This is a genomic window from Geobacillus sp. BMUD (assembly GCF_013096845.1).
Lineage (GTDB): Bacteria > Bacillota > Bacilli > Bacillales > Anoxybacillaceae > Geobacillus > Geobacillus vulcani.
In genome coordinates, this window is the sequence record NZ_SDLA01000001.1 from 519045 (window position 1) to 576715 (window position 57671).

The window sequence follows — 57671 nt, forward strand, 5'->3', positions numbered from 1 at the left end:
CGGCTGCCCAAGGCGGGGCAGATGCCATCAGTTTGATCAACACCATCAATAGTCTTATGGGGGTGGACTTAGATACGTGGAATACGATTCCACATGTAGCAGGAAAGGGGGCGCACGGGGGATACTGCGGTCCAGCAGTAAAACCGATTGCTTTAAATATGGTGGCCGAATGCGCGCGACACCCGCGTATCCGCATTCCGATTTCAGGAATTGGCGGGATCTCCAATTGGAGAGATGCCGTTGAGTTCATGTTAATGGGAGCGACAGGAGTTCAAGTATGCACGGCAGTTATGCACCATGGGTTTCGAATTATCGAGGATATGATTGAAGGGTTGAATCACTATCTTGATGAAAAAGGAATTGCTTCCGTAATGGATATTGTAGGGAAATCAGTGTCAAAGTATTCTGATTGGGGAGATTTGGACCTCAATTATAAGGTTGTAGCGCGAATTCATCGTGAGCGCTGTATTCAGTGCAATAAGTGCTACATTTCTTGTGAAGATGCTTCCCATCAATGCATTGAGCGTCTCGTAGACGAAAACGGAAAAGAATATTTAAAAGTGCGCGAAGAAGATTGTGTAGGATGCAATTTATGTTCCATCGTCTGTCCGGTTGATGGAGCGATTGAGATGGTCGAAGTACCAAGCGAACATCCCCCGATGACATGGAATGAACGGCAAGCGGCCCTTGGCCGGCTAAGCGGTTGCAGTGTGGATATCAAGTCATTATAAATTAAGGAGGGTATCATGATGGCAAAATTGGTAAAAAACGGAACAATTGTCACCGCTACAGATATATATGAAGCCGATCTCCTCATTCAAGATGGGAAAATTGCAGCAATCGGGAGAAATTTAGATGAGAGCGGAGCGGAAGTGATTGATGCCACAGGTTGCTATGTGTTTCCAGGAGGCATTGATCCGCACACCCATTTAGATATGCCGTTTGGCGGCACTGTGACAAAAGACGACTTTGAGTCGGGGACGATTGCCGCTGCATTTGGCGGGACGACGACCATTATTGATTTTTGCTTAACAAATAAAGGTGAGCCCCTGAAAAAAGCGATTGAAACTTGGCATAACAAAGCGACGGGGAAAGCGGTGATCGATTACGGGTTCCATTTGATGATCAGTGAAATAACGGACGATGTGCTTGAAGAGCTTCCAAAAGTGATCGAAGAAGAAGGAATTACCTCCTTTAAAGTATTTATGGCGTATAAAAATGTGTTTCAAGCTGATGATGGAACCTTGTATCGGACGCTAGTCGCGGCAAAAGAACTCGGAGCGCTTGTCATGGTGCATGCCGAGAATGGAGACGTGATTGACTATTTAACGAAAAAAGCCTTAGAGGACGGACATACTGATCCGATTTATCATGCATTAACGAGACCCCCAGAACTGGAAGGAGAAGCGACGGGGCGCGCCTGTCAATTGACAGAACTTGCTGGTTCGCAATTGTACGTTGTTCATGTATCGTGTGCTCAAGCGGTAGAGAAAATTGCTGAAGCGCGCAGTAAGGGGTTGAATGTATGGGGTGAAACATGTCCGCAGTATCTGGTGCTCGATCAGTCCTATTTAGAAAAGCCGAATTTTGAAGGTGCTAAATATGTATGGTCACCGCCGCTTCGTGAGAAATGGCATCAAGAAGTGCTATGGAATGCCTTGAAAAACGGCCAACTGCAAACACTCGGATCTGACCAATGTTCGTTTGATTTTAAAGGCCAAAAAGAATTAGGAAGGGGAGATTTTACCAAAATCCCCAATGGCGGTCCTATTATTGAGGATCGGGTGAGTATTCTTTTCAGTGAAGGAGTGAAAAAAGGGAGAATTACTCTCAACCAGTTTGTTGATATTGTATCAACAAGAATCGCCAAATTGTTTGGTCTATTCCCGAAGAAAGGAACCATTGCCGTCGGTGCGGATGCGGATTTAGTGATTTTTGATCCAACAGTTGAACGGGTGATTTCAGCCGAAACACACCATATGGCTGTGGATTATAATCCGTTTGAAGGGATGAAAGTAACAGGGGAACCGGTGTCGGTTTTATGTAGAGGAGAATTTGTGGTACGTGATAAACAATTTGTCGGGAAACCAGGGTACGGCCAATATGTTAAACGCGCGAAATATGGGGCGCTAATGGCCAACCAAGATGTGGTGAAAATGTCCTAACATAAATAAACATTGAACACCAACAAGCTGTACCTGGCGGTAAGGATGCGGGTGACGACGAGAATTGGGGGGTGTGTGATGACTTACCATCAGTTTCTACGTGAGCGAGAACAGATCGATTACTTAATTGAACAAGGATACTATATGAAAAGCGTAAAAGAAAATTTAAGCGGATCGTTTGTTGAATTTGAGAAAGAAGACTCTTTGTCAGAAACAAGAGATATCCAAACACTGCATATTACAAACGCTGATGCACGCAAATATTTTTCGTCATTATTAATCCGCCAGCTCAGAAAACACCACGAATAGAGAGAAGAGCGATACACATCGCGATAAGCGCCGGAACGAGCTCCTCTATATATCCTCAATCATTATAGAGGCAGGGCCGGCGCTTTGATTTTCATGAAACAGGGCGCGATCGCCTAAATAAATGTCACATCTCATAACATAAAACGAGATCGATGATATTGCTTTCTGTATAATGAAACGTAAAAGGCCATTATAGCCAAGCCGTTACATAAAAATTTGTGATAGAAGCAGGAGCGACCGTTTACGCTGCCTAATATTAAAATGGCATTGCCATGATTGGTGTAAGGGGAGTGAAACAAAGTGTATGAAGACTCCTACATTAACGGTTTCTGATATTCTAAAGCGGAAACATTTTGAACATGTTGAAGTGGTTGCAGGGCATAATGGACTCAACCGCACTGTAAAATGGGTTCATGTTGTCGAGGTTGCGAAAATCCATCATTTGTTAAACGGAAAAGAGCTGATTTTATCTACTGGGGTAGGATGGAAGGAAAATAAGGAACTGTTTCGATCGTTTGTAGAACAGCTTATCAACTGTGACGCTTCGGGATTATGTATTGAAATCGGTATGCATACTCCTTCTGTTCCGCAAGAAGTGATCGATTTGGCGAATGCGCATCACTTTCCGATCATTCTCTTTCTCAAAGAAGTGCCTTTCGTTGAGATCACCCAAGACATCCACACTTATTTAATTAACCAACACTATGAAATCATCTCCGGACTAGAATCATATTCACAGCAATTAAATAAAAAATTACTTTCAATGGACCATTATAGTGAGATTTTAAAACTATTGCACCACTATTCGGGACATCAAGTGATTTTTAAAATAAACGGCAGGGAAGTGGAGATATTTCCTAAATACAGCAAAACATTTAAGGAAGAACAGTTCATAGTTGACGACAACGCATCTTCCAAGAAAAGAGTGGCCACCCAACCGATCCAATTTCTTGGGAATGAATATGCTGAGCTATCCATTGTGTCAACCGGAAAGGAAATCAGCGAATTTGACCTGCTGATTTTGGATCGCACGGCAACTGCGCTGGCACAGCATCTGCTTCGTGATTTGTATGTTGATGAAAAAAAGAGAGTAGAAGAAAATGAGTGGTTGAAAAGCTGGCTAGAGGGAGAGCATCCCATTGAAAATGTGTTTAGTTATTTGGCTGAGTATGGGGCAGAGTCAAATCCAAAAGGAGGGACAGTGCTTGTTGTCCGTTTTAAATCTTCAATGAAGCAATGCTCGAATTTAGACATGATTTATTTTAAAATGCTATGCCGGACGATTTTTGAACAACAAGGTTTTTCGACATTTCCTGTCGATTTTCACAGCAGCATTGTATTTATTATGATCAATAACAGGGAAATGAAAACATGGAAAAGTCGAATGAAAATAGGGCTGAATTCTTTGCTTGAATCGGATTATATTCAAAAGAAGAAATTACCTCAATTTGTTGTCGGGGTTGGAAAATTTATCGAAAATGTTTCTCATATGGACAAAAGTTATCGAACGGCTTTAGAGACGATCAAAATTCAACATCATCTTGGCGGCAGAGCCAATAGCTGCTTTTATGAGGATTTGCATATCTATCGAATTATTTCTCTTATTCATAAATACAATGATTTGTATGAAGTCGTCATGGAATACTTAGAGCCTGTTCTTCAATATGATGAAAAGTATAATGGAAATTTACTGGAGACGTTAAAGGTATATTTGGCGTGTAACGGTTCAAAAAAAGAAACCGCACAAAGACTATTTGTCGTTAGGCAAACACTGTATCATCGAATCCAAAAACTAGAGTCGCTTTTAGGAGAGGATTTTATGAATCCGGAAAAACGGCTCGCTATTGAGTTTATGATCAAGGCATATGAATATTTACACTCGCAAAGTATGGAAAACAAATATGTGCAACATGATCGGTTGCGAAGATGGTAAGTAAGAAGTCTCTTCCTGAGAAGCGAAAAGCAGAAGATGCCGTAGGCTTCTAGGAGGACTTCTTTCGTAAAAACATCCATGAGCAATTTTTTGCTCTCCACCGACATGAAAATCTCAGTCCAAGGCACGCACATTTTCAAAATTTGGTCACATTGTGGAATAAATAGGCTAATCGCTTTTACGCTTTGTCTAGTGAAGGCAATCAAAAACTGGAGGATAATTTTGTGTAACAATACAAAATATTTAGATCATGGACAAAGATAGGGATAAGGAGGAGAATCTGATGTCCATCACCAAACCGGAAACAACGGTTCTCAAAAACTATATCGGCGGACAGTGGGTGGCATCGAGTGGCACAGAAACGCTAGAAGTCCCGAACCCGGCGACTGGGGAAGTGTTGGCGCGTGTTCCGATCTCAACCAAAGAGGATGTCGATCAAGCGGTGCAAGCAGCCAAGAAAGCGTTTGTAACGTGGAAAGATGTCCCTGTTCCAAAACGAGCGCGGATTATGTTTTCATTTCATCATTTGTTAAACCAGCATCATGAGGAATTAGCGGAGCTTGTCGTGCAGGAAAATGGCAAAGCGTATAAAGAAGCGTACGGAGAAATTCAACGGGGGATTGAATGCGTGGAGTTTGCGGCCGGCGCTCCGACTTTGCTGATGGGGGAATCGCTGTCGAATATTGCCGAAGAGATTGACTCGGAAATGTTTCGTTATCCGTTGGGAGTTGTGGCAGGGATCACTCCGTTCAACTTCCCCATGATGGTGCCGCTTTGGATGTTCCCGTTGGCGATTGTGTGCGGCAATACGTTTGTATTGAAGCCATCGGAACGGACGCCCATTTTGGCCAATAAGTTAGCAGAACTGTTTACGGAGGCAGGTGCCCCTCCTGGGGTACTCAATGTTGTTCATGGAGCACATGAGGTGGTCAACGCCTTGATTGATCATGAAGACATTCGTGCAATTTCATTTGTTGGTTCACAGCCAGTGGCCAAGTATGTGTATGAACGGGCAGCGGCGCAAGGCAAACGCGTACAGGCGTTATCGGGGGCGAAAAATCATCATATTGTCATGCCAGATGCGGATGTAGAGACGGCCGTACAACATGTGATCAACTCAGCGTTTGGAAGCGCGGGCCAGCGTTGCATGGCTTGCAGTGTAGTCGTGATTGTCGGGGAAAACGAAACGTTCGTCCGTCGATTGAAACAAAAAGCGGATGAATTGATTATCGGGAATGGCATGGATCCGGAAGTGTTATTAACCCCGGTCATTCGGCAGTCTCACCGTGAAAAGGTACTAGGCTACATTCAGAGGGGGATTGAAGAGGGAGCAGTATTGCTTCGCGATGGGCGAAAGGAAATGGATGACAGACCCGAAGGCAATTTTTTAGGTCCCACGATTTTTGATTATGTTACCCCGGATATGACAATCGCGAAAGAAGAGATCTTCGCCCCTGTATTAAGTTTGCTGAGGGCCAATGATTTAAATGAAGCGCTCAGCTATATTCGGAAGTCTCGGTATGGGAACGGGGCGACGATTTATACAAAGGATGCGAAGGCGGTCCGGAAATTCCGTGAAGAGGCCGATGCGGGGATGTTGGGTATTAACGTCGGTGTGCCGGCGACGATGGCGTTTTTCCCGTTCTCTGGCTGGAAAGATTCGTTTTACGGTGATCTTCATGTGAATGGAAAAGATGGCGTGAATTTTTACACGCGCAAAAAGATGATTACTTCCCGGTTTGATTTTTAACCTGTGTTGGGTGAAAGGGGCAGATAAGTCATGCGAACTGAACAAACCCACCAACTGTGGCTCGACAAAGACGATCGATACGTTTGGCATTCGATGAAGCCGTATAACCCACAAGCAACGCTGATCGCGGCCAAAGCAAAAGGCTGTTGGGTGACGGATGCAGCTGGCCATCAGTATTTGGATGCGATGGCCGGGCTCTGGTGCGTCAACGTCGGGTATGGGCGCGAGGAGCTGGCGGAGGCGGCGTATGAGCAGCTGAAAACGCTGGCGTATTTCCCGCTCACGCAAAGCCACCTGCCGGCGATCCAGCTCGGCGAAAAGCTCAGCGAACTGTTGGGCGATGAGTATGTCATCTTCTTTTCCAACAGCGGGTCAGAGGCGAACGAAACGGCGTTTAAAATCGCCCGCCAATACCATCAGCAACGCGGAGAACCCCACCGATACAAAATCGTCTCCCGCTACCGGGCGTATCATGGCAACTCGATGGGAGCGCTTGCGGCGACCGGACAGGCGCAACGGAAATACAAATACGAGCCGCTCGCCCCGGGCTTCATCCATGTGCCGCCGCCTGATCGCTACCGCGATCCTGACACAGCCGACGATCCGCGTCAGCTTCGGGCCGTGAAAGCGGTTGACGATGTGATGACGTGGGAGCTGAGTGAGACGATTGCCGCCATGATTATGGAGCCGATCATCACTGGCGGCGGGGTGCTGATGCCGCCCGATGGATACATGAAAGCAGTCAAGGAAGTATGTGAAAAGCACGGAGCCCTGCTCATTGTCGATGAGGTCATCTGCGGTTTCGGCCGAACCGGGAAGCCGTTCGGGTTCATGCATGAAGAGGTTAAGCCGGATATCATTACGATGGCCAAAGGCATTACGAGCGCCTACTTGCCGTTGGCGGCCACGGCGGTGCGGAAAGAGATTTATGAGGCGTTTAAAGGAACGGACGAATACGATTACTTCCGCCATGTCAATACATTTGGCGGCCACCCGGCTGCTTGTGCGGTGGCGCTGAAAAACATCGAAATCATGGAGACGGAGCGCTTGTTTGACCGTTCCCGTGAAGCCGGCGAATGGCTGCTTTCGGCACTGAAAACGAAACTGGCCGATCATCCGTACGTCGGGGATGTGCGCGGAAGAGGACTGCTTGTCGGCATTGAGTTGGTCGTCGACCGAGCGACGAAAGAGCCGCTTGATGTGTCGCTCGTCAACCAGGTAATCAGCCAATGCAAAGCCCATGGCGTCATCATCGGCAAAAACGGAACGACGGTCGCCGGGTATAACAACGTGCTCACCTTGTCGCCGCCACTGTGCATCAGTGATGACGAACTGTCGCTCCTTGTCCGCGTCTTAACAGAGGCGTTAGCAGCCATTCAATAAGAAGAAGGACAAACGCCAGCTTGGGTCGACGGGCTGGCGTTTTGTTTGCTTTTGTGCGGCTGTTTGGAAAAATACGGTATGACACGGCTGCCGCGGGGGCAGAATGTTCTTCCGCCTATGCGCTTGTGTTTCGGGAGGGGAGATTTTTAGGAGCGTCTGCCCGATCATCGATTCCTGTCTGTTTGACGAAAGATCGATCATGAACACTGAATGGTCAGAACCGTTTTAACTCCATTCAAATACATACGTTAATGGAATAGCTAAGTCCTTAAATTGTACGGAATGCAGCGTGTCTTGCTGCCCGTATGTGGCATGCCGTTGATAGACCCCTTCGTGCAAATTGTATACATGAACCATTTTGTTAGCCGTATCGACGATCCAATATTCCGCAATGCCATAGTGTTGGTAAGTATAAAATTTTTCGTTGTAATCTTTTAAAGCGGTTGAAGGTGACAAGACTTCAACAACTAGCGCAGGCGCCCCGTAACACCCTTTTTTGACAATTTGTTTTTTATTGCAAATCACCACAATATCGGGTTGGACAATGTCATCAGGGGTTTCATACGTTTCATTTTTGCTAAGGAATACATCAAACGGTGCCATAAAGACGTAACAATGTTGGTTTTGGAAAAAATGGCGCAAAGCAAAATACAATTCTCCGACTGCAAATTGATGTTCCGAAGATGGAGCAGGGGTCATATTATAGGCTTTTCCATTTATCAGTTCCCAGCGACCTTCCCATGTTTTCCAGTCAGCGTACGTGTAAATTTTGTTCGGGTCAGGGATATTGCCCACTGTTTCCCCCTCTTTCATTTTAAGGATGCGTTTGTTTCCAGTTTAGCAAAAGAAATCAAGGAAGGGTAGGGAGGACTTTCATGAGAGGTTTATTCATCACTCGCCTACGCCCACAAGCCGAAGTGAGGGTTTTCTTGGTCCAGAAAGGAATGTAGCGTCTGTTTGTCGAATGACATGAGGGAAGAATGCATGGGGAAAGGGTGAGGAAATGATGTCCGCATTTCAAGCGTTTGTTGTCAACAAAACGGAAACGGAGTTTACAGCTGAGGTGAAAACGATCTCGATGGACGATTTGCCGGAAGGGGATGTCGTCGTTCACGTCCATTATTCAAGCGTCAACTACAAAGACGGGCTGGCGTCGATCCCGGACGGCAAAATTGTGAAAACGTATCCGTTCGTGCCCGGGATTGACTTGGCCGGAGTCGTCGTCTCGTCGCAACATCCGCGGTTCCTTGAAGGGGATGAGGTGATCGCGACCGGCTATGAGATTGGCGTCACCCACTTTGGCGGCTACAGCGAGTATGCGCGTTTGCCCGGCGACTGGCTCGTGCCATTGCCGAAAGGGTTGACGTTGAAAGAAGCGATGGCGATCGGCACGGCGGGGTTCACGGCGGCGTTGTCCATCCATCGGCTTGAGGAGCACGGGCTGACGCCGGAACACGGGCCGGTGCTCGTTACGGGGGCGACGGGCGGCGTCGGCAGCTTGGCCGTATCGATGCTCGCGAAGCGCAGCTACACGGTAGAGGCGAGCACAGGCAAAGCGGCCGAGCACGATTATTTGCGCGCCCTTGGCGCCAAGAAAGTGTTGTCGCGCGAAGACGTCACCGCCGAGCGCATTCGCCCGCTGGATCAGCAGCGCTGGGCGGCGGCGGTCGATCCGGTCGGCGGCCGGACGCTGGCGACCGTGCTAAGCCGCATCCGTTACGGCGGGGCCGTGGCGGTAAGCGGATTGACGGGAGGGGCGGACGTGCCGACAACGGTCTACCCATTCATTTTGCGCGGCGTCAGCTTGCTTGGCATCGATTCCGTCTATTGTCCGATGGACTTGCGGCTTCGCATTTGGGAACGGCTCGCTGGCGATTTGAAGCCGGATTTGGAGCGGATTGCCAAAGAGATTTCGCTCACTGAATTGCCGCAGGCGCTTAAGCGCATTTTGCGTGGGGAGCTGCGCGGCCGGATGGTGGTGCGGCTGGCCTGATCAGGAACTATCTCGATTTTACCTGCCGACTATTTCTGTTTGGGGTTCGTTTTTATGATTCTTGATTGAAGGGGAGAGGAATCTTGAAAAAATTGATTAATGATCCGCTACGGGTAGTGGATGATATGTTGGAAGGATTTGTGGCTGCTCATTCTCGACAAGTGAGACGAATTCCGGGAACGAATGTGATTGTCCGGAAGGATGCTCCAGTGAAGGGGAAAGTTGGGATTGTGAGTGGTGGCGGAAGCGGCCATGAGCCGGCACACGCCGGGTACGTCGGACAGGGAATGCTTGATGCAGCTGTTTGTGGGGAAGTGTTTACGTCGCCGACGCCAGATCAAATTTTGTCCGCTATTCAAGCCGTAGATGGCGGGAATGGAGTATTGCTCATCATTAAAAATTATACCGGTGACGTGATGAATTTTGAAATGGCTGCTGAATTGGCTGAGGCCGAAGGAATCCGGATCGCGAAAGTGATTGTAAATGATGACGTGGCGGTCGAAGACAGCACGTTTACGACAGGACGTCGTGGGATAGCGGGAACGGTGTTCGTCCATAAAATTGCTGGAGCATTGGCGGAACGTGGGGCTTCGCTCGAAGAAGTGGAAGCAGCAGCAAAAAAAGCCATCCAAAGAGTCCGTTCCATGGGGGTGGCGCTCAGCCCTTGCATTGTGCCGGCTGCTGGAACGCCAGGGTTTGTGTTAGGTGAGAATGAGATGGAAGTAGGAATCGGCATTCATGGGGAGCCAGGAATTGAGAAAGTCAGCGTTCAGCCAGCCGAGCATGTTGTGGACGGATTGCTTGCTCGCATTGTTGAAGATATGAAACTCGATCAAGGAGATCAAGTGGCGGTCATGATCAATGGACTCGGAGCTACCCCTTTGATGGAGCTGTATATTGTTCATAAACGTGTTGCTGAGCGGTTAGCAGAAAAGCAGATTCGTATTCATGAGACGTTTGTCGGGGAGTATATGACCTCATTGGAAATGGCGGGGTGCTCCATCTCGCTGTTGAAGCTCGATGACGAGCTGATCGACTTGCTTCGTTCGCCGGCTGATACAGTAGCCTTTAAGACATGCTGAGCGGAAGGAGGGCAGAAGATGAATTTAGGCGTAGAGCAAGCAAAAGCATGGATTGATCAAATGAATGAACTTTTTCAGCAACAGAAACAGTATTTAACTGAGTTGGATCAAGCGATCGGTGACGGCGACCACGGATGGAATATGGCTCGGGGATTTCAAGAAGCGGTGGATAAAATTTCTTCAAATCGCTATGAAGATCTCGGAACACTGTTGAAAGATGTGGCAATGACTTTGATTGCCAAAGTTGGGGGAGCTTCAGGGCCGTTATATGGGACGGCTTTTTTAAAAATGTCCCAAGTCCTTGCTGGTAAACAAGAAGGAAATGAGCAAGAATGGATTGCGGCATTAGGAGAAGCGTTGGCTGGGCTGAAAGCGCGTGGAAAGGCACAGGTCGGTGAAAAGACAATGATTGATGTGTGGGAGCCAGTCGTGATGTTTTTGCAAGAAAAAGGACAGCTGCTTGCTAGAGAGGCAGCACAATTGGCACAACAAAAAATGGAAGAAACGAAAACATTGGAGGCGAAAAAGGGGCGTGCCGCTTATTTAGGGAAACGTTCGATCGGCCATATTGATCCTGGTTCGGCGTCTAGCTGCTTATTGTTTATTGCTTTCGCTAAGGTTGTTGAGTCATAGGGAGCAGGTGATTGACTCGCGCAACCGCTTCCCGGGATCGTTTCTCAAGTAGGAAAACCTTTGTAGCACCAGCCCTTATTTTCATCCGTTCACCCATTGATCAAGGAAAACAGCGGTTTTTCACCAACCTTATAGGGAGGGCTTATGGATGAACCATGTCAGTCTTGTATTAGTTTCTCATAGTGAAGAAATCGCCGAAGGATTGAAGAAGTTGCTGGAACAAGTAGCTCCAAACGTGGGCATTGCCGCAGCGGGAGGCAACAATGGTGAAATTGGAACGAATGCCCTTCATATACAGGAGGCAATCGAATCGGTTTATTCTGAAAAAGGGACCGTTGTTTTGTTCGACCTTGGAAGCGCTCTGCTAAACGCTGAACTGGCTCTTGAGATGGCAGGTGGAAAAGAGCGGGTCCGAATCGCTGACGCCCCCTTGGTGGAAGGGGCGTATATCGCCGCTGTTGAGGCGGGGCTAGGAAAACCGTTGGAAGAGGTCGTACAGGCTTGCGAAGCGGCGAATCAAATGGTAAAAATTGCAAAATAAAAGCTGGTGAAACGAACGCTCTCATGTTGTTTAGCGGGAGGGGGAAGAGGCATCTCCCCTTCCCTTTTCTTTCGGGCTTCCTACCCAAGCTGATACCGCTCCAGCTCGGAGAAAAAGTCTTTCACAAACCGGTAAAACACTTTCACCGACGGGGCGAGCTCGTGATGGTCGGAGATGATGATGCCGACGTTGCGCCTCACTTGCGGAGTTTCGATCGGCACTTTGGCGGCGTAGCGGAGGAGGCTCTCCGACAAGGCGCTTTCCGGCAGCAGAGTGACGCCGATGCCGGCGGAGACGAGCCCTTTAATGGCGTCGAGATCCTCGCCTTCCGAGGAGATGTTCGGGGAAAACCCGGCTTGATGACAGGCGTCGATTAAAATTTGATGCAAAATGTATCCTTTGGGAAACGTGACAAACGGGTCGTGGCGCAGTTCGTTCAACACGATCCGGTCGCGGCGAGCGAGCGGGTGGCTGTTCGGCAGCAGGGCGGCAAACGGTTCGGAAAATAAAATTTCCCCTTTAATGCCAATTTCACGCGCGGGAATGGGGCCAAGAAAGGCCAAATCAATTTCCCGCTTTTTCACCGCTTCGATTAAATAATAGTACGATCCTTGGCGGAGATGGAACGAGACGTTTGGGTGTTCCGCTTTAAAGGCGGAGATGACCATCGGCATCATATGGCTCGCGAGGCTTGTCGGGAACCCGATTTTAATCGTTCCGCGCTCCGGATCCAAATACTCCTCAATTTGTTGCTTTGCATCCTCAACCGCTTTTAACACCGCTTCGGCGTGCGGCAAAAAATGGCGGCCGATCGGGGTGAGCTTGACGTTCCGTCCTTCCCGTTCAAAGAGCTGGACGCCAAGCTCCGCTTCTAAGTTGGCGATTTGCCGGCTGATCGCCGACTGCGCGACATGAAGGGCATCGGCGGCTTCAGAGACATGTTCGCGCCGGGCGACTTCCACAAAATATTGCAACTGCCGCAACTCCATTGTCTCCTCTCCTTTTTCATTGATCGCGAAATGAGATCAATTTTATCTAAATTATATATTGTTTATATTAATTTTGAAAACTACAATGAATATTACAGACAATTCGGAACGGGAGGGGAAGGCAGCATGAAACACTACGGATTACCGAAAGCGCAAGGGCTGTATCGTCCGGAATTTGAACATGACGCGTGCGGGATCGGGTTTTATGCTCATTTAAAAGGAAAAGCGTCGCATGATGTGATCGAAAAAGCGCTCCATATGCTCCGTCAGCTTGAACATCGGGGCGGGCAGGGAAGCGATCCGGAAACGGGCGACGGCGCGGGCATTATGACGCAAATTCCGCACGAATATTTTCAAGACGTGTGCAATGGGATGAACTTGCCGGAAAAAGGGCGCTATGGGGTCGGGATGTTCTTTTTGCCGGAAAATGAAGAAAAACGGGCGTATTATGAAGCAAAAGTAAATGAAATCATCGCCCAGGAAGGACAACAGCTGCTCGGCTGGCGGACCGTGCCGGTTGACGGCACCAAGCTTGGCAAGCTGGCGCGGCAAAGCCAACCGTTCATTCGTCAAGTGTTTGTCGCGGCAGGGGATGATGCGGCCGATGAGCTGGCGTTTGAACGGAAGCTGTATGTCATCCGCAAACAGTTCGAAAAATGGGTGGAAAACAACGAGTGCTATATAGCGAGCTTCTCGAGCCGGACGATTGTCTATAAAGGGCTGCTTACGCCGGAACAAATCGATGCGTTTTATTTGGATTTGCAGGATGAACGGTTCCGCTCGGCGTTTGCCCTCGTGCACTCGCGCTTCAGCACGAACACGTTCCCGAGCTGGGAGCGGGCCCATCCGAACCGCTATTTGATTCATAACGGCGAGATCAACACGCTCCGCGGCAATGTCAACTGGATGGCGGCGCGCGAGAAGCAATTTGTGTCGGAAGCGTTCGGCGCCGATTTAGAAAAAGTGTTGCCGATTTTGGATACAAACGGGAGCGACTCGTCGATTTTGGACAATGCGTTTGAATTTTTCGTTCTTGCTGGCCGTAATCCGGCCCATGTGGCGATGATGCTCATTCCAGAACCGTGGTTTTGGGATGAACAAATGGATGACGCGAAAAAGGCGTTTTACGAGTATCATAGCTGTCTCATGGAGCCGTGGGACGGCCCAACGGCGATTTCGTTCACCGACGGCAAGCAAATCGGTGCCATTTTGGACCGGAACGGCTTGCGCCCGGCCCGCTATTACGTCACGAAAGACGATTACATTGTTTTCTCGTCCGAAGTCGGCGTCATTGATATCGATCCGAACAACATTTTATATAAGGAACGGCTGAGCCCGGGGAAAATGTTGCTTGTTGATTTGGAGCAAGGGCGCATCATCTCCGACCAGGAAATCAAAGAAGAAATCGCTCATGAAAAGCCGTATCGCCAATGGATCAATGAGCAAATGATCACGCTTGGCGATCTGGAGATTCCGGAGGACGTCGAAGCGCCGAAGCAGCTTGTCAAACGGCAAAAAGCGTTCGGCTACACGTTTGAAGATGTGGAAAAAACGATTTTACCGATGGCGACGGAAGGAAAAGACCCGACCGGCGCCATGGGCATGGATGCCCCGTTGGCCGTATTGTCGGAGCGGCCGCAAAGCTTGTTCAACTACTTCAAGCAGCTGTTTGCCCAAGTCACGAACCCGCCGATTGACGCGATTCGCGAGTATGTCGTCACGTCAACGATGACGCTGCTCGGCAAAGAAGGGAACATTTTGCATCCAGACGCCAAAGCGGCGCGGCGCATCCGCTTGGAAACTCCGCTATTGACGAACGAAGAATTGGCCGCGTTAAAAGCCAATCCGTATCCGGAGTTTACATGTGTGGTGCTGCCGACGCTGTTTACGGATGACTTGAAGCAAGCATTGGATGAGTTGTTTGCCAAAGCGGACGAAGCGATCGCGAACGGGGCAACGCTTCTCGTTTTGTCCGATCGCGGCGTTGATGAGACGCATGTGGCGATTCCGGTGTTGCTGGCGGTGAGCGGGCTTCATCAACACCTGATCCGGAACGGGACGCGCACAAACGTCAGCCTGCTGGTCGAAAGCGGCGAGGCGCGCGAAGTCCATCATTTTGCGGCGCTGATCGGCTACGGGGCGGACGCCATTAACCCGTACTTGGCGCTCGAGACGATCCGCCAGGCGTCCGAAAACGGCGTCATTGCCTTGTCGTACCGTGACGCAGTGAGCACGTATAGGAAGGCGGCTGTTGACGGTGTGGTCAAAGTGATGTCAAAAATGGGCATCTCGACGGTGCAAAGCTACCGCGGCGCCCAAATTTTTGAAGCCGTTGGCATCGGCAACGACGTCATTGATCAATACTTCACCGGCACCGCCTCGCAAATTGGCGGCATCGGGCTTGAGGAAATCGCCAAAGAGGCGAAAATGCGCCATGAAGCGGCATTTGCCGCCCGGCACGAAGATCATGTGCTCGATACCGGCAGCGAGCTGCAATGGCGGCGCAACGGCGAACATCACGCGTTCAATCCGAAGACGATCCATTTGTTGCAATGGGCTTGCCGGAAAAATGATTACAATCTTTATAAGCAATATTCGAAGCTGGCCAATGAAGAACAGTTGACGTTCTTGCGCAACTTGTTCGACTTCGATCCGAACCGGACGCCGGTGCCGATTGAAGAAGTCGAGCCGGTCGAGTCGATTGTCCGCCGCTTCAAAACCGGAGCGATGTCGTTTGGCTCGATCAGCCAAGAGGCGCATGAGGCGTTGGCGATTGCCATGAACCGGATCGGTGGAAAAAGCAACAGCGGTGAAGGCGGGGAAGACCCGGCTCGCTATGTGAAGGACGAAAACGGCGACTGGCGCCGCAGCGCGATCAAGCAGGTCGCTTCCGGGCGTTTTGGCGTGAAAAGTCATTATTTGGTCAACGCCGACGAATTGCAAATTAAAATGGCCCAAGGGGCAAAACCAGGCGAAGGCGGGCAGCTTCCGGCCAACAAAGTGTACCCGTGGGTCGGCAAAGTGCGCGGCTCGACGCCGGGGGTAGAGCTCATTTCTCCGCCGCCGCACCATGACATTTACTCGATCGAAGATTTGGCTCAGCTCATTTACGACTTAAAAAACGCGAACAAAGACGCGCGCATCAGCGTCAAGCTCGTCGCCAAAGCGGGTGTCGGCACGATTGCGGCCGGCGTGGCGAAAGGGAACGCCGATGTCATCGTCATCAGCGGTTATGACGGTGGCACGGGTGCGTCACCGAAGACGAGCATTAAGCACGCAGGGCTTCCATGGGAGCTCGGTTTGGCGGAAACACACCAGACGCTGATGCTCAACGGCTTGCGCGACCGTGTCGTGTTGGAAACCGACGGCAAACTGATGACCGGCCGCGACGTTGTAATGGCGGCGCTGTTTGGCGCCGAGGAATTTGGGTTTGCGACGGCGCCGCTCGTCGTGTTGGGCTGCGTCATGATGCGCGTTTGCCATCTGGATACATGTCCGGTCGGAGTGGCGACGCAAAATCCGGAGCTGCGCAAAAAATTTACCGGCCAACCGGAGCATGTCGTCAACTTCATGTATTTTGTCGCTCAGGAAGTGCGGGAGATCATGGCCGAGCTCGGCTTCCGCACGATCGACGAGATGGTGGGCCGCGTCGATGTGCTGAAAGTGAGCGAGCGGGCGAAAACGCATTGGAAAGCGAAGCATCTCGACTTGTCGCGCCTGCTGCACCAAGTCGACGGCCCGCGCACTTGCGGTCAAGGACAAACCCATCGCATGGAAGAAACGCTTGACTATACGAATATTTTGCCGGCGGTGCAGCCGGCGCTCGAAAGCCGGGAGCCGGTTGAGCTTGAACTTACGATCCGCAACGTCCATCGGACGGTCGGAGCGATGACCGGCAGCGAAATTTCGAAACGCTACGGTGAAGAAGGATTGCCGGATGATACGATCCGCCTCCGCTTCACCGGATCGGCAGGGCAGAGCTTCGCGGCGTTTGTGCCGAAAGGGATGACGCTCGAGCTTGTCGGCGACGCGAACGATTACGTCGGCAAGGGACTCTCCGGCGGCAAAGTGATCGTCCGTCCGCCGGATGAGGCGCCGTTTGCCGCAGCGGACAACGTCATTATCGGCAACGTCGCCTTCTATGGAGCGACGGGTGGCGAGGCGTATATTCGCGGCCGCGCCGGCGAGCGGTTCTGCGTGCGCAACAGCGGCGTCCATGCCGTTGTCGAGGGCGTCGGCGACCACGGCTGTGAATATATGACCGGCGGCCGTGTCGTCATCCTCGGCTCGGTCGGCAAAAATTTCGCCGCCGGCATGTCGGGGGGCATCGCCTACGTCCTTGCTGATGAAAACAGTTGGATACAAACAGCCAACCTTGAACTCGTTTCCTTGGAACGGCTCGAGAATGAGGAAGAAATTCGCGACGTCCGCCGGATGATCGAAAACCATTTCCGCTATACCGGGAGTCCGCGGGCCTCACTCGTGCTTGACGAATGGGACGCTTATGTGAAACGGTTTGTCAAAGTCATTCCGCACAACTACAAACTGATGGTGGAAACGATTCAAGCGCTCGAACAATCCGGGCTTTCGTATGATGAAGCTGCCATGGCGGCGTTTGAAACGGTGGCGAAACAGAAAAAAGCGGCTGCCGCCAACGCTCCTATGTTGCAAGTGGCCGCAAAGTAGTCCCGCTTTTTCGGTCGGCTGCGCATGGCGGCGCCGCTTCGGCCCCGCGCCGCCGCGGGGCTCGCTTTTTGGCTGCCAAACAGGCGGGAAGGATAGAGCGGAGAGAAGAGAGGATGCAGAAGGAGGGGAACCGTCGTGGGAAAAGCAACGGGGTTTATGGAATATGCTCGCGAGGAAGAAAAAAAGCGCGACCCGCTTTCCCGTCTTGACGATTGGAAGGAATATACAGAGCCGTTTTCCGAAGACGTGTTGGCGCGCCAAGGAGCTCGCTGTATGGATTGCGGCACGCCGTTTTGCCATATGGGATTGGAGCTGAACGGTCTCACCTCGGGGTGCCCAGTGCACAACTTCATTCCGGAATGGAACGATTTGGTGTACCGCGGCCGTTGGAAAGAAGCGCTCGATCGGCTCTTGAAAACGAACAACTTTCCAGAGTTTACGGGCCGCGTCTGTCCGGCGCCGTGCGAAGGATCGTGTACAGTGGCCATTTCCGACCCAGCGGTGGCGATCAAAGGAATCGAACGGGCCATTATTGATAAAGGGTTTGCTGAAGGTTGGGTGAAACCGCGCATCCCGAAAACGCGCACTGGAAAAAAGGTGGCCATCGTCGGCTCCGGCCCGGCCGGGCTCGCCTGTGCCGACCAGCTTAACCAAGCTGGCCATTCGGTGACGGTGTACGAGCGGGCCGATCGCATCGGCGGCTTGTTGATGTACGGGATCCCGAACATGAAGCTGGAAAAAGACATCGTCGAACGGCGAGTGCGGCTGCTTGAAGAAGAGGGCATCACCTTTGTTGTAAACACCGAAGTCGGCAAAGATATTACCGCCGATGAGTTGCGTGCTCAATACGATGCCGTTGTGTTGTGCGTTGGGGCGCAAAAGCAGCGCGATTTGGCCATTGAAGGTCGGGAACTGGAAGGCGTTCATTTTGCCATGGATTATTTAACAAGCGTCACGAAAAGTTTGCTCGATTCGAATTTTGCCGACGGTCAGTTTATTGACGCCAAGGACAAACGTGTCATCGTCATCGGAGGCGGCGACACGGGGGCTGACTGTGTGGCGACCGCGCTGCGCCAAGGCTGCAAAAGCGTCGTCCAGTTTGGCAAACACCCGGCTTTGCCGGACAAGCGCCCAGACGATAACCCGTGGCCGCAATATCCGCTCGTTTTCACGCTTGATTATGCGTATGAGGAAGCGAAGGCGAAATTCGGGGCAGACCCGCGCCAATATTGCATTCAAACGAAAAAAATCGTAGGCGACGAGCACGGCCGGGTGAAAGAACTGCATACGGTTCAAATGGAAAAAATCATTGATGAAAACGGCAAAGCAATCTTTCAAGAAATTCCGGGGACGGAGCAAGTATGGCCGTGCGATTTGGTGTTCATCGCGATTGGCTTCGAAGGTCCTGAACAGCCACTGTTGCAGCAGTTTGGTGTGGAAACGGTCAACAATAAAGTGAAAGCTCCGTACGGTAAATATACGACAAACATTGAAGGCGTGTTTGCGGCCGGCGACGCCCGCCGCGGCCAAAGCCTGATCGTTTGGGCGATCCACGAGGGCCGGGGGGCGGCCCGTGAAGTGGACCGGTTCCTGATGGGAGAGACGAAGCTGCCGTCGTAATGGTTGTTTCCTCCTTAAAAAGTGCTGCTTTTTAAGGAGGATTTTTCTTTTGTTCGTAAAAATATTATTGAGAAACTTTCAATGTTTCTTTTGGGTTTCATCTCCATACAAATCTATTTGACGATCTCGTAGTGGACAACCGACTGATGCGGTTGTGAGGAAGCATCGACAAGGAGTGAGTCAGAGTGAACCGACGGTTATGGATGATAGCGGCTGTCGGCGCGGTCTTTTTTTTGGCTGTTTGGGCAAGCGTGGCAGCCGGGGTGACAAAGGCGGCTGACGAAGGTGGGCTGCAGCTGTTTGATTCATGGCAATGGCTCGATCCGTTTACGTTTCTCGGCAATGGGAAAACAATAGGCATCATCAGTGTGATGCTTGTTATTGGTTTATGGTTTTTCCGCCGCGATGTCTATGGAATGGTGTTGGTGGTCGTCGCTGTTGGTGGGGGGTATGGCATCAATGAATGGATCAAGCATGTTGTTGGGCGGGAGCGCCCGCCGCATGCCGAGATCGGAGGATTCAGTTTTCCGAGCGGCCACGCGATGATCGGGACGATTTATTTGCTGCTTTTGGCGTATTTTTTGGCGCAAACGCGCACAAAGCGCGGGGAGCGGGCGGCCATTTACGGCGTGTTTGCGGTGCTGGCGCTCTTAACCGGCTTAAGCCGGCTAAGCTTGCAAGTGCATTATCCGTCTGATGTGCTGGGCGGGTTTGTGCTTGGCGGCGCTTACTTGTCGGCCTGCCTTGCTCTTTATCGGATGTCGATTCATCGAGGCGGCCGTTGGTAGCTGATCATCAAAAAATCATGTTTTGCCCTATGTTGATTTGATGATGAAGCCGATTCAGCGGTTTGATCTAGCGTCTGATTTTGTCGAAAAGGAGAAGAAAATCTCTTTTTCTATACTATGACGTTGTGTGGGACCATGATACAATGGGGGAAAGGAGGTGAGAACGATGAGCCAAGCCGAACTCGTACAACTAATGGCTGAATTGCTTGACCAAAAGTTGAATCCGATCCACATGCGGCTCGATCGGATCGAAGGCGATGTCCGGGCACTTCAAGAAGGACAAGCGCGTTTGGAAGGCGAGATCCAAGCGCTGAAAGAAGGACAGGCGCGTTTGGAAGGTGAAGTGCAGTTGTTGCAAGAGGGACAAGCCCGCTTGGAACAGCGGCTTCACCGGGTTGAAGAGGATGTGCGCACATTAAAAGCGGACATGGACATGGTCAAGGGCGATGTGCAAACGCTGAAAGCGGACATGGACATGGTCAAGGGCGATGTGCAAACGCTGAAAGCAGACATGGACATGGTCAAAGGCGACGTGCAAACGTTGAAAGCGGACATGGACATGGTCAAGGGCGATGTGCAAACATTGAAAGCGGATATGGACATGGTCAAAGGCGATGTGCAAACATTGAAAGCGGACATGGACATGGTCAAAGGCGATGTGCAAACATTGAAAGCGGACATGGACATGGTCAAGGGCGATGTGCAAACCTTGAAAGAAGGACAGCAACGGCTTGAAGTGAAAGTTGAACGGGTCGAAGAAAAAGTTGACAACCTCGCAACAGAAATGCGGAGCCACTTTCGCCACATCGAGAACATGCTTCATAAGCATCAGGCCGCTCTTGATCTGGCTTCGCGCGAATTCTCTTCCAAGCAAACATCCATCGATTATTTGATAAAAAAAGTGGCCGAGCATGATATGGAAATTTTCCACTTAAAACATCATCTCCAACTGTAATGTTCTTCATCGCAAGCAGGAACCGAAAAGACCGGTGACAAACAACCGCTGGAAAACAAAACGGGAAGAGAGGGCGGTGTTGCTAGAAGTGCCAGCTTAAGAAACGCTGTTGGAGCGCCACCCTATTCACGAGCCTTCTAGCGGATCGGCGGCAGCTGGAAACGTGCGAGGAAATAAGGCGTATTTTCAACGGTCTTCTAGACAGCTTTTTCTGCATATATTTTTTATAGAAAAAACCAGTGACAAGGGGGAAGCGATATGGCGGCCCGGATCGTGAAAACAGGGTATGCGTTGGCGTTTTTGTGCATCATTGCCGGCATCGTTTATTTTTTTGCCGCCAACTGGCCGGAGATGGGGCGAGAGGCGAAAGTCGTGATCAGTATCGGCATGATGGCGGGGTTTTATGGAGCAAGCGCTGTTCTGGCGGGCCGCCATCGCTTTTTAGGGCGCTGGATGTTGATCGGTGGGGTGTTGTCGTTTGGCATCTCATTGGCGTTAGTAGGACAAATTTATAATTCTCACGCCGACAGTTATTGGTTGTTCCTCATTTGGCTGGCGCCGACAGCGTTGTTGGCGCGGCTGACGAAAGATCCGGCGCTTTCGGTCATCGCTGTCGTGCTGCTGCAACTTGCTTGCTGGTTTTATTATTTTCCTTCCGCTTACCATATCGAGTGGAGGGAATGGGCATCGTTTGGCTGGCTGCTCCTGTTCGCTGTGGTCAACGGCGCGCTCTTTCGCTTCAGCCGTTCGCCTTGGACAGCGTATCTCGCTTATGCGGCGATGCACGGCTGGCTGCTTGTCATCGGCATCACCGGCTTTTCGTACGGGCGCGATGTCTGGTGGCCATACGTGTATGCGGCGCTGCTTGCCGGGCTGCTTTACTACTTTTTCTCCGTTGCCAAACAGCGGGGATATGGTTTGGTGACGAGTTTGTTTGCCGGCTTGTTTTTGTTGATTCAATACCACCGTTTGCTGGTGGATCATTTTGAAACATGGCTGCTTCTGCTCGGACTTGTTGCTGCAACCATCATCCTGTACGGCGGGGTCGTCTTTCTCCGGCGGGCCGGGATGTTTTCGGCGGGAACGCGGGCCGGAAAATGGTTTTTGGCCGCGTTTCAAGCGGTGATTACGCTCGCAGCTTCGTCGTTGGCCATATCGAGTTTGCTCGGCTTGTATTTTCTGTGGGCGGACACGTGGTCGCCGTATGTGCTGTTTTTCCTTTCGATCTTTGGATTGGTGCTTCCGGCTTGGCTCGGCCGCCGTTGGAACGCCGTTGTGCGTTATACGCTGCTGGCGGTCGGTTACGGGCTTGGATGGACGGTGACGTGGGAACTGTCGACGGTGGTGTTGGTTCTTTATATCGCCGTGCTCGCCGTGGGAGTGATCCGTTTCCCGGAGCGCGGGATGCAGCGGTTGACGACGGTTGCGTTGACGCTTTATTTGTATGTAGTGCTTGATGTGAACATGGAGAATGGACGGGTGGAGCTGTTGCTGCTCGCTCTATGGAACGGGGTGCTGTACGCATACAGTCGATGGAGAGGGAAGACGGCCATGACTCCGCTCGTACTGGCGCTTAGTGCGCTCGGGATTGCGACAAGTGTTGATATCTTCCAAGCTGATGGGCTTTATATGGCGTCCAATCTCGCTATGGTGGCGGTGCTCGCCTTTTTCTTGTTTCAACGGCGGCGCCGCGAGCGGACCATTGCTTGGGGGTATACGGTTCTTTATTTTGTGCTCAAATATTATGAGCTGGCGTGGAACTTGCTCCATAAATCGGTCAGTTTGTTGGCGGCTGGGGTGGTGTTGCTCGCTTGGGCTGTTTGGCTGGAAAAACGGAATCGGCTTCATTTCCCTAGGGAGGCGGTGTGGCCTCGAAACGTTTCCTTAGGTGTCCTGTTGATGGTCGTTGTCCAATTTCTGTTTACCGGATATACCGTATGGGAGAAAGAACGGCTATTGCGAGACGGACAGTTGGTAAAATTAGCGCTCGAGCCGGTGGATCCGCGTTCTGTGCTGCAAGGGGATTATATCCGGCTTCGCTATGACATTTCTACGATCTCGTCTCTGGATGGAAGTGGAAAGGTGCAGGTGATGTTGCGAAAAGGACCGGACGGAGTGTACCGTTTCGCCGGAGTGTATGCCGTCAATGGCCAAAAACGGCCTGGGGCTGTGCGGCAGCAGGGAGACATTTTGATCAGCGGCACTTTCTATGGTGAGCAGGCCGTGTATGGAATTGAATCGTATTTCGTGCCGGAACAAACCGGGGAACGGTGGCGGGACGCCCGCTTCGCTTATGTGCGCGTCAGCCGAAACGGCGATGCGCTGCTTGAAAAGATCGGCGCGGAATGAGCGAACAAGGGAGCGGGCCTGCTTGAGCGTCCGCTCCTTATCGACATACAGGCGGTGTTTTCGCAAAAAGGGCTGTTCGTATGGACAACTGGGTCAACGGCACGTACCATGTGACAAGTTTAGGAAAAGTCAAAGGCAGCACTCTGGTGTTGCGTCCGGAATGAGCGGTCAAGTCAAGCGGGGGGGTACTCCCCCGCATAACGTTCAAGCACGCGGTCGACGGATCGGCCATACGATTCGCCAAACAGATTCAAATGCACGAGTAAATAAAACAGCTGGTAAAGCGGTTTTCGCTCATGATACTCCGGAGTAAGGGGCATCAGCTCTTGATAGCTTGCATAAAACCGAGCGGGAAAGCCGCCAAACAGCTCGGTAAACGCGATCTCCAACTCATAATGACCGTAAAACACGGACGGGTCGATCAAATAGGGAGCTCCGCCAGGGCCCGGAAGCCAGTTGCCGCCCCATAAGTCGCCGTGCAACAACGACGGAAAACAATCGTTTGGAATCCAGCGGTCAAGCCGCTCAAGCAGCCGCTCCAACTTTCTTTGTCGCTCGGCGGGCAGGAGGCCGTTTGCCGCCGCCCGTTTCATTTGCGGGGCGAGTCGGGCATCGCGGTAATAGTCAAGCCAGCGGCCGTACCAGCCGTTTCGTTGCGGCAGCGCCCCGATATATGTATCGTGGTCAAGCCCGAACGCCGGACCGCGGCATCGATGGAGGCGGGCGAGGCCGCGCCCAAGCTGTTCAGCCGTCTGCGCTGTTTCTGTTCCTTCGATCCACTCGAGGACAAGCCAGCCCCATCCGTTTGCTTCCCCCACGCCAAAGACAGCCGGGACGTGGATGGCGTCCGCCTGGCGAAGCCGTTCCAACCCTGCTTGTTCGGCGGTGAAAAAGCCGGCTGGCGGAAAGCGCTGCATTTTGATGAAATACGTTTGCTTGCCGCTTTGGACGCGGTAGGCGTCATTGATGTCGCCGCCGGATACGCGCCGCCAATGGCGGATTCGTGAATCATCGCCGATTGAGCGAAGCGCCTCTTGTAACATCGCTTCCCGGTTCATCGTGCTCCCCCCTTCAGCTGTTCGTTAAGTTCTTTCAGCACGTCGCCAATTTTCCGTTGCTGGATGACGGCGTCAGCGAGATCATCAAGTTCCGTCGGTTCCCAATTGATGATGACGAGTTTGGCGCCGTTTCGTTTGGCGACAAGCGGTAGCTGATTCGCCGGCGCTACTTGCAAGGATGAGCCGAGCACAAGGAACAAGTCCGCTTGGCGGGCGGCTTCCCACGCTGCATTGATGGCATTCTCCGGCAGCGGCTCGCCAAACAATACGACCGATGGACGCAAAACACCGCCGCATTCGCACGTCAACACACCGTGCAAATAGACAAAGCTAGGCTTTGATTGCCCGCACCGCTGACAATGGACGGTTCGGAGCGAGCCATGCAGTTCGATGACGCGTCGGCTGCCGGCTTGTTGATGAAATCCATCGACGTTTTGCGTCACAATCGTCTGCACGATTCCGCGCTGCTCCCAGTCGGCGAGCAGGCGATGTCCATCATGCGGCTGGCATTGCTGCAGCGTGCGAATGCGGTATTGGTAAAACTCCACAAACGACTCGCGGCGGCGGTACAACGCATCGATGGTAGCGAGTTCGCTCGGGTTAAAACGCGCCCACAGCCCGGTGCGCGGCGAACGAAAATCCGACAGCCCGCTTTCGGTCGACATGCCGGCGCCGGTAAGCACCACCGTTCGGCGCGATTCGGCGAGCCAAGAGGCAATGGTCATGGTTGATTCCTCCTTGATCATGCTCTTCTTCCTCGTTAAAGCTTCACACGACCCTTTTTCTATCGATTCGACAATCATTTTGCTTTTCCTTTCCGTCCGTTTCCATTATGATAAAAGAGAAGGAAAAAATGGACAAGGGGGGCGAGAACGATGAGCAAAAAAGTGTTGATCATCACCGGCGACGCTGTTGAGGCGCTGGAGGTGTATTATCCGTATTATCGTTTGTTGGAGGAAGGGCATGATGTAACGATTGCCGCGCCGAAGAAAAAAGAAACTGCACACCGTTGTCCATGATTTTGCCGACTGGGATACGTATGTGGAAAAACAAGGCTATTTGATCGACGCCCATGCATCGTTTGCCGAGATCGACTCGACCCAATACGATGCGTTAGTCATTCCGGGCGGGCGGGCGCCGGAATACATTCGCCTTGATGAAAACGTGCAGCGCATCGTCCGTCATTTCTTTGAGGCGAATAAGCCGATCGCGGCGATTTGCCATGCTTCGCTCATTTTCGAGACGATGCCAGAGGTGCTGAAAGGGCGGAGCTTGACGGCGTATATCGCCTGCAAACCGGGGGTTGAAGCGCTCGGAGCGACGTATGTGTCCGACCGTACGGTGCATGTCGACGGCAACCTTGTTTCCGCCCATGCGTGGCCGGATTTGCCGGCGTTTATGCGCGAGTTTCTCCGCCTGCTTCAATAGCGGAAAGGCAGCGGTCTTCCTGCATCCGGGAAGGCCGCTTTTTTTCGTGAAACTCCCACCAACTGATGCAGCCAAAGTGGGCCTGTTTCTGCGCTGGCCGCTTTGCCTGTCACGCCAGCATCCGTTTGGCTTGTTCGAACAATAAGGGTTGTCTTTTTGGCGCTCATAAGATAACATTTGTACCGTAGACCGTTTACAAAATATAGAGAAAAGGAAGGACGATTGGTATGGCATTACCAGGCGGGGCAGCGATGAACATTACGATTCGTCTTCAGTTTGAAAAAGACCGCGTCTCTTTTAGCGATATCGCCGCGGCGATCGGCAAGGCGGGCGGAGACATCGTCGGGATTGACGTCATCTCATCAAGCAAAGTCCATACGGTGCGCGACATCACCGTTAGTGCGCTTGATACGAAGCAGTGCGATTTGATCATCGAAGCGCTGAAACGGATTCAGGGCGTCAAAATTGTGAACGTTTCCGACCGCACGTTTTTGATGCATATCGGGGGAAAAATTGAAACCAACTCGAAAATTCCGGTGAAAACGCGCGATGATTTGTCGCGGGTGTATACGCCGGGCGTGGCGCGCGTTTGCACGGCCATCGCTGAAGATCCGCGCAAAGCGTATTCACTGACGATTAAACGGAATACGGTCGCCGTCGTCTCTGATGGCACAGCGGTGCTTGGGCTTGGCGACATCGGCCCGTATGCGGCGATGCCGGTCATGGAAGGGAAGGCGATGCTGTTTAAGGAGTTTGCCGGCGTCGATGCGTTTCCGATTTGCTTGGACACGAAAGACACGGAAGAGATCATTCAAATTGTGAAAGCGATCGCTCCGGCATTCGGCGGCATCAACTTGGAAGACATTTCGGCGCCGCGTTGTTTTGAAATTGAAAAGCGATTGAAAGAAGAGTTGGACATTCCGGTGTTCCATGATGACCAGCACGGCACAGCGGTCGTGCTGCTGGCCGGATTGCTCAATGCCTTGAAAATTGTTGATAAAAAGCTGGAAGATATTAAAGTTGTCTTAACCGGCATTGGCGCGGCCGGGATTGCTTGCACAAAAATTTTGCTTGCCGCTGGCGTGCGCAACATTATCGGGGTGGACCGCCACGGCGCCATCCACCGCGACGAAACGTACGACAATCCGTATTGGCAAGAGTATGCGCAAATGACGAATCCGGATAATCTGAAAGGAAGCTTGTCGGATGTGATCGCCGGTGCGGATGTGTTTATCGGTGTTTCCGCCCCGGGCATTTTGAAAGTCGAAGACGTGAAAAAAATGGCGCGCGATCCGATCGTGTTCGCGATGGCCAACCCGATTCCGGAAATCGACCCAGAGCTGGCCGAGCCGCACGTGCGCGTAATGGCGACGGGACGTTCCGACTATCCGAACCAAATCAACAACGTTCTTTGCTTCCCGGGCATTTTCCGCGGTGCATTGGACTGCCGGGCGAAAGAAATTAACGAAGAAATGAAGCTCGCCGCTGCCAAAGCGATTGCTTCAGTGGTCACCGAGGACGAATTGAATGAAACGTATATCATTCCAAGCGTCTTTAACAGCAAGGTCGTGGAACGCGTCCGCCAGGCGGTGATTGAAGCGGCTTACCGCACCGGCGTTGCCCGGAAAGACAACATCCCGGTTGGCGGGTATACAGGGCAATAAAGAAACAAATACAACGAGCTGATGGACGGTTTCCTTTGATTAGGAAGCCGTTTTTTTTTGGCTGCAGGAGTGTTTAATAACTGGTAGTGGATTAATTCCTACATCTATGAGGCTGGTGATTTAATCGTGGATACGGCTTTACAATGTCATTTCTCAACTAGAAAAACCAGTCCTGCTTTTCACGCATTCTCCCATTGATTAAGGGAATCAGCGTTTTTTCACCAGTCTCCTATAACAACTGTAAAAAGTATTACATGAGTTCATACCGTTGGAGCTGTTTAAGCGCATAATTGACAAGGTGTAAGAAGCATACGCAGGCTAGTTGACACGACACTCATGGTTCCAAAGGTAAGACAGGAGATTTAATCACAGAGGAAGTACTTCATCGACGGTCATTATCCCTTGAAACCAGTTTTGCACAGATAAAGTGTGCGGAATTTGGCCTTATAGAAGAAAGTGTTTTCTAGTAAAATAGGGTTAAGAAATTGCCAGTTGTCTCTTAGGAAGTCCGTGATTGTAAGGGAAAATACTGCTGTACAACATTATTTCTCTAATTCAAAAACCTTGCAATGCCATCATTGTATTCCACGTGTTTGTCGATAAGTCGAGCGAATCTGTTGTTTTTCACCGGCCTTTTAGATTCCCCATCCAGTTTTGCACAAATGGCTGTGCAGGGAGGTTGGGCGATGGTACTTGATGAACGTAGTACAGCGATATTGTATGAGTTGATGAGGCGTGACAGTTATCTGTCTGTGCAAGAAATGGTAAAAATATTTAATATATCCAGAAGAACAGTTTATTACGATATAGAAAAAATTAATTATTGGTTAAAAACCAACAATCTTGACGAAGTAAGATACGTTCGAGCCTCAGGTTTTTACTTAACGGATCAGGTAAAGCAAGCTATTCCTGAAAAACTAAAAAATTTAGAGGTATGCAATTACACATACTCGGAGAGAGAAAGGTTAGCATGGCTTGCAATCCACCTATTATTAGAGGAATCAACTCATTTTCTGAACGATTTATCACAAAAAACAAAAGTAAGTAGAAATACAACTATTAAGGATTTAAAAAAATTGCGTGAACAATTGAATAACTTCCATTTAAGTCTTCATTTTACACGTCAAAGCGGCTACGTGATAAAGGGAAAAGAGGAAGATAAACGAAGAGCAATTGTATATTACTTATCGCTTGTTATTCCACATCAACAAGATTGGTTAGCTGTTTTCACTAACTTAAAACGTTTGTTAGCTCATAATGAGAATGAGTCAACTACGTCCTTAGATGAGTTAAGAAGTATACTTGATGTCTTAAATGAGTGTGAACGGGATTTAAATATACAATTTGCAGACGATATGTTATATCACTTGGCCTTGCGCTTTTGGCTGTTTGGAAAACGAATTGTTCAAGGTAAAAAAATTGATTTTGATCCAATCGAAAAGGAGGTGATCCAACAAACGAAAGAATTTAAAGTAGCGCAAAAGGCTAGAAAAAATTTGGAATTGATCTTTCATACTTCTGTACCGGATGATGAAGTTTATTACTTGGCTATGCATTTATTAAGTGGAAAAATTCAATATTCAAAAAAAGTTCTGAGAAGTAAAGAGGACTATGAGAATCTACAAAACGTTGTTCGAAAAATGGTTACAGAATTCCAAATGTTTGCTTGCGTTACATTTCCGAATAGGCAAGCTGTTGAAGAAAATTTGCTCTTACATCTAAAGCCAGCTTATTACAGAATTAAGTATGGATTACAAGTAGAAAATCCTATGGTTGAGTTGATCAAGACGAAATATAAAGATCTTTTTCTCATCACAAAAAAGGTAGTTCATCATTTTGAGACGGCTATTGGGAAGAAAGTCAATGATGAGGAGATAGCGTTAATTGCTATCCATTTTGGGGGATGGTTGCGTAAGGAAAGAATTGAGCCCAAAGAGAGAAAACGTGCCCTTCTCATTTGTGCAAGTGGTATTGGTACGTCAACTATTTTACGAAAGCAGTTGGAAACTCTGTTTTCAACTGTTGACTTCGTGGAGACTGTTTCTGCGAGAGATTACGAACAAAGGGAGTTTAACGATATTGATTTTGCTGTTTCGACTGTCCCTGTTTCTAAGAGAGGACATCCTGTATTTGTTGTGAATCCCATTTTAACAGATCAAGAAAAAGAAGTGCTATTAAAAAAGGTTCATGCTTTATTTGGAGCTAACTCATCACAAGAGACAAAATATTCCCCAGAAGCCGTTTTGGAAATTATCAAGAAATATGCAGATATAAAAGACGAGCATGGACTAATGATTGAATTAAAGGAATACTTTTATAAGCCCTTGTTTTTAAAGAATTCGATAGGAAAACCAGGACTGTTAGATTTGCTTGCGGTAGAATACATTCAAATTGTGGAAAAAGTGGAAAATTGGGAGTATGCAATAAATCTTGCTTCTCAACCCCTTTTGAGCGCTGGTAGAATAACAAAACAGTATATTGATGCGATGATTAATCATATTAAAAGGTTGGGTCCGTATGTTATCGTTGCGCCAAAGGTAGCACTTCCTCATGGAAAGCCGAACGAAGGGGTAAAAAAAGCAGGGATTAGTTTGTTAGTGGTAAAGGAACCTGTTCGTTTTTCTACAAAAGAAGAACACGATGTACAAGTTATCATTGTAATGGCGTCAATAGATTCAGAAATTCACCTTTACGCATTGTCAACATTGTCTGAATGCCTCCAGTCATCTGAATTTGTTCAAGGGTTAATTCAATGCCATACTCCCGAAGAAATATGGATGTATTTACAAAAGAAGATAGGTGACAATAACAGAAGGTAAAAAAGGGGACTCATCATGAAGTTTCTAGGACCTAATCTAGTAGCATTGAATGTTAGAGTCGATACACCTGAAGAAGCTATTAGAAAGGCAGGGCAATTGCTTTTGAATCAAAACCATATCTATCCATCTTATATAGAAGCAATGGTGAGATCGTACAGAAAAAATGGGCCATATTTTGTTTTAGCACCACAAATCGCTCTCCCGCATGCTAGGCCGGAAGACGGGGCGAGAGAAGCCTCAGTGTCGCTGGTGCAATTGGCAGAACCGATTGAATTTGGACATAAAACAAACGATCCTGTCAGACTTGTACTAGCTCTTGGAGCTTCTAATAGTGATGAGCACTTAGAGGTCTTGAAGAAGCTAATGGTATTATTAGGGGATAAAGCAATCATCGAGAAAATGATTCATGCAAAAACGTATGAAGAAATTGAACATTTTATCAGAGGAGTGGGAGCATGAGATTCTTATGTGTTTGCGGTTTGGGACAAGGAACGAGTTTAATTTTGAGAATGAATGTGGAGCAAGTTTTGGCTGAGCTAGGGATTACAGCAGACGTAGAACACACAGATGTATCTACTGCCCCAAGCATGGATGTTGATTTTATTGTTACTAACAAAGAACTAGCTGATTCCTTGATGGGTGTAAGCGCGAAAATCATTATTGTTAATAATTATTTTGATCGAGCAGAAATCAAACATGCTTTAGAGAGCAATTTATAAATAATGGAGGGAGAGTAAATGGACATAATTAAATGGATCGCTACTAATGTGTTTGGAACGCCAGCTATACTGCTGGGTTTCATTGTATTGATCGGTTTACTGCTACAAAAGAAAAAAGCTAATCAAATTATCAGCGGCACATTTAAAGCTGTTATTGGATTTTTGATTATTGGCGCTGGTGCTGGCGTTATAGTGGATTCTTTGACTGTTTTTGAGCCTATGTGGAAAGAAGTATTTAATTTAAAGTCAGAATCTTTAGGTAAATTTGTGGGACAAGAAGGATTCAATGTGAAATATGGAAGCGCAGTAACCTTAGCTATGACAATAGGATTTTTAATTAACGTGTTATTAGCTAGACTGACTAAATTTAAATTTATTTACCTAACTGGACATATGATGTTTTGGACAACAACTATTTTTGCCGGCATCGTTGTTCATACCGTTGGAAATGTGCCATTTTGGAAGCTGGTGATCTTTCTATCTATTATTATGGGTCTCTATTGGACATTACAGCCGGCGCTTACACAACCGTTTATGAGAAAAATTATGGGGAATGATAATATTGCTTTGGGGCATACGTCTGCATCTGTTGCACTAATAGGGGCGTTAGTTGGTAAAGCGTTTGGTAATAAAGAGAACGATTCAGAAAAGATAAAACTTCCGAGAGGATTGGAATTTCTAAGGGATTCTAATGTAATCACTGCATTAACAATGGGGGTCTTATTTTTAATAGGAGCAATCATCGTTTCTCTAAAAGGAACTCCAGGGGCAGAAGAATTAATGAAAAAAGCGGGCAGCCAAAACTTTATTATCTATTCGATCATCCAATCTTTTACGTTTGCTGCGGGGATTGCTGTTGTACTAATGGGAGTCCGGATGTTTATTGGAGAAATTGTTCCGGCTTTTAATGGTATTGCAACCAAGCTCGTTCCGGGAGCAAAACCAGCCCTTGATTGTCCGATTGTTTTTCCTTATGCTCCAAATGCAGTCATATTAGGATTTCTAGGTGCGTTTGTAGGAGCACTCCTTTGGCTTGTTATTATTGGAAATACGGTTGGCTATGTATTTGTACCAACGATGATTGTGCTATTTTTCCATGCTGCGACAGCAGGAGTTTTCGGAAATGCAACAGGTGGTGTAAGAGGGGCTATATTAGGTGGTTTTATGACTGCAACAGTAGTAGCATGGGGACAATATATCATGGTGAAATTTTTAATATCGAGTACAATTCCTGATACTGCCATGTGGGCAGCGGATTCAGACATGTTTATTCTCGGACCTGTTATTAAAATACTTGCTCAACTATTCTTCTAAAGAAGGTCAGTAATTTAATCAAAGATTCATTGCATTGCTATTAGGTGGAAAAATGGTAAATGAAAGTCCCACTCGATCTCACGCTGGTTAGAGGCAATCTTTTTAATCAGGCTTTATTATAGATACCATTTAAAACTTTAACTTGTAGCTTTTACTAAGTATTGATTGGTTGTAGGACGACAGAATAACGTTGCTTTCAGATCTATGTATGGGGGCCTGTGAAGCGAGGAAGGGGTTTCCCGCATTTGGGCCCTCTTTGACCAACGGACAGCGAGCCATTAAGCAGGCCCTGTTTTCTAAAATCTTGCTCCTAGTTTTTATTAGGAATGGATCCAGTCCAGCAAGCTAGCTACTTCATGTTAAGAAATTTAGCTTTATCATTTGCAATAAAATGGAGGGGGAAAATGAGCTTTATTCGTACATTACATGGAGATATTGATCCGAAATGGTTGGGGTTTACCTATTCCCATGAACATATTGTTTGCCGTCCGCCATATTGGCAAGAAAAAGGTGAAGATGATTTGTTGTTAGATGATAAGGAAAAATCATTGAGAGATGTTCTAGACTTTGTGAAACATGGAGGCAATGCGATTGTAGATGCTACAGCAGTAGATTACGGAAGAGACGTAGAAGCTGTTGCTGATATTGCAAGGAGAGCAAAAATTCATATTATTGGGACGGCTGGTTTTAATAAAAGCTTTTTATGGGGAGCTAAACTGGGAGAAAAAATACAAAAAATTGTTGGGCCTTATGCTTCTTACTATGAGTGGATCGAAACAGCAACTGTAAACGAACTCGCGGAGTTTGTCGTTCAAGAAATAGAGGTAGGGCTTGAAGGAACCTCTTATAAAGGAGGGCAAGTGAAATTCGGAACAGGTTACAATCGAATTGATCCCCTGGAAGAAAAAACTATACGTGCTGTTGCTAGGGCACATCATGAAACAAAAGCACCTATTCATTCCCATACAGAAGCAGGTACGATGGCTCTCGAACAAATTGAAATTTTACGAAGCGAAGGGGTTGATTTGTCTAATGTAAGCTTCGGTCATATGGATCGAAACCCTGATCCATATTACCATGAACAAATTGCTAAAACGGGTGCCTATCTTTGTTTTGACAGCATTGGAAAGATTAAATATGGTCCAGAAAGCACAAGAATTCATTGTATTTTGGAACTTGTTCGCAAAGGATATGAAAAACAAATACTGGTAAGTGGAGATACTGCAAGGAAGTCATATTACAAACACTATAATTATGGACTTGGCTTAGAGTATATCATTTCAAAATGGGTTCCGCGATTTATTGATGAGGCAAATCGTGCAGGTTTTGACGGGGAAAGATTAATTGATCTATTTTTTGTAGAAAACCCTTCTCGCTGTTTTGCATTTAAGAAGTAGGTGAGATCAGTGAACTTTGCTTTAGAAAATTCAGTTGAAGTAAGCAACAAAATTACCAAGTCAAGTATTGCAATTATGCCTGTGGGTGCAGTAGAGGCTCATGGTCCACATCTTCCTTTGTGTACCGATGTCATTTTGGCAGAGCGTCTTGCTTATCGATTGGCAGAAAAGGTCGGAGGATTCGTTCTTCCCGCTCTTCCGTATGGGCAGGTATGGAGTCTGCGAGATTTTCCCGGTAGTATATCTATTTCCAATGAAACGTTGGTTCGGATATTGGTGGAAATCGGAACAAGTTTATATAAACAAGGATTTCGGATTTGGGCAATGGTCAACGGCCATCTTGGCAATCAAACAGCGTTAAAAGAAGCAGCAAGAATATTATATGATCAATTTCCTAATTTTAAAACCTTTTATTTTTTCTATCCCGGTATGAACAAAGTCGTTAATGAAATACGGGAAACGGAGGCGATTCATTGCGTCTATTTCCATGCTTGTGAAATTGAAACATCGATTATGCTTTATTTAGCCGAAGAATATGTAGACATGAGTAAAGCGATTTGTGATATTCCAAATATAGATGAGGAAGCAGATGTGAGTCCAACTCCATGGAAAACATTTACTAAAACGGCGGTGCTAGGGGATGCAACAAAAGCAACAAAAGAAAAAGGAAAAATCATTGTGGAAACAGCTTTAGACAAAATGGCATATATGTTAAGGAGAGCACAAAATGAAGTTATTTAATATAAAGCGGTTTCAAGATCAGCTGCTGCTCAATGTTTTAGCGAAGGACGGAAAAAACGCTGCTGATCTTCTAGAGGCATCGGACGGATTTTGTGTGCCGGGAATTACGGCCGCAGATTTTGTTACTATCGAGGAAGCTGTTCAGACCGTAAAAAGTATTAAACGATCATCACCGGTGGTCAGTATTGGCCTTGGTGGTGGAGGAAAGTTTGATGAATGGAAACGGGTTGTTGATATAGCCGTTAGGAGCAACCCGGAACATATCAATCAGCCATTGGAAAGAGCCCTTTATGCCAAGGGATTTTTGGCAGCAAATCAATGTTTCCCTATTATTACTGCTCTTATCTCCCCATCTGGGGAGGTCGGTTTTGCAAAAATGCCAGCAGGAAAAAGGATAAGAGTAGAGCCATTATTAGAATTGGTTGCTGCCTGCGGGGTTGAATCCATAAAAGTCATGCCAATGAAAGGGCTCGATCATCTAGAGGAACTTCTTTTTATTACCAAAGAAGCAGCCAAAAGAGGAATAAGAGCCATTGAGCCGGCGGGCGGTATTAAAGCTCACCATCTTCCTGTTTTATACAAAGAGATCAAAAAAATAAATATTGAATTATTTATGCCGCATGTATTTGGAGATGTATTACAAGGCAAGGGAGAATCGAATCCAAGTAGAGTCAAAGAAATTTTTCTGCAACTAAAAGGAGTGATCGGCTCGTGATCGAACATTATTTTCAAAAGATCAACGAACGTTTGGAACTCGTTTTAAAACATGAGAAGGGCAATCTAAAAAAAGCCGCTTATATAGTAAGTGAAGCCATTCAAAAAGGTGGAATTATTCAACTGTTCGGATGTGGCCACTCCCACATTTTAACGGAAGAAGTGTTCTACCGTGCTGGAGGGCTTGTGCCAATTAAACCAATATTTTTTGAGCCCCTTATGCTTCATGAGGGGGCGGTTCGTTCGTCCATGTTGGAGAGAATGAATGATTTCGCAAAAAATTTTATAGATCATGAGGATATCCGTCCTGAAGATGTGTTTTTCGTTTTGTCTACATCAGGACGCAATCCAGTCCCGATTGATGTGGCGCTGGCGGCGAAAGCGAAAGGCGCTTATACCATTGCGGTGACGTCCTTGGCGTATTCCAAAAGCCAGCCTTCGCGGCATAAGAGCGGTCGGTTGCTGTATGAGGTCGTCGATCTTGTGATTGACAATCATTCCGTGAAAGGCGATGCGATTTTAGCTCACCCAAACGTTTCTGTTCCATTTGCGCCTACTTCGACAGTGATCGGCAGCGCGATTTTAAACGCTGTTTTCGCCGAGGCGATTGCCCTCATGGCAGAAAATGGAGTGGAGCCGCCGATCTTTTTAAGCGGCAACATCGAGGGGGCGGACGAACATAACCGTCGATGGATTGAACAGTATCAAGAACGCATCCCGGTGTTGGTCGAGGGGCAGCAGCCGTAGCACTCGGAAACAAGCGTTGTAGCCAACCGCCATCGGTTCTTGCTAAAATAGTAGCAAACGAGAAGACGGTGGGGGATGGAGACCGATGCGGTTTGACGAACGGGTGCGGCTGTATGCCGATAAGCTGAACGATACGGATGACCAAATTGTCGATTACATTATCGAACACCGCGAGGAGATCGCCGATATTCCGATTCAAAAAATGGCGGAAGCGCTTTATACAGTGCCGAACACGATCGTCCGGTTCGCCAAAAAATTAGGATATAAAGGGTTTGCAGAACTAAAGGCGGCGTTGGCGCTCGAGCAGCGGGATGAGACGGCGATCAAGGCGGACGGAAAAACGGTCATCGAAAAAACGCAAAAGTTGATCGATGAGCAGCTCATCGACGAAGCCGTTCGCAAGATGCATGAGGCGAAACACGTCTTTTTTTACGGCATTGGCGATTCCGCCTATTTTTGCGAGATGATGGCCAAGCATTTGCGCTGCGTCGGCAAGCAGGCCGACTTTTTTGTCCAGCGCCACGATATGTTGTATAATGCGGACCGCTGCGGGGAAAAGGATGTCGTCTTTGTCATTAGCGTATCTGGAGAAACGAAGCAAGTGCTTGAGGCGGTCGTGGCCGCGAAGCAAAACGGGGCGTTTGTCATCAGCTTGACGCATTTTTGCCCCAATTCGCTCGCTGATCTTGCCGATTACCGCTTGTATTGCTGGGCGCCGAAGCAGTTTTTGAATAAGTATGACGTCACCGACCGCACATCGCTTTATCTCGTGCTGCGGGCGTTGAGTGAACGGTATTGGCAAAAGTACGGCGGATGTGTATAAATACACAGATGAAATGAATCATGATATGGAAATGGTGAAAAAGTAAGAAGATTTCGGTCTTCTTGCTTTTTTTCTTTTATAATGAAGTCGACAAACGGCATGGAAAGAGAGGATGGGAGAAATGGAGCTGAAACAGCTGACGAGTGTTCGGCTGATTGACGTGGACTTGTCGTTGTCCACGAAGAAGGAAGTCATCCGCCATCTCGTCCGCAAGTTGGATGAGGAGGGGAAATTGTATTCGGCAGAATCGTTTTATCAAGCGGTGATGGAACGGGAGGCGCTCTCTCCGACCGGGTTTGAAGCGGGGGTAGCGATTCCGCACGGCAAGTCCACATCGGTCAAGGAAGCCGCTTTCGCAGTGGCGAAGCTCGCGCGGCCAATTCGCGACTGGGAGAGCATCAATCCGGCGAATCAAGTGGAACTCGTCTTTTTGTTAGCGATTCCGGAGGACGAAGCGGAATCGACGCATTTGGATTTGTTGGCCGAACTCGCCAAACGGCTGTCGCGCGCTGAATATCGTAAGCGGTTGCAGCAATGTCAAACGTCAGAAGAGCTGTATCGTGCTCTTGATGAGGAAATGGTGGGTACCGCTGCCCAAACGGCGTCGGCAGGGAAAACGATCGTCGCTGTGACGGCCTGCCCGGCTGGCATCGCCCATACGTATATGGCGGCGGAAGCGTTAGAGCAAGCCGGTCGGGAAATAGGGGTTACGGTGTATGTCGAAAAGCAAGGGGCCAACGGCATTGAAGACCGACATACGGAAGAGCGGCTGCGAAAAGCGGAAGCGGCGATTTTTGCCGCGGACGTGGCGGTGAAAAACGAAGAGCGGTTTGCCCATTTGCCGGTGTACCGGACAACGGTTGCGGCGCCGTTGAAAGATGCGAAAGGCGTTCTTTTGCAAGCGCTTGAGAAGGCCAAGAAGGAAGGAAAGCGGGAATATGAGCCGACAAAGGAGACAATGTCTGAGCGAGTTTCATGGAAGACGGAAGTGAAAAACGCCATTTTGACCGGCATTTCTCATATTATTCCGATTATCGTCGCCGGCGGGATGATTTTGGCGTGCGCGGTGCTCATCGCCCAGGCGTTCGGCCTGCAACAAGTATACGATACGGAGAACTCATGGCTTTGGATGTTGCGCAAACTGGGCGGCAATATGCTTGGCACGCTCATGATTCCAGTGCTGTCGGCGTACATGGCGTATGCGGTCGCCGACAAGCCGGCGCTCGGTCCGGGGTTTGCCGCGGGGATTGCTGCGACGATGATCAACGGCGGTTTTTTAGGCGGCATGCTTGGCGGTTTTTTGGCCGGCTACTTTATGAAGTGGTTGAAAAAGCAACTTCCGCCAAAAGGCGCGTTCTCGGGATTCATTAGCTTTTGGCTGTATCCGGTCATCGGTTCGCTCGTCGTCGGAGCGCTGATGCTGTTTGTGTTCGGCAAGCCGGTCGCCGGACTCAATCATGCGTTGCTGACTTGGCTTGACAACTTATCCGGACGCAGTGCCATTTTGCTTGGCGCGATTTTAGGCATTATGGTGTCGTTCGATTTAGGCGGGCCGGTCAATAAGGCGGCGTATACGTTCTGCATCGGAGCGATGGCGAGCGGCAACTTTATTCCGTATGCGGCGTTTGCCTCGGTGAAAATGGTATCGGCGTTTTCCGTCACCGCCGCGACGCTGTTGTTCAAACGGTATTTTGAAGAATATGAGCGCGAGGTCGGCAAATCGACATGGATTCTTGGCTTAGCCGGCATTACTGAGGGAGCGATTCCGTTTATGATTAACGACCCGCTGCGCGTCATTCCGTCGCTTTGCATCGGGTCAGCGGTCACCGGGGCGATCGTCACGGCGTCGCAAATCGGGCTGAACGTTCCGGGAGCGGGCATTTTCTCGCTGTTTGTCCTGCAAGGCGCGCCGTTATGGAAAGCGGGAGCCATTTGGCTGGGCGCCGCGCTGATCGGGGCGTTGATTTCGATGGTGCTGTTAGTCGCTACACGCGTGCAAAAGCTAAAAGCGCAACAACGATAAGACAAACGAGGTGAAACCATTGAAGCGGTATGTTCATATCGTTCCCCATGTGCATTGGGACCGCGAGTGGTATTTTTCGGCAGAGGAATCACGCATTTTGTTAGTGAATGATATGGAAGAAATATTGGAAATGTTAGAGACGAATCCTGATTATCCGCACTTTGTTCTCGATGGACAGACAGTCGTATTGGAAGACTATTTGGCCGTCAAGCCGGAGCAAAAAGAGCGCATCCGCCGCCTTGTCCAAGAAGGAAAACTGATCATCGGCCCGTGGTATACGCAAACGGATGAAATGGTTGTCGGCGGGGAGTCGATTGTCCGCAACTTGCTCTATGGGCTGAAAGATTGCCAGGAGTTCGGGGAGCCGATGCAAATCGGCTATCTCCCCGACTCGTTCGGGCAATCGGCGCAGCTGCCGCAAATCTTAAACGGCTTTGGCATCAAGCGGGCCATTTTTTGGCGCGGCGTGTCGGAACGGCACGGCACTGACAAAACCGAGTTTTACTGGGTGAGCGATGACGGCTCGAAAGTGCTTGTGCAGCTGTTCCCGCTCGGCTATGCGATCGGCAAATATCTTCCGACTGATGAAGCAAAGCTGAAAGAGCGGATGGACAAATACTTTGCTGTTTTGGACCGCGGGGCGACGACTGATCACATTCTCATTCCGAACGGTCATGACCAAATGCCGATTCAAAAAAATATTTTTGAGGTGATCGACAAGCTGCGAACCCTCTATCCGGAGCGGACCTTTTTCTTAAGCCGTTATGAACATGTGTTTGAACAGCTGGAAAAAGAGGAGCAGCTTCCGGTTATCCGCGGCGAGTTGTTGGACGGCAAATATATGCGCGTTCACCGCAGCATTTACTCGACGCGCATGGACATTAAAGCGGCGAACGCCCGCATCGAAAACAAAGTGACGAATGTGCTCGAACCGCTCGCCGCCATCGCCTCGACGCTTGGATTTCGGTATGAGCATCGGTTGATAGAGCTCATTTGGAGAGAAATGCTGAAAAATCACGCCCATGACAGCATCGGTTGCTGCTGCTCAGATCTTGTTCACCGCGATATTTTGGGGCGCTTTGCGCTAGCGGAAGAGCGGGTCGACCGGCTCATTACGTTTTATATGCGCAAAATGGCTGATGCGATGCCGTCGGATCGGTCGGTCGACAAGCTGGTTGTGTACAATACGCTTCCGTACGAACGGAGCGAGCCGATCGAAGCGGAAATTACGACGAAATGGAAAGCATTCCGTCTCGTTGATGAGCGCGGGGAACCGGTGGAGTTTGAAGTGGTGGATGAAACGATCGTCGATCCGGGACTGATTGATCGTCAGATTGTCCATTACGGCAACTATGATCCGTTCGTCCGCTATACGATCCATTTCCGCGACCGCATCCCGGCGATGGGGTATAAGGCGTATTTGGTGCAAGAGGCAGAACAGATGAACAAACAGGCGCCAACGGCTGTGGAGCAAATAGATACGCCGTTTTATACGATCACCGTCAATGAGAATGGGACAATTAACATATATGACAAACAGCTGCAGCGAACGTTCCGTGATGTGCTCTTGCTTGAAGATGTCGGCGACGATGGGGATGAATACGACTTTTCCCCGCTGCCGGGCGATGAGCCGATTGATAATAAGGGCGTGAAGGCGACGTATTCGCTCCGGCAAAACCGCTATTTCGCTTATGCCGATATCGCTTACCGGCTGCCGGTGCCGGCCGACCTTGACAGCCGGAAAGCGAAGCGGCGCGACAGCGTTATCGATGTTTCTATTCATCTCACCGTGCCGATGACCGAGCCGCGGATTGACGTTCGAGTGCGCATCAACAACAAAGCGAAAGATCACCGCGTCCGCATGCATGTGCCGACTGGCATTGCTTCTTCCTATTCAATTGCTGACAACCAGTTTGGTGTCGTCCGACGCTCCGTCGTTGACCCAGCCATGGAAATATGGGAGCAAGAAGGATGGGATGAACGTCCGGATGCCATTTATCCGATGCTTACGTATGTGGGACTGTCAAATCAAACAGGCGGCGTGGCGGTTTTAACGAACAGCACGAGAGAGTATGAGATCATCGGGGAACAACATGATACGATCGCAGTGACGCTTTTGCGGTGTGTCGGTTATTTGGGGAAAGAGGAGCTCGTGCGCCGGCCAGGCCGTCCGTCCGGCATTAAAATGGCGACGCCCGATTCGCAAATGCTTGGCATCAATGAACTGCATTTTGCGTTGACGACGCATCGCGGAACGACGGAAGAGGCCAATGTTGCCAAACGGGCGAAACAGTTTTTGACGCCGCTTTACACGTACAACAAACTGCCGTATGATGCGATGAAAATGAACCCGGTTGCGTTCTCGGTGCCGTATGAATATAGCCTGTTTTCCCAACAGGAAGGCGAGGTCGTGCTAAGCGCGGTAAAGAGGAGCGAAGATCACCGTGGCGTCATTGTTCGTTTCTTTAATCCAACGCCACAGGAGACGAAGGCGTCATTCCAATGGCATGGGCCGTCATCGGCGGTATGGCGCACAAACTTAAACGAAACACCGCTTGCGCCGTTAGTGATAGATGCCAAGCAGCAATTTGCTGTACAAGTGAAGCCGAACGAAGTGCAAACCGCACTCATTGTCGATCAAAAGCATGAATAAACGTCAAAGCTGGGGCGAAACGCCGCAGCTTCTTTTTTTATAACAAAACATTGAGTTTCTCTTCTGTTTTGTAACACAGCTGTAACAATTGTTAAACGAAACGGCCGAAATCAGAGGTTGTCAACTCCTTTTTTGCAAGAAAAATATAGACGATTGGGGGAATACAGGGAAAAAAGGAATGACCGTTAGTGAAAGGATGTTCCTTCCAACTGTTGCAGCCGTCAATAATCGGTGTTGATTTGGCAATGAAAACAAGCGTCTTTTTTACCGAAGGCTGCCAATACGCTGATTTTTCCATTTTGGACCAAAAATATTACAAAAACCCCGTGCTATAATGGGGGCGAAGGCGAGAGAACAACAAAACAGTTTCTCTTCGAATCTCGTTGTGCAGTCATGCCTGACGGACGCAAGATCTCTAAGACTTTCAAATAGAGGATGCAAGGAGGAATTCCGATGAAGAAAAAAATGGTAGCAACCATCGCGGCTTCGGTCGCACTCGTCGGCGCTTCGTTCGCGGCAACGAAAACGGAAGCGGCTGGGACGACATGTCCGACAGCGAATGCGTATCAAGTAAAATATGTCAGCACAAACGTTCAAGATTTGGAGAAATGGCTGCAACAATACTTCCCGTTCATGTCGTTCCAACCGGTAAAGCCGGTAACACAACAACCGGCGGCAAAACAGCCAACGACAAAACCACAAGCGCCGGCAACGGTCAAACAGCCGGCGGCCAAACCGCAAGCCAATACGCAAGCGCCGGCGAAAACGCCAGCCACGGCACCAAAGACCGGCACACAAAAAACAACCGGCTTGAACGCGTATGAGCAGCAAGTTGTTGAGCTGACGAACAAAGAACGGGCGAAATACGGCTTGCCGCCGCTTCAAGTTGACTTGGCCCTCAGCAAAGTCGCTCGCGAAAAATCGCGCGATATGGCGGTCAACAACTACTTCTCGCACAACAGCCCGACGTATGGCTCCCCGTTTGAGATGATGAAAAAATTCGGCATCTCGTACACTGCCGCCGGGGAAAACATTGCCAAAGGCCAACGCACTCCGCAAGAAGTCGTCAATGCGTGGATGAACAGCGAAGGCCATCGGGCAAACATTTTGAACAAAAACTTTACCCACATCGGCGTTGGTTTTGAAGAAAACGGCTATATTTGGACGCAGCAATTCATCCGCAAGTAAGATATACATGTCAGTCGAAGGTGTCCCAAAAGGATGGGGCACCTTTTTCTTATTGTCAAAAACCATATGTTGCGTTTCGTTTCAGGAAAACAACGTTTGGGTCATTCTTTTATTTGAAAACTATTTCTACCGTCCTAATAAAAATATGATATAATTTCCAAAGAAGTTTGAGAGACGAAAGATTAGGGGGACAGCGGATGCGAATACGTGAGTGGGATCGCAACTTGAAAGTGCGCCTGTTTGGCGAGGCGCTGATGAATACGACGTTTTGGATGTTTTTTCCGTTTATCTCGATTTATTTTGCTGATGCCTTTGGCAAAAAGACAGCGGGGTTGTTGTTGATTGTTTCGCAGTTGTTCTCGGTCATCGCCAATTTAATGGGCGGCTATTGCGCTGATGTATTCGGACGCAAGCGGATGATGGTGTTATCCGCCTACGGGCAAGGGGCGGCGTTTTTTGTGTTTGCCTTGGCCAGCTCCTCTTGGTGGTCGTCGCCGTTTGTCGGCTTTCTTTGCTTTACATTCGCCGGCATTTGCGGGGCGTTTTACTGGCCGGCGAGCCAGGCGATGGTGTCCGATGTGGTTCCGGAGAAGGACCGGAGCGATGTGTTTGCCGTGTTTTACACATCCATCAATATTTCGGTGGTCATCGGCCCGACAATTGGCGGTCTTTTTTATGCTGAGCATCGGTTTGCTTTATTGCTTTTGGCCGCATGTTCTTGTTTTGCAATGGCAACACTGCTCTCCAAAGCGTTGCGTGAGACAGCGCCGCTAGCTGTAGCCGGCCAACAAAGGAGAGGCACGTGGCAGTCTTTTTTGCGCACGCAGTTCAAGCAGTATGCCATTATTGTCCGCGACCGTGTCTTTTTCCTGTTTATCGTTGCTGGAGTGTTGGTGGCACAAACGTTTACACAGCTTGATTTGCTGATCCCGGTATATACAAAAGAAACGGTCGAAGCCGAAACATTGGCGGGATGGACGATTGACGGCGCGAGCGCCTTTAGTTGGCTCATTGCTGAAAACGGTCTGTTGGTCGCGCTATGTACGGTGGCTGTGACGCGTTGGATGTCTCGCTATTCGGAGCGGCAGGCGTTTGTGGGTTCATCCGTCTTATATGGCATCTCGATGTGGTTGTTTAGTCAAACGTCCTCGCTGCTTGGATTGATCGCGGTCATGGCGCTGTTTACGCTCGCTGAGCTGATGACAGCCGGCATGCAGCAGTCGTTTATTTCCCGCTTGGCTCCGGAGGCGATGCGCGGCCAATATTTTGCGGCTGCCAGCCTTCGATTTACGATCGGGCGGATGCTGGCGCCGCTGTCGCTCGCAGCCGTGGCATGGATGGGGTATGTCTGGACGTTTCTTCTCCTGGGCGTGCTGTCGTTTGCAAGCGCGGCGTTATATGCCTGGATGTTTCGGCAAGCGGAGCAGCGAATGGGACGGTCGCACATCTCGTTGTCCAGGTGAAGGGAGCGGGCGTGCAAACTGTTACCCGTTTTTTTTCTGATTGGCTATAATAGAAAACGCATGGTGGCTCGTGTAACATATATTCCCTGCTTCTTACATAAAGTGGAACTAGACAGAGAGAAGGAGAGGGGAAGCCATCATGGAGCCGCATATGTTGGAACCAAACACGAACAGAGGGGGAACGGGGGGCCGCGGCGCGCAGGACGGTGCTGCCGCGCTGGCTCGCTATGAGAAGCGGCAGCGGGAGCGCGTTTTGTCTCGGGAAAAGAGAAAAAAGCAATACCGTCTCATCGGCTCGTTGCTTTTCGCCATTGCCGTTCTGTGGGGGCTCGGGGCGCTCGTTTGGAGTGGATATGGGACGCTGAAGACGGCCGCGAGCCGAGAAATGGCCATTATGCGCTTAAAAGATGCGATCGAAGACCGCGATGTCGCCGCTTTGCAGGCGATGTTGCGGGTGACGGAGGAAACAGTGCTGATCAACGAAAAAACGTTGGCTCCGTTGTTCGCGTATTTTGATCGACATCCAGAAGCGTATGAGCGGCTGGATCGGGAGTTTGCCCGCCAGCGTAAGGGCGGCCACGTGTATATTAAAGGATTGACATCTCATCCGCCGGTGTTTACGATTCATGTGTTTGAGGACCGGTATGTGTTTGAACCAACTCTCTATTTTCTCCATGTGCGCGTCGATGATCCGGAGGCGTCGCTCGTCGTCAATGGGGTGAAAACGGAAGAGAGGGCGACGAAAGATCCATTTGTCAAAAAAATGGGCCCGTATTTGCCGGGCGCGTACGCTGTAACCGTCGTCCATTCGAACGGGAAAAAGAAAACCGTCCGCGTCGAGCTGTTTGGCGGCGCCCGCGTCCATGAGGTGGACGTCATGAAATGAACGAATAGACAAATGTCGCCTCGACGTAGGCGGTGATGATCACATCTTGCGTCTGCACAGGCGGCGCGGATGAGGAAACGCTGAGAACAGACGGATGGTATGGCGTCGATCGGGCGGGCGGCTGTTCTTTTAATTCCAACGGTGTGTCGTAAAGCGGTAAACCGAGAGCGCGGGCGATGGCCAGCGCTTTTTCTTTGGCATTTTTCACGGCCAATGCCAACGCCTGTTGGTAATAGGCTTGTTCGTTTACTAGACGGAATTCCAAACCGCGAGCGAGGTTCGCCCCATGGGCAACGGCCGCTTCGTAAATGGCGCCGGCTTTTTTTGTATCGCGGACGGTGATATCCAGCCAATGTTCGACTTCATAGTCAGATAAAGCGGTCGTTCCGTCAAGATGTTTGTATGTTGGCCGGATGGAAAACGATGTCGTTTCAATGTCCTCTATTGGAATGCCAAGCGCCTTTAATGCTTCGATGACGGCATTGGTGCGTTTTGCATTGTCAGCTAGGGCTTCTTGGACGTTGTGATGTTCTGTGTGCACGCCGATCGCGATGAGGACGGTATCCGGTTTGGCGATGACCGTTCCTTGGCCGGTAATGACCAGTGTGGGGCGAGAAGCGGCAGGGGGAGCAGGACGATGCCATGACTGCATTTCATTCCCTCCTTCCGCCATTAGGCGGCTTTTTGATCATCGTCCGCCGCTTGCCAATAGTAGACGTACGGCAGCTTGACGTAGCACCAATATTCTTGCAACAACGAGACGGCGACAAAGGAGGCAAGTTGCCAGTCGATCGAATTCATCCCCATTTCTCCTTTCGGTGGCTTCACTATAGCCTATTCGAAACGGCCATTGTCCTATGCGCGTCGCCCGTTTGGCGATGAAACTTCCTTGGGCGCTTGTACGTATCATGGAATGGACATGCTATAATGAAAGAAAAGATAAAGAAGGAGAAGGGGCAATGAAGCAGTTGCTTCGTACGATATGGCGTTGGTTTGTCTCGTGGAATGCAGGAGTCATCGTCGCGGTGATCGTATTCATCGTCGCTGATTTTCGCTTTTGGCCTTCGATTTTATCCGGAATGGGCGCGATGTGGGGGGTGTCGGCCATCATGAAAAGGCGGCATCATCGCCTGCCGGCTGATGTGTCGGTTGAGGAGCTTGTCTACGTCCGCAGACAGCTTGGCGAAGCGCGCGCGTTATGGAAGCGGCTGCGCCGCGCTCGCTATCGGCTTCGTTCGGTGGCGATGTGGCAAACAGTTTCCCGGTTGAGCACCATCGTCGATCGAATCATTCGCGCCATCGAGCAACAACCGCATCAACTGCGCCTCGCCCAGCCGTTTTTTTTAAACGAATGGCCGACGGCGGTGGAGATGGTGGAGAAATACGTTTATTTGACGCAGCAGCCGGTGCAAAGCGCCGACATGGTGAAAGCATTGCAGGAGACGGAAAGAGTGCTTGACGAGCTGACTTCGGCGGCCGAACGGCAGTTGCTTGAGGTGTTATCGAACGACGTCTGGTCGCTGCAAACGGAAGCGAAATTGCTGGAGCGATCGCTCCAACAATCGAACGGGCTTTGTCGGCCGCTGTCAAAGAAAGGAGAATGACGATGGACGAGCGAAATCATGGGATGGAATCGACGGATTGGCTGCAAGGGCTGGAACGGACAAGTTCCCTCGATGAGTTGCTTGCCCAGCCGTTTTCTTCGCCGGCCGAACCGCGGCTCAAGGAAGAAGAAAAACCGGCGCGCGCACTGGATGCGTTGAAGCCTGAGCATCGGGAAAAAGCGCTTGCGCTTGCCAAACAAATTGACCCGGCTAACCATCAGGCTGTCTTGCAATATGGGGTGGCGGCGCAAGCCGAGCTGTCGAAGTTTTCTCATGCGATTTTGCATCATGTGCAAACGAAAGACGCTGGTCCGGTCGGCGAAGTGATCAGCGAACTCATGGCCAAAATCAAAGAAGTCAATCCCGACGACTTGATGCCGGCGAAAAAAGGATGGTTATCCCGCTTGTTCGGCGCAGTGGCCAGGCCGTTGCAAGAGATGGTGGCGAAATACCAAAAAATCGGCTTGGAGATTGATAAAATCGCTGACCGGCTGGAGAAGCACCGGCATTTGTTGCTCCGCGACATTATGATGCTTGAGACGCTTTATGAAAAAAACAAAGACTATTTTGAGGCGCTCAATATTTATATTGCGGCGGCCGAATACAAACTCGAGGAGCTGCGGACGAAGACGATTCCGGAAAAACAAGCGGAAGCGGAGCGCTCCGGCGATCAAATGGCATGGCAGGATGTACAGGATTTGCGGCAGTTTGCCGAGCGACTTGAGAAGCGGGTGCATGACCTAAAGCTCAGCCGGCAAGTGACGATTCAAACGGCGCCGCAAATCCGCATGATTCAACATATGAACGAAACGCTTGTCGAGCGGATTCAGTCGTCGATTTTGCATGCGATTCCGCTTTGGAAAAATCAAGTGGTCATCGCTTTGACGCTGTTCCGCCAACAAAAGGCCGCTGCGGCGCAAAAGCAGGTCGCCGAAACGACGAATGAGCTGTTATTGCGCAATTCGGAAATGTTAAAAACGAACAGCATTGAAATCGCCAAGGAAAACGAGCGCGGCTTGGTTGATATTGAAACGTTGAAGCGAACGCAAGAAAATTTGATCGCTACGCTCGAAGAAACGTTGAAAATTCAGGCGGAAGGACGTTTGAAACGACAGCAGGCCGAACGCGAGCTCGCGGCGATGGAAGCGGAACTGAAACAGACGCTGCTCGCGCTGAAGCGACCGGAACAATAAGGGCGGATAGGAGATTGTCCTGTTTCGGCTTGCGGCCAAGCGTCTGATGGATCGCCCATGGCTGCAGAGGAAAGCGCCGAAAAACCAAAGATCCTCATGCGAAACGGGTGTCTAACGAACAAGAAGACACCCGTTTTTTCGTTCGCCATCTGTTTTATCATCTTCAACTGAGAAGCCCCCCGCTTCCCTATTTGTGCGGGGCGCACCCCAAAACGAAGTGGAGATGAATGTCCGTTCCACCATTGAATGTTCTAAACAAAGGTGGAATCATTCACGTTGAAGCCCTGTTTGGAAGGAAGGGGAAGCGGCTGGCGTCTCGGACTGCAGCCGCCCAACATTTCATCCTCCTTCATAGGATGGGGGGATGGGGAGGCTCTTGACGATGCTGTTCATCCTCCTGTTCCGCTCGTTTACGATCGTTGCTGCCCGGACGGACGGCGCGGACATCCAACTCCTCGGCTGCTTCTGTTTGCCATTGGCGGCCGATGAGCGGGGCGCCTTCTTCACCGTGCTCGACGATGACAAATCGCAACACATAGGCGTGAAGCAGCAATTCCCCCATTGCCGCAAGCAGGGCGGAGAAAAACGCCGCGTTTAACATGGCGGCGCCGGTGATGTCATAAAACGCGCCGATGCCGATCCATACCGCCATCAACACAAGCCCAAAGTCGGCGATCGTCGCTGAGACGTTGCCAAGGCGCGGCAGAATGTAAAAGTCGCCGATCGCATAGGCGACAAGCGTCAGCCAAAGGCTGAACCATAAAATCTCTGCCGATGAAATGCGCAAAAACAGCGGTAAAATGGCAAACATCACCGTGGCGGTTAGCAAATATTTCAGCACTAATGCAAGCAAATGTCTCATTCGGTTTCGCCGCCTTTATTCTGCTGGATGGTTTGGACCTTCCAGTTTTTTATCGCCGTATCCCGGCTGTTTTTCCATATCTTGATCCGGTTGCTGCTTTTTTTGCTGCTGTTCAACGCTGTCGTTTCGTGTTGGCTTTCTCATCGGGGCTATCATCCTCTCTTGATCGTTGTTTATTCGTTAGTTTGCCACGTTTGCCTTTCTATATGCATCCATCATCCATAAACTTCCTCTGTTCATTTTTCGCTCTTGTTTTCACACTAATCACGAAACAGCATTCATGTAGGAGGAATGGTGGATGACGAAAAAGAAACGGCCCGTTGCGATTGCCGGGCAGCAATACGATCCGGCAGATGGCTGGGACGAGTCGTTTGTGTATGAGGCGCTCTCTGAGACGCGCGAACAGGTGAGCGATGTGTATGCAGAAGGAACGGTTGAGGCGGCAGTGAATCAAGAAAATGGTTCGAACATCCCCCTTTCGCAGGAGTAAGAAGCGTCAAGGAGCTGTTCCTTGGCGTTTGGGTTGATGTTTGTGAAACGGGAGGGGAAAAAGGAAAGAAAAACAGTTCGTACTTTCCCCCATCGTCGTCTATACTAGTAGTGCGCACGGCGATTCACCGATATAAGGGGGATGATCATCGTGAGATGGCAGCGGGCTTTATTGGCGTTGCTCAAAGAGCGGAAAGACCATTCCATCGCGCTGGCGATCGACACATCAAACCGGCCGGCGCGGCCAATGCTCATTCAAAACATCGTGAAGTTGTTTGAAAAACTGCGTCCGGATACGCTGCTCGTCCAAGCGGATTTTAAAATTCGCGATGTCTCTCCGGTTGGCGTGGCGACGATTAAATATTTCAAGCACGGGAAATCGTCGTACACCGAAGTGTTGGAATGGGCCGCTGCGCAAAAAATCGATACGTTGTTTTACATCACCGATGTAACCGGCTATTTTTATGAAGAACTGCAAGTCGACTATGAAGTGTTTTGGCTTGTGCCGGACGATTATATGCCGCGCGTGCCGTTTGGCAAGCCCATTCGTGTGGCGTAACACGGTGAGGAATGCCCCTCGTGATGAGGGGTATTCTTTTTGTTAAAAAACTTAACAAACTTTTTGTGTTTGAAACCGATTACAACCAAAAACGGGCGTTGCTTTCAGTTGATTTATGTTATATATTATGACATATAAAAGGGATGATAAATGACAAAAAAAGGGGGATGCGTAAAATGGATGAAAAAACGTTGACGCTTGGGCTGGATGCCCTCTGGGTCATGCTCTCGGCGGTGCTCGTTATTGGCATGCAGGCAGGGTTTGCTTTGCTTGAGGCCGGATCCACGCGCATGAAAAACTCCGGGCATGTGGCCGGCAAACAAATTTTAAGTTTTGCCCTCGCATCATTGGCGTTTTGGGCGTTCGGCTTTGCGATTACATTTGGGGCTGGGAATAGCTTCATCGGGACAGAAGGATGGTTTTTAAAAGAAGGAAAAGGAACGTTTGACTCGTTGTCATGGGCGAATGTGCCGCTCGAGCTCAAATTTTTATTCCAACTGGGCTTTGCCGGCGTGTCGCTGGCGATCGCTTGGGGCGGCTTTGCTGAGCGGGCGAAACTATCTGTTTATTTTCTTTTCGGAACGATTTTTACGATTGTCATTTATCCCGTGATCGGCCATTGGGTGTGGGGCGGCGGCTGGCTTGGAAAAATGGGAATGCAAGATTTCGCCGGTTCGACCGTTGTCCACTTGCAAGGAGCGATTGCGGCGCTCGTGGCGACGATTTTGCTTGGGCCGCGCATCGGCAAGTTCAATAAAGACAAGACGCCAAACGTCATTCCTGGGCATAACCAAGTATATACGGTCATCGGCGGGTTGATTTTATGGATCGGCTGGTTTGGCTTTAACGCTGGCAGCACGATGGCGGTTGGCGACGGATTTTTCGGCTATGTTGCGCTGACGACGAATTTGGCTGCCGCGGCGGGGGCGGTCGCCGCGATCATCACAGCGAAAATTTTGGTTGGCAAAGCGGACATTCCGGCGATGGTGAACGGTGTGCTCGCGGCTTTAGTTGCCATTACCGCCGCGTGCGCGTTCGTCGAACCGTGGGCGGCGGTGGTGATCGGCGCAGTGGCGGGGGCGTTTACATTCTGGACATCCATCTATTTTGAACGCAAAGGGATTGACGATCCGATTTACGCGTTTTCTGTCCACGGGATTGCCGGCATCATCGGCACGATTTCCACCGGGTTTTTCGCCTCGCCGCGTTTAGTCGAGATCACGGGCATCGGGAAGGCTGGACTGCTTTACGGGGGCGGATTTGATCAGCTGATTGTGCAAACGGTCGGAGTGCTCGGTGCTGCGGTGTATGTCGCGGCTGTCTCATTTGTCATCTTATATGCCATGAAGAAAACGATCGGGCTGCGTGTCACGGCGGAACAAGAAATTTCTGGTCTTGATATTAGTGAGCACGGTTCTTATGGCTATCCGGAACAGCTCGATCCGGCGTATCAGCCCAAGACCCTCGCCCAGCAGTAGCCGGGAGGGGAAAAGAGGATGGAATTATTGGCGGCAAAGGTGGTCGAGCGGCTAAACCGAGCCGAGTCGGCCGCCGAACTTCGTTTTTGTCACGATGAACTGGCGCGTGAACTGCGGCGCTGTGCAGTACGTGAACAAATGAGTCAGCTGGCCAATGACATCGTTTCTGTCCATGAAGCCATCCTTCGCCGCGCGTTCTTCCTTGCGGAGCGGGAGACGATGAAACGGTCGGTCGGCATTCGTCCTTCAGCGTGGTGCTGGTATGTGATGGGAAGCATCGGCCGGTGTGAGCCGACGATTTGGACGGATCAAGATCACGGCATTTTATTCAACTGTCCTGAGAACGAGGAAGCGGCTTGTTATGAATTCATTCGCCATATGGCGACGATCGGGGTAGACATGCTGCATGAGGCTGGGTATCCGTACTGTTCCGGTTACGTGATGGCGACGAACAAGCGGTGGGCGCAGTCAGTCCGCGGCTGGGAGCAACAGCTTTTTTCCTATTTAGACAGCGGGTGGCCGAACGACATTCGTTTTTTGTTGATTGCGATGGATATGCGGCCTCTTTATGGGGAAGCGGAATTGGCTGAGACGGCAAGAAAGGCGTTGTTTGCAGCGGTGGCCGAACGGCCGCTGCTGTTGGCGCGCATGGGCGAGCACGTTCAGTTTCCTCCGGTTCCGCTCGGCTGGCTGGGCAACGTGCAAACGGAGCGATGGGGGCCGTACAGCGGGGCCGTTCATATGAAACAAAGCGGCTACGTGCAGCTCACCAACGCTTTGAAATGGTTGGCCTGTTTGGCGCACGTCCCGGCGGCGGGCACAGCCGAGCGGCGGCGGGCGCTTGAAGCGAATGGTGTATTGACGGCGCCGCTTTCCGACGCCGTTTGCGAGGCGCTTTCTGTTTACTATTCGATTCGCCTGAAGTACAGCACTGAGGCGGGGGACGGACGTGAATACGTGTTATGGCGGGCGCTTGAGCGGACGGAACAAAAGCAGCTGAAACAAGCGATGCGCACTGCCAAACGGTTGCAGCGCTTTGTCGCCCGGCGGGTGGCTAACATTCATGCATGAGCGGCACCGTTTTTGGCAGCGGGCGCTCCGCTTGTTGTCGCTCGGCGTTCCGCGCGAGGCATCATCCGCCTTATTTGGGCATGACCATTCGTGGCAACAGGAAACATGGCTTCGCTCGCTGCAAAAGGAAAAACAGCACATCATCGATTGGCATGGCCGTTTGACTGATATCCCGTTTGTCATCATCGATATGGAAACGACCGGCTTTTCCCCGGAGCAAGGCGATGAAATTTTGGCCATGGCGGCAGCGAAAACGGTCGGAGGGGTCGTGACGGATGCGTACATGACGCTCGTCAAGCCGGAAAAGCCAATTCCGGAACATATTTCCGCCTTGACCGGCATTGAGGCGAAGGATGTGGTGTTCGCTCCGCCGCTTGCTGAGGCGCTGCGCACGTTTGTGCCGTTTATTGCCGCCGGCGTCTTAATCGGCTATCATATTGGCCATGATTTGGTGTTTTTGCGTCATGCCCTTTGGCGCCATTACCGGCAAAAATGGAGCGGACGCTTTCTTGACTTGCAGCCGATGATGATGCTGATCGGCCATTCATGCCCGACGTTTGACGATGCATTAGCCTGTTATGGCATCCGCTGCCCGCGCCGTCATACGGCGGATGGCGACGTGGAAGCGATGGTGAAGCTCTGGGCGATCGTGCTCGATGAATTCCGACACCGCGGCATCGAAACATTGCATGATTTGTACGCCGCGCTCAGCCGGTGTTGATGTTGCCCGCGCCGAGAAGCCATTGGCGATTGTCTTTGGCAGGAAAACTCAAGTTTCAACAGCCGATCTTGGCCAACAAGCAATGAACGCTCGGCGGAACAAAAAAGAGGGAGGCGGCAACGAAAAAAAGCGCCCAACTTGGCGCTTTTTTTGTTGGGATTAGAGCGGTTTTGTCGGAGTCGGTTCGGCATAGCCTTCTTGATATTTTTCGTCGATCATGCGCCGAATGTCTTTGATCGATTTCCCTTGATCGTAAGCGGCGATCGATTCAGCGGCGATGTCGAGGCAGACGCCGCATTTGGTTGCATGATCATCCCAGACAATCGATCCGTCTTTTTTATTTTCATAGACAAAGCAGTCATAATTGTTCTTATGACCGGCCGATTGTCCGCAGCCGCAATAGCACGGGATGTTCTCAAGCAGCTCGCGATGTTCTGCCGCTTGTTGGTACAAGACGGCCATTTCTTCTTCAAACGCGCTCAAAAAGTTCGGCAAATGCTCGATCGATTTCGTCGTTTCACGAATATCGCCGGTGGCGGTTTTCGTCATATGCGAGTGGTTTTGTTCTTGGCTGTTGTCACCAGTGCAGCCTGAGAGCAGAAAGCTGAATGACAATACACATGCGGTGATGAAGGTAGGGTGTTTCACCGTCTTTCTTCCTTTCCGTGTGAGGTTTGCATTTTGAATGTACCATACCGATAGATAAGCAGCAACTGTTTTTGTCCTTGGGAAATGAAGTGAGCGTCAAGACGAGCCATAGGGCAGGAATGCTGGGAAAGGAAAAAGGCAGAAGCGGCTGACCGCTTCTGCCTTTAGTTAGCGGGCGATTATTGCCCTTGCAAGAAGTATTTCTCAATATCATCCAACATTAAATGGGCCGCGAGCACGCCTCCAGCCGTGTTCCAAATCGTGTCGCTCACTTTGTACACCTTGCCTTGTTTCGCAACGTTTAAGTTTTGAAAGAGCGGGTCGTTGATCCATTCTTTTTCAAGTTCACTCGCTTTGCCGTCGCCTGTTTCATATGTAAAGTAGAACAAGATGTCGCCGTCCATGGCCGGGATGCGTTCTTTCGTCACACCGGTTTCCGCGAAGTCATTGACGTTTTGCGATTCCGGGCGGGCGAAGCCAAGTTGATCCAAAATGACACCGGAGAACGAGTCTTTATGGTAAATGCGCACATCGCCGGCCATAAAGCGGACGATCGATACTTTCATCTTCAGCTTGTCGCCGAGTTTTGCTTTTAAGTCTTCAATGCGTTTGTCATATTCTGCAATGACTTGTTTTCCTTTTTCCTCTTGGTTCACGGCTTTCGCATAGAGCATAAAGTTGTCTTTCCAGTTGCCGCGCAGCGTTTCAGAGAAAACGGTTGGAGCGATTTGTTTCAACTGTTCATAAATTTTTTCATGACGCAGTTTGTTGCCGATAATCAAATCTGGTTTCAAGGCGGCGATCGCTTCAACGTTTGGCTCCGATTCCAGACCGAGCTCTTTGACGCCGTCCATTTTGTCTTTAATATGGTCGTACCACGGATCGCCCGTCCACGATTTGACGGCGCCGACCGGCTTTATGCCTAGCGCCAGCAACGCTTCTGTTCCTTCGTTTGTCAATACAACGACCCGTTTGGGCGTGCCTTTGATTTCGGTCGTGTCCATGGCGTGTTCGACTGTGTAGCTTGCTTCTTTCGATTGATTGCTGTCCTTCGGTTTGGCCGTTTCTTCCTGTTTTCCGCCGCAGCCGGCAAGAAGCAGGAGGGAAAGGATGAAGGTGGAAAGAAGGGTGAGATGTCGTGATTTCACTAGCCAATCCCCCTTTGTATTTGATAATGAATTTCATTTCCGTGTTATATAGTAATAAAAGTGAGAATCATTGTCAACTATAAAATGAAAAAATGATAAAAAAATCATAAGAAAACGCGAAAAAACATTGACGATGAGAGTCATTATCAAATAGACTTGACGATAGAGAGACACAAAAGAGGATGAAGCAGGGGAGATCTCAGAGATGCTGGCGACAAAACGTGAAAAAATAGTTGGCCTCATCGGATTGTTGATTGTACTGCTTGTCGCCATGTGGATGAGCATCGTTTGCGGGTATACCGATACGAGTTGGCGGCAGGCGGTGGCGGCTCTCATCGACAATGATGGATCGAATGCCCATTTAGTCGTGGCGACGGTTCGGCTGCCGCGAGCGTTGATTGCGGCTGCAGTTGGCGCCAGCTTGGCGATGGCCGGAGCGCTCATGCAAGCGCTGACGCGAAACCCGCTCGCTTCGCCAGGCATTTTCGGTATTAATGCCGGAGCCGGTTTTTTCATTGTTGTGATGGTCACCTTTTTTTCCATTTCTTCATTGCAACTGTTATCTTGGGTCGCATTTATGGGGGCGGCGATGGCGGCGTTGATCGTGTTTGTGATCAGCGCCGCGGGGAAGGACGGGCTGACGCCGCTGAAGATGACGCTCGCCGGCACGGCGGTCGCGGCTTTATTTGCCTCGCTGACGCAAGGGATGCTGGCGATGAATGAAAAAGCGCTTGAAGAAGTGCTCTTTTGGCTGGCCGGGTCGGTCGCCGGCCGGAAGCTCGAGCTGTTGGCTGCCGTCTTTCCGTATTTGGCTGCCGCCTGGCTTGGGTCCATGCTGCTGGCGCGCCATGTCAACATCTTAATGATGGGAGACGATGTAGCGAAAGGGCTCGGGCAGCGGACAACCTTCATTAAAGCGGCCGCCGCTCTCTTGGTTGTCCTGCTCGCCGGCGGGTCGGTGGCCGTCGCCGGTCCGATCGGCTTTATCGGCATCATGGTGCCGCACATGGCGCGGGCGCTTGCCGGTGTCGACCACCGCTGGCTGCTTCCGTATTGCGCCTTGCTCGGCGGAATTTTGCTTCTGGCCGCCGACATCGGGGCGCGCTACGTGCTCATGCCGCGCGAAGTGCCAGTCGGCATCGTCACTGCGTTGATCGGCGTTCCGTTTTTCGTCTACATTGCCCGCAGGGGGATCACTGTCAAATGAAAAAATACGTCACGGTCCGAGTGGGAAAACACATCTCGTTTTTCTATGACAAAAAAGCTGTTGTGGTGCTCGCCGCGCTCATAGCAGCGGCCATCTTCCTTTTCCTTATCAGCATTGGCAGCGGCGAAATACGCATGTCCCCGCTTGAGGCTGCTGCCGCGCTGTTCGGATACGGAGAGGAAATTCATCAGACGGTGATTGTGACGTTCCGTCTGCCGCGTGTGCTTGTCGCTTGGTTGGCCGGAATGGCGCTGGCTGCCGCGGGTGCCATTTTGCAAGGGATGGTGCGCAACCCGCTCGCTTCGCCGGATGTGCTCGGCATCACCGGCGGAGCGGCGGCCGCGGTCGTTGGCTTTTTGGCGCTGTTTAGCGATGAAAACCACTCTCTCATTGTCAGCATCCACTGGCTGCCGCTCGCTGCTTTTCTCGGCGCTTCGGCCGCCGCTTGGCTCGTGTATATGCTGGCGTGGAAAAACGGCCTCGCTCCGCTTCGGCTCGTGCTTGTCGGCATCGGCGTTTCTGCGCTCATGCAGGCGTTGACGACACTGTTGATGATCACAGGACCCATCTATCGGGCGAGCCAGGCAAACGTGTGGATTACGGGCAGTGTGTATGGTGCTTCTTGGCAGCACGTTTTGCTCATGGCGCCATGGGTCATCGGACTGCTCCTTGTGGCGATATTGGCCGCGCGGCATGTCAATGTGCAGGAGCTGGGCGATGAGCTGGCGATGGGGCTTGGCGGCGCGGTCGAACGGCAACGGCTGGGCCTTGTTTTGCTTAGCACCGCGCTCACCGGCGGCGCGGTCGCTTTCGCCGGCGGCATCGGCTTTGTCGGGCTGATGGCGCCGCATATGGCGCGCCGCCTTGTCGGTTCGGCGTTTGGCGCTCTTCTTCCGACCGCTGCACTGTTAGGCGGTGTGTTCGTCATGGGGGCGGATTTGGCTGGGCGGTTGCTGCTTGCGCCGGCGGAAATTCCGGCCGGGGTGTTTACCGCCGCGCTTGGAGCGCCGTATTTTATTTATTTATTGTATCGAAGTCGGAAATCATAAGGAGGGATGCGCATGCATGCGTTGCAGGCGAAAGAGTTGACGCTATCCTATGGCGAGGCGCTCATTATTGACCGGTTGCATTTGACGATTCCAAAAGGAAAAATCACGGTGTTCATCGGCGCGAACGGCTGCGGCAAGTCGACGTTGCTGCGCGCCTTGGCGCGGTTGCTAAAGCCGACAGGCGGGGCTGTTTTGCTTGATGGAAAAGAGATTGCCAAACAGCCGACAAAAGAAATCGCCCGCCGGCTCGCCATTTTGCCGCAATCGCCTATGGCTCCGGAAGGACTGACCGTGTTGCAACTCGTGAAGCAAGGGCGCTACCCGTATCAAACGTGGTTCAAGCAATGGAGTGACGAAGATGAGCGGGCGGTCGAGCGCGCTTTGGCGGCAACCCGGCTTACAGAGCTGGCCGAGCGGCCGGTCGATTCGCTTTCCGGCGGACAGCGCCAACGCGCATGGATCGCCATGACATTAGCGCAAGAAACAGACATCATTTTGCTTGATGAGCCGACGACGTATTTGGATCTCGCGCATCAAATCGACATTTTAGATTTATTGTTTGAGCTGAATGAAAAGGAACAACGGACGATCGTCATGGTGCTTCACGATTTGAATTTGGCGTGCCGCTACGCCCACCATCTCGTCGCCATTCGCGATAAAACGGTGTATGCTGAAGGGAAGCCGGAAGACGTCATTTCTCGCCAACTCGTGAAAGATGTGTTTCAGATGGATTGCCAAATTACGTACGATCCGCTCTTTGGCACCCCTCTTTGCATTCCGTACGGAAAAGGGCGGCGCATTTTACAGAAAGAAGGCGTATCATGATGAG

51 protein-coding genes and 1 pseudogene (2 of these 52 cut by a window edge) are annotated in these 57671 nt (G+C 50.3%); 42 read left to right on the forward strand and 10 right to left on the reverse strand.

Translation table 11 applies throughout. The features are described from left to right. The 6 genes from preA to ETC05_RS02555 form a co-directional block, all read left to right on the forward strand. Positions 1–731: the 3' portion of an NAD-dependent dihydropyrimidine dehydrogenase subunit PreA gene (gene preA / locus ETC05_RS02530; RefSeq protein ID WP_031410103.1), read on the forward strand. 559 nt of this gene lie to the left of the window's left edge; the window shows 731 of its 1290 coding nt (coding positions 560–1290); the start codon falls outside the window, past its left edge; it ends in the stop codon at positions 729–731. Positions 732–749: 18 nt separating this feature from the next. Further along, positions 750–2165 carry a dihydropyrimidinase gene (gene hydA / locus ETC05_RS02535; protein ID WP_031410101.1) on the forward strand — a complete coding sequence of 472 codons (1416 nt, stop codon included), beginning with the start codon at positions 750–752 and terminating at the stop codon, positions 2163–2165. Positions 2166–2243: 78 nt separating this feature from the next. Further along, complete coding sequence (locus tag ETC05_RS02540) at positions 2244–2474, forward strand: hypothetical protein (RefSeq protein ID WP_031410099.1); 231 nt, start codon at positions 2244–2246, stop codon at positions 2472–2474. 304 nt (positions 2475–2778) lie between these two features. Then, positions 2779–4407: a PucR family transcriptional regulator gene (locus ETC05_RS02545; protein WP_031410097.1), complete on the forward strand. Its 1629-nt coding sequence runs from the start codon at positions 2779–2781 to the stop codon at positions 4405–4407. A 283-nt stretch (positions 4408–4690) separates the two neighbouring features. Continuing rightward, positions 4691–6157, forward strand: coding sequence for a CoA-acylating methylmalonate-semialdehyde dehydrogenase (locus tag ETC05_RS02550; RefSeq protein WP_031410095.1), 1467 nt, complete (start codon positions 4691–4693; stop codon positions 6155–6157). Positions 6158–6187: 30 nt separating this feature from the next. Beyond that, positions 6188–7540 carry an aspartate aminotransferase family protein gene (locus ETC05_RS02555; protein WP_171660294.1) on the forward strand — a complete coding sequence of 451 codons (1353 nt, stop codon included), beginning with the start codon at positions 6188–6190 and terminating at the stop codon, positions 7538–7540. A gap of 225 nt (positions 7541–7765) precedes the next feature. On the opposite strand, the gene ETC05_RS02560 is transcribed toward ETC05_RS02555, so the two are convergent. Continuing rightward, entirely contained in the window at positions 7766–8335 is a 570-nt protein-coding gene (locus ETC05_RS02560) for a Uma2 family endonuclease (protein ID WP_084177489.1), read from the reverse strand. A 211-nt stretch (positions 8336–8546) separates the two neighbouring features. Here ETC05_RS02560 and ETC05_RS02565 point away from each other — a divergent pair, with 211 nt between their 5' ends. From ETC05_RS02565 to dhaM, 4 genes are all read left to right on the forward strand, one after another. Further along, entirely contained in the window at positions 8547–9533 is a 987-nt protein-coding gene (locus ETC05_RS02565; protein ID WP_031410090.1) for an NADPH:quinone oxidoreductase family protein, read from the forward strand. An 83-nt stretch (positions 9534–9616) separates the two neighbouring features. Next, positions 9617–10615 (forward strand): dihydroxyacetone kinase subunit DhaK, encoded by a 999-nt coding sequence (gene dhaK / locus ETC05_RS02570; protein ID WP_171660295.1) that lies wholly within the window; start codon positions 9617–9619, stop codon positions 10613–10615. Positions 10616–10633: 18 nt separating this feature from the next. Further along, positions 10634–11248 carry a dihydroxyacetone kinase subunit DhaL gene (gene dhaL / locus ETC05_RS02575; RefSeq protein WP_031410086.1) on the forward strand — a complete coding sequence of 205 codons (615 nt, stop codon included), beginning with the start codon at positions 10634–10636 and terminating at the stop codon, positions 11246–11248. 148 nt (positions 11249–11396) lie between these two features. Continuing rightward, positions 11397–11789: a dihydroxyacetone kinase phosphoryl donor subunit DhaM gene (dhaM, locus tag ETC05_RS02580; RefSeq protein WP_031410084.1), complete on the forward strand. Its 393-nt coding sequence runs from the start codon at positions 11397–11399 to the stop codon at positions 11787–11789. 80 nt (positions 11790–11869) lie between these two features. Here the strand turns inward: dhaM and gltC are convergent, their stop codons facing one another. Then, positions 11870–12778, reverse strand: coding sequence for a glutamate biosynthesis transcriptional regulator GltC (gene gltC / locus ETC05_RS02585; protein ID WP_171660296.1), 909 nt, complete (start codon positions 12776–12778; stop codon positions 11870–11872). Positions 12779–12904: 126 nt separating this feature from the next. Here gltC and gltB point away from each other — a divergent pair, with 126 nt between their 5' ends. The 5 genes from gltB (at position 12905) to ETC05_RS02610 (ending at position 23176) form a co-directional block, all read left to right on the forward strand. Then, entirely contained in the window at positions 12905–17464 is a 4560-nt protein-coding gene (gltB, locus tag ETC05_RS02590) for a glutamate synthase large subunit (protein WP_171660297.1), read from the forward strand. A gap of 135 nt (positions 17465–17599) precedes the next feature. Then, positions 17600–19084 carry a glutamate synthase subunit beta gene (locus tag ETC05_RS02595; protein WP_171660298.1) on the forward strand — a complete coding sequence of 495 codons (1485 nt, stop codon included), beginning with the start codon at positions 17600–17602 and terminating at the stop codon, positions 19082–19084. A 203-nt stretch (positions 19085–19287) separates the two neighbouring features. Next, complete coding sequence (locus ETC05_RS02600; protein ID WP_171660404.1) at positions 19288–19872, forward strand: phosphatase PAP2 family protein; 585 nt, start codon at positions 19288–19290, stop codon at positions 19870–19872. A 166-nt stretch (positions 19873–20038) separates the two neighbouring features. Continuing rightward, on the forward strand, positions 20039–20827 hold the full coding sequence (locus ETC05_RS02605; protein ID WP_171660299.1) for a coiled-coil domain-containing protein: 789 nt from the start codon (positions 20039–20041) through the stop codon (positions 20825–20827). A gap of 258 nt (positions 20828–21085) precedes the next feature. Then, positions 21086–23176, forward strand: a complete 2091-nt coding sequence (locus ETC05_RS02610) for a GDYXXLXY domain-containing protein (RefSeq protein WP_171660300.1) — start codon at positions 21086–21088, stop codon at positions 23174–23176. A gap of 173 nt (positions 23177–23349) precedes the next feature. Here the strand turns inward: ETC05_RS02610 and ETC05_RS02615 are convergent, their stop codons facing one another. Both ETC05_RS02615 and ETC05_RS02620 read right to left on the reverse strand, forming a co-directional pair. Continuing rightward, positions 23350–24234 (reverse strand): fructosamine kinase family protein, encoded by an 885-nt coding sequence (locus ETC05_RS02615; RefSeq protein ID WP_171660301.1) that lies wholly within the window; start codon positions 24232–24234, stop codon positions 23350–23352. After that, on the reverse strand, positions 24231–24959 hold the full coding sequence (locus tag ETC05_RS02620) for an NAD-dependent deacylase (RefSeq protein WP_171660302.1): 729 nt from the start codon (positions 24957–24959) through the stop codon (positions 24231–24233). Before ETC05_RS02620 ends, ETC05_RS02615 begins: the two co-directional genes overlap by 4 nt. A 150-nt stretch (positions 24960–25109) precedes the next feature. On the opposite strand from ETC05_RS02620, the pseudogene ETC05_RS02625 reads away from it, so the two are divergent. The 16 genes and pseudogenes from ETC05_RS02625 to ETC05_RS02700 all read left to right on the forward strand — a co-directional run bounded on the left by ETC05_RS02625 (position 25110) and on the right by ETC05_RS02700 (position 44813). Then, positions 25110–25662: pseudogene (locus ETC05_RS02625) on the forward strand (DJ-1/PfpI family protein). A gap of 227 nt (positions 25663–25889) precedes the next feature. Then, complete coding sequence (locus ETC05_RS02630; protein ID WP_031410065.1) at positions 25890–27326, forward strand: NAD-dependent malic enzyme; 1437 nt, start codon at positions 25890–25892, stop codon at positions 27324–27326. A gap of 686 nt (positions 27327–28012) precedes the next feature. Continuing rightward, positions 28013–30145: a BglG family transcription antiterminator gene (locus ETC05_RS02635; RefSeq protein WP_171660303.1), complete on the forward strand. Its 2133-nt coding sequence runs from the start codon at positions 28013–28015 to the stop codon at positions 30143–30145. A gap of 15 nt (positions 30146–30160) precedes the next feature. Next, positions 30161–30604 (forward strand): PTS sugar transporter subunit IIA, encoded by a 444-nt coding sequence (locus ETC05_RS02640; protein ID WP_171660304.1) that lies wholly within the window; start codon positions 30161–30163, stop codon positions 30602–30604. After that, the gene (locus tag ETC05_RS02645; protein ID WP_171660305.1) at positions 30601–30864 is read left to right on the forward strand and encodes a PTS sugar transporter subunit IIB; all 264 of its coding nucleotides are present in this window, start codon (positions 30601–30603) and stop codon (positions 30862–30864) included. The genes ETC05_RS02640 and ETC05_RS02645 overlap by 4 nt, the downstream gene beginning before the upstream one ends. Positions 30865–30882: 18 nt before the next feature. Beyond that, on the forward strand, positions 30883–32178 hold the full coding sequence (locus tag ETC05_RS02650; protein ID WP_171660306.1) for a PTS ascorbate transporter subunit IIC: 1296 nt from the start codon (positions 30883–30885) through the stop codon (positions 32176–32178). A 404-nt stretch (positions 32179–32582) separates the two neighbouring features. Beyond that, positions 32583–33575, forward strand: a complete 993-nt coding sequence (locus tag ETC05_RS02655; protein WP_171660307.1) for a phosphotriesterase family protein — start codon at positions 32583–32585, stop codon at positions 33573–33575. A gap of 9 nt (positions 33576–33584) precedes the next feature. Then, positions 33585–34316: a creatininase family protein gene (locus tag ETC05_RS02660; protein ID WP_171660308.1), complete on the forward strand. Its 732-nt coding sequence runs from the start codon at positions 33585–33587 to the stop codon at positions 34314–34316. Further along, complete coding sequence (locus ETC05_RS02665; protein ID WP_171660309.1) at positions 34303–35031, forward strand: KDGP aldolase; 729 nt, start codon at positions 34303–34305, stop codon at positions 35029–35031. Before ETC05_RS02660 ends, ETC05_RS02665 begins: the two co-directional genes overlap by 14 nt. Continuing rightward, a complete protein-coding gene (locus ETC05_RS02670; protein ID WP_171660310.1) occupies positions 35028–35777 on the forward strand; it encodes an SIS domain-containing protein in 750 nt (249 codons plus the stop codon). Before ETC05_RS02665 ends, ETC05_RS02670 begins: the two co-directional genes overlap by 4 nt. 85 nt (positions 35778–35862) lie before the next feature. After that, entirely contained in the window at positions 35863–36600 is a 738-nt protein-coding gene (locus ETC05_RS02675; protein WP_171660311.1) for a MurR/RpiR family transcriptional regulator, read from the forward strand. A gap of 121 nt (positions 36601–36721) precedes the next feature. Continuing rightward, entirely contained in the window at positions 36722–38623 is a 1902-nt protein-coding gene (gene mngA / locus ETC05_RS02680; protein WP_171660312.1) for a PTS 2-O-a-mannosyl-D-glycerate transporter subunit IIABC, read from the forward strand. 19 nt (positions 38624–38642) lie between these two features. Continuing rightward, complete coding sequence (mngB, locus tag ETC05_RS02685; RefSeq protein WP_171660313.1) at positions 38643–41276, forward strand: mannosylglycerate hydrolase; 2634 nt, start codon at positions 38643–38645, stop codon at positions 41274–41276. A 453-nt stretch (positions 41277–41729) separates the two neighbouring features. Continuing rightward, positions 41730–42464, forward strand: coding sequence for a CAP domain-containing protein (locus tag ETC05_RS02690; RefSeq protein ID WP_171660314.1), 735 nt, complete (start codon positions 41730–41732; stop codon positions 42462–42464). Positions 42465–42661: 197 nt separating this feature from the next. Further along, positions 42662–43927, forward strand: coding sequence for an MDR family MFS transporter (locus ETC05_RS02695; RefSeq protein WP_031410052.1), 1266 nt, complete (start codon positions 42662–42664; stop codon positions 43925–43927). 139 nt (positions 43928–44066) lie between these two features. Next, positions 44067–44813: a zinc ribbon domain-containing protein gene (locus tag ETC05_RS02700; RefSeq protein WP_171660315.1), complete on the forward strand. Its 747-nt coding sequence runs from the start codon at positions 44067–44069 to the stop codon at positions 44811–44813. Here the strand turns inward: ETC05_RS02700 and ETC05_RS02705 are convergent. Together ETC05_RS02705 and ETC05_RS18040 are read right to left on the reverse strand one after the other, a co-directional pair. Then, complete coding sequence (locus ETC05_RS02705; RefSeq protein ID WP_171660316.1) at positions 44803–45465, reverse strand: SIMPL domain-containing protein; 663 nt, start codon at positions 45463–45465, stop codon at positions 44803–44805. The two genes, ETC05_RS02700 and ETC05_RS02705, sit on opposite strands and share 11 nt — an antisense overlap. 20 nt (positions 45466–45485) lie before the next feature. Next, positions 45486–45614: a hypothetical protein gene (locus tag ETC05_RS18040; protein ID WP_256371094.1), complete on the reverse strand. Its 129-nt coding sequence runs from the start codon at positions 45612–45614 to the stop codon at positions 45486–45488. A gap of 158 nt (positions 45615–45772) precedes the next feature. Here ETC05_RS18040 and ETC05_RS02710 point away from each other — a divergent pair, with 158 nt between their 5' ends. Both ETC05_RS02710 and ETC05_RS02715 read left to right on the forward strand, forming a co-directional pair. After that, a complete protein-coding gene (locus tag ETC05_RS02710; RefSeq protein WP_031410047.1) occupies positions 45773–46417 on the forward strand; it encodes a 5-bromo-4-chloroindolyl phosphate hydrolysis family protein in 645 nt (214 codons plus the stop codon). A gap of 2 nt (positions 46418–46419) precedes the next feature. After that, on the forward strand, positions 46420–47610 hold the full coding sequence (locus ETC05_RS02715; RefSeq protein WP_031410045.1) for a toxic anion resistance protein: 1191 nt from the start codon (positions 46420–46422) through the stop codon (positions 47608–47610). 349 nt (positions 47611–47959) lie between these two features. On the opposite strand, the gene ETC05_RS02720 is transcribed toward ETC05_RS02715, so the two are convergent. Then, positions 47960–48472 (reverse strand): YndM family protein, encoded by a 513-nt coding sequence (locus tag ETC05_RS02720; RefSeq protein WP_031410043.1) that lies wholly within the window; start codon positions 48470–48472, stop codon positions 47960–47962. Between the two features lie 15 nt (positions 48473–48487). Further along, entirely contained in the window at positions 48488–48616 is a 129-nt protein-coding gene (locus ETC05_RS18045; RefSeq protein WP_256371095.1) for a hypothetical protein, read from the reverse strand. 154 nt (positions 48617–48770) lie between these two features. Here ETC05_RS18045 and ETC05_RS02725 point away from each other — a divergent pair, with 154 nt between their 5' ends. The 5 genes from ETC05_RS02725 to ETC05_RS02745 all read left to right on the forward strand — a co-directional run bounded on the left by ETC05_RS02725 (position 48771) and on the right by ETC05_RS02745 (position 52790). Further along, positions 48771–48962, forward strand: coding sequence for a YozQ family protein (locus ETC05_RS02725; protein WP_171660317.1), 192 nt, complete (start codon positions 48771–48773; stop codon positions 48960–48962). 150 nt (positions 48963–49112) lie between these two features. Continuing rightward, positions 49113–49520: a VWA-like domain-containing protein gene (locus tag ETC05_RS02730; protein ID WP_031410038.1), complete on the forward strand. Its 408-nt coding sequence runs from the start codon at positions 49113–49115 to the stop codon at positions 49518–49520. A gap of 176 nt (positions 49521–49696) precedes the next feature. Then, positions 49697–50998: an ammonium transporter gene (locus tag ETC05_RS02735; protein WP_031410037.1), complete on the forward strand. Its 1302-nt coding sequence runs from the start codon at positions 49697–49699 to the stop codon at positions 50996–50998. A gap of 18 nt (positions 50999–51016) precedes the next feature. Then, the gene (locus tag ETC05_RS02740) at positions 51017–52069 is read left to right on the forward strand and encodes a DUF294 nucleotidyltransferase-like domain-containing protein (protein WP_171660318.1); all 1053 of its coding nucleotides are present in this window, start codon (positions 51017–51019) and stop codon (positions 52067–52069) included. Continuing rightward, the gene (locus ETC05_RS02745; RefSeq protein WP_031410035.1) at positions 52062–52790 is read left to right on the forward strand and encodes a 3'-5' exonuclease; all 729 of its coding nucleotides are present in this window, start codon (positions 52062–52064) and stop codon (positions 52788–52790) included. The genes ETC05_RS02740 and ETC05_RS02745 overlap by 8 nt, the downstream gene beginning before the upstream one ends. 159 nt (positions 52791–52949) lie before the next feature. Here ETC05_RS02745 and ETC05_RS02750 read toward each other — a convergent pair whose 3' ends face one another. Then, on the reverse strand, positions 52950–53438 hold the full coding sequence (locus tag ETC05_RS02750) for a PCYCGC motif-containing (lipo)protein (protein ID WP_031410033.1): 489 nt from the start codon (positions 53436–53438) through the stop codon (positions 52950–52952). A gap of 179 nt (positions 53439–53617) precedes the next feature. Beyond that, positions 53618–54586: an ABC transporter substrate-binding protein gene (locus tag ETC05_RS02755; protein ID WP_031410032.1), complete on the reverse strand. Its 969-nt coding sequence runs from the start codon at positions 54584–54586 to the stop codon at positions 53618–53620. A gap of 205 nt (positions 54587–54791) precedes the next feature. Here ETC05_RS02755 and ETC05_RS02760 point away from each other — a divergent pair, with 205 nt between their 5' ends. The 4 genes in view from ETC05_RS02760 to ETC05_RS02775 are tightly spaced (at most 12 nt apart) and all read left to right on the forward strand, a layout consistent with a single transcriptional unit that may run on beyond the window. Continuing rightward, complete coding sequence (locus ETC05_RS02760) at positions 54792–55793, forward strand: FecCD family ABC transporter permease (protein ID WP_171660319.1); 1002 nt, start codon at positions 54792–54794, stop codon at positions 55791–55793. Further along, the gene (locus ETC05_RS02765) at positions 55790–56842 is read left to right on the forward strand and encodes a FecCD family ABC transporter permease (protein WP_031410028.1); all 1053 of its coding nucleotides are present in this window, start codon (positions 55790–55792) and stop codon (positions 56840–56842) included. The genes ETC05_RS02760 and ETC05_RS02765 overlap by 4 nt, the downstream gene beginning before the upstream one ends. 12 nt (positions 56843–56854) lie before the next feature. Further along, a complete protein-coding gene (locus tag ETC05_RS02770) occupies positions 56855–57667 on the forward strand; it encodes an ABC transporter ATP-binding protein (RefSeq protein ID WP_031410026.1) in 813 nt (270 codons plus the stop codon). Then, positions 57667–57671: the 5' portion of an IucA/IucC family C-terminal-domain containing protein gene (locus tag ETC05_RS02775; protein WP_031410024.1), read on the forward strand. 733 nt of this gene lie beyond the right edge of the window; only the first 5 of its 738 coding nucleotides appear in the window; the start codon lies at positions 57667–57669; its stop codon lies beyond the right edge, outside the window. Before ETC05_RS02770 ends, ETC05_RS02775 begins: the two co-directional genes overlap by 1 nt.

Coding starts and splice junctions, on each gene's coding strand:
- ETC05_RS02615 (WP_171660301.1), bottom strand. CDS start 24,234: ATGAACCGGGAAGCGATGTTACAAGAGGCGCTTCGCTCAATCGGCGAT.
- ETC05_RS02640 (WP_171660304.1), top strand. CDS start 30,161: ATGAAGTTTCTAGGACCTAATCTAGTAGCATTGAATGTTAGAGTCGAT.
- ETC05_RS18040 (WP_256371094.1), bottom strand. CDS start 45,614: ATGAATTCGATCGACTGGCAACTTGCCTCCTTTGTCGCCGTCTCGTTG.
- ETC05_RS02705 (WP_171660316.1), bottom strand. CDS start 45,465: ATGCAGTCATGGCATCGTCCTGCTCCCCCTGCCGCTTCTCGCCCCACA.
- gltB (WP_171660297.1), top strand. CDS start 12,905: ATGAAACACTACGGATTACCGAAAGCGCAAGGGCTGTATCGTCCGGAA.
- ETC05_RS02655 (WP_171660307.1), top strand. CDS start 32,583: ATGAGCTTTATTCGTACATTACATGGAGATATTGATCCGAAATGGTTG.
- ETC05_RS02735 (WP_031410037.1), top strand. CDS start 49,697: ATGGATGAAAAAACGTTGACGCTTGGGCTGGATGCCCTCTGGGTCATG.
- gltC (WP_171660296.1), bottom strand. CDS start 12,778: ATGGAGTTGCGGCAGTTGCAATATTTTGTGGAAGTCGCCCGGCGCGAA.
- ETC05_RS02650 (WP_171660306.1), top strand. CDS start 30,883: ATGGACATAATTAAATGGATCGCTACTAATGTGTTTGGAACGCCAGCT.
- ETC05_RS02605 (WP_171660299.1), top strand. CDS start 20,039: ATGAGCCAAGCCGAACTCGTACAACTAATGGCTGAATTGCTTGACCAA.
- ETC05_RS02610 (WP_171660300.1), top strand. CDS start 21,086: ATGGCGGCCCGGATCGTGAAAACAGGGTATGCGTTGGCGTTTTTGTGC.
- ETC05_RS02720 (WP_031410043.1), bottom strand. CDS start 48,472: ATGAGACATTTGCTTGCATTAGTGCTGAAATATTTGCTAACCGCCACG.
- ETC05_RS02540 (WP_031410099.1), top strand. CDS start 2,244: ATGACTTACCATCAGTTTCTACGTGAGCGAGAACAGATCGATTACTTA.
- ETC05_RS02550 (WP_031410095.1), top strand. CDS start 4,691: ATGTCCATCACCAAACCGGAAACAACGGTTCTCAAAAACTATATCGGC.
- ETC05_RS18045 (WP_256371095.1), bottom strand. CDS start 48,616: ATGAGAAAGCCAACACGAAACGACAGCGTTGAACAGCAGCAAAAAAAG.
- ETC05_RS02645 (WP_171660305.1), top strand. CDS start 30,601: ATGAGATTCTTATGTGTTTGCGGTTTGGGACAAGGAACGAGTTTAATT.
- ETC05_RS02740 (WP_171660318.1), top strand. CDS start 51,017: ATGGAATTATTGGCGGCAAAGGTGGTCGAGCGGCTAAACCGAGCCGAG.
- mngA (WP_171660312.1), top strand. CDS start 36,722: ATGGAGCTGAAACAGCTGACGAGTGTTCGGCTGATTGACGTGGACTTG.
- ETC05_RS02620 (WP_171660302.1), bottom strand. CDS start 24,959: ATGACCATTGCCTCTTGGCTCGCCGAATCGCGCCGAACGGTGGTGCTT.
- ETC05_RS02555 (WP_171660294.1), top strand. CDS start 6,188: ATGCGAACTGAACAAACCCACCAACTGTGGCTCGACAAAGACGATCGA.
- ETC05_RS02665 (WP_171660309.1), top strand. CDS start 34,303: ATGAAGTTATTTAATATAAAGCGGTTTCAAGATCAGCTGCTGCTCAAT.
- ETC05_RS02600 (WP_171660404.1), top strand. CDS start 19,288: ATGATAGCGGCTGTCGGCGCGGTCTTTTTTTTGGCTGTTTGGGCAAGC.
- ETC05_RS02675 (WP_171660311.1), top strand. CDS start 35,863: ATGCGGTTTGACGAACGGGTGCGGCTGTATGCCGATAAGCTGAACGAT.
- dhaL (WP_031410086.1), top strand. CDS start 10,634: ATGAATTTAGGCGTAGAGCAAGCAAAAGCATGGATTGATCAAATGAAT.
- ETC05_RS02745 (WP_031410035.1), top strand. CDS start 52,062: ATGCATGAGCGGCACCGTTTTTGGCAGCGGGCGCTCCGCTTGTTGTCG.
- ETC05_RS02760 (WP_171660319.1), top strand. CDS start 54,792: ATGCTGGCGACAAAACGTGAAAAAATAGTTGGCCTCATCGGATTGTTG.
- ETC05_RS02700 (WP_171660315.1), top strand. CDS start 44,067: ATGGAGCCGCATATGTTGGAACCAAACACGAACAGAGGGGGAACGGGG.
- hydA (WP_031410101.1), top strand. CDS start 750: ATGGCAAAATTGGTAAAAAACGGAACAATTGTCACCGCTACAGATATA.
- ETC05_RS02725 (WP_171660317.1), top strand. CDS start 48,771: ATGACGAAAAAGAAACGGCCCGTTGCGATTGCCGGGCAGCAATACGAT.
- ETC05_RS02770 (WP_031410026.1), top strand. CDS start 56,855: ATGCATGCGTTGCAGGCGAAAGAGTTGACGCTATCCTATGGCGAGGCG.
- ETC05_RS02565 (WP_031410090.1), top strand. CDS start 8,547: ATGTCCGCATTTCAAGCGTTTGTTGTCAACAAAACGGAAACGGAGTTT.
- dhaM (WP_031410084.1), top strand. CDS start 11,397: ATGAACCATGTCAGTCTTGTATTAGTTTCTCATAGTGAAGAAATCGCC.
- ETC05_RS02690 (WP_171660314.1), top strand. CDS start 41,730: ATGAAGAAAAAAATGGTAGCAACCATCGCGGCTTCGGTCGCACTCGTC.
- ETC05_RS02630 (WP_031410065.1), top strand. CDS start 25,890: ATGGCATTACCAGGCGGGGCAGCGATGAACATTACGATTCGTCTTCAG.
- ETC05_RS02765 (WP_031410028.1), top strand. CDS start 55,790: ATGAAAAAATACGTCACGGTCCGAGTGGGAAAACACATCTCGTTTTTC.
- ETC05_RS02710 (WP_031410047.1), top strand. CDS start 45,773: ATGAAGCAGTTGCTTCGTACGATATGGCGTTGGTTTGTCTCGTGGAAT.
- ETC05_RS02545 (WP_031410097.1), top strand. CDS start 2,779: ATGAAGACTCCTACATTAACGGTTTCTGATATTCTAAAGCGGAAACAT.
- ETC05_RS02635 (WP_171660303.1), top strand. CDS start 28,013: ATGGTACTTGATGAACGTAGTACAGCGATATTGTATGAGTTGATGAGG.
- ETC05_RS02695 (WP_031410052.1), top strand. CDS start 42,662: ATGCGAATACGTGAGTGGGATCGCAACTTGAAAGTGCGCCTGTTTGGC.
- ETC05_RS02715 (WP_031410045.1), top strand. CDS start 46,420: ATGGACGAGCGAAATCATGGGATGGAATCGACGGATTGGCTGCAAGGG.